Source organism: Brevibacillus sp. BC25 (assembly GCF_000282075.1).
Taxonomy (GTDB): Bacteria; Bacillota; Bacilli; order Brevibacillales; family Brevibacillaceae; genus Brevibacillus.
On the sequence record NZ_AKIX01000060.1, the window covers coordinates 1 to 56,375 of the forward strand.

General features: G+C 47.3%; 56 protein-coding genes and 6 tRNA genes (1 of these 62 running past the window's edge). 39 read left to right on the forward strand and 23 right to left on the reverse strand.

The window, feature by feature from the left end; genetic code table 11:
• Window positions 1-81: 81 nt before the first annotated feature.
• The 7 genes from PMI05_RS16985 (at window position 82) to PMI05_RS17015 (ending at window position 3,655) form a co-directional block, all read left to right on the forward strand.
• Window positions 82-158 (forward strand) — tRNA-Met (locus PMI05_RS16985).
• Window positions 159-175: 17 nt separating this feature from the next.
• Window positions 176-251: transfer RNA gene (locus tag PMI05_RS16990), tRNA-His, on the forward strand.
• Window positions 252-260: 9 nt separating this feature from the next.
• A tRNA-Cys gene (locus PMI05_RS16995) sits at window positions 261-334 on the forward strand.
• Between the two features lie 5 nt (window positions 335-339).
• Window positions 340-416: transfer RNA gene (locus PMI05_RS17000), tRNA-Arg, on the forward strand.
• Window positions 417-888: 472 nt separating this feature from the next.
• Window positions 889-973: transfer RNA gene (locus PMI05_RS17005), tRNA-Leu, on the forward strand.
• Window positions 974-1,271: 298 nt separating this feature from the next.
• A complete protein-coding gene (locus PMI05_RS17010; RefSeq protein ID WP_007724131.1) occupies window positions 1,272-2,510 on the forward strand; it encodes a glycosyltransferase family 2 protein in 1,239 nt (412 codons plus the stop codon).
• A gap of 176 nt (window positions 2,511-2,686) precedes the next feature.
• On the forward strand, window positions 2,687-3,655 hold the full coding sequence (locus PMI05_RS17015) for a TIGR01212 family radical SAM protein (RefSeq protein WP_007724132.1): 969 nt from the start codon (window positions 2,687-2,689) through the stop codon (window positions 3,653-3,655).
• Between the two features lie 47 nt (window positions 3,656-3,702).
• Here PMI05_RS17015 and PMI05_RS17020 read toward each other — a convergent pair whose 3' ends face one another.
• Both PMI05_RS17020 and yjcZ read right to left on the reverse strand, forming a co-directional pair.
• On the reverse strand, window positions 3,703-4,431 hold the full coding sequence (locus tag PMI05_RS17020; protein ID WP_007724133.1) for a glycerophosphodiester phosphodiesterase: 729 nt from the start codon (window positions 4,429-4,431) through the stop codon (window positions 3,703-3,705).
• Between the two features lie 95 nt (window positions 4,432-4,526).
• The gene (gene yjcZ / locus PMI05_RS31800; RefSeq protein ID WP_369751218.1) at window positions 4,527-4,841 is read right to left on the reverse strand and encodes a sporulation protein YjcZ; all 315 of its coding nucleotides are present in this window, start codon (window positions 4,839-4,841) and stop codon (window positions 4,527-4,529) included.
• Between yjcZ and ablB the strand changes: the two genes are divergently transcribed.
• Window positions 4,789-5,643 (forward strand): putative beta-lysine N-acetyltransferase, encoded by an 855-nt coding sequence (ablB, locus tag PMI05_RS17025; RefSeq protein WP_039960945.1) that lies wholly within the window; start codon window positions 4,789-4,791, stop codon window positions 5,641-5,643. The genes yjcZ and ablB overlap by 53 nt on opposite strands.
• A gap of 4 nt (window positions 5,644-5,647) precedes the next feature.
• Here the strand turns inward: ablB and PMI05_RS17030 are convergent, their stop codons facing one another.
• The gene (locus PMI05_RS17030; RefSeq protein WP_007724147.1) at window positions 5,648-7,192 is read right to left on the reverse strand and encodes a PucR family transcriptional regulator; all 1,545 of its coding nucleotides are present in this window, start codon (window positions 7,190-7,192) and stop codon (window positions 5,648-5,650) included.
• Window positions 7,193-7,348: 156 nt separating this feature from the next.
• Between PMI05_RS17030 and PMI05_RS17035 the strand changes: the two genes are divergently transcribed.
• The 7 genes from PMI05_RS17035 (at window position 7,349) to PMI05_RS17065 (ending at window position 14,779) form a co-directional block, all read left to right on the forward strand.
• On the forward strand, window positions 7,349-8,701 hold the full coding sequence (locus PMI05_RS17035) for an aspartate aminotransferase family protein (protein WP_007724148.1): 1,353 nt from the start codon (window positions 7,349-7,351) through the stop codon (window positions 8,699-8,701).
• A gap of 16 nt (window positions 8,702-8,717) precedes the next feature.
• Complete coding sequence (locus PMI05_RS17040) at window positions 8,718-9,410, forward strand: 3-oxoacid CoA-transferase subunit A (RefSeq protein WP_007724149.1); 693 nt, start codon at window positions 8,718-8,720, stop codon at window positions 9,408-9,410.
• Window positions 9,392-10,069, forward strand: a complete 678-nt coding sequence (locus PMI05_RS17045) for a 3-oxoacid CoA-transferase subunit B (protein ID WP_007724150.1) — start codon at window positions 9,392-9,394, stop codon at window positions 10,067-10,069. The genes PMI05_RS17040 and PMI05_RS17045 overlap by 19 nt, the downstream gene beginning before the upstream one ends.
• Before the next feature lie 33 nt (window positions 10,070-10,102).
• The gene (locus PMI05_RS17050; protein WP_007724151.1) at window positions 10,103-11,383 is read left to right on the forward strand and encodes a peptidase; all 1,281 of its coding nucleotides are present in this window, start codon (window positions 10,103-10,105) and stop codon (window positions 11,381-11,383) included.
• A 100-nt stretch (window positions 11,384-11,483) separates the two neighbouring features.
• Entirely contained in the window at window positions 11,484-12,902 is a 1,419-nt protein-coding gene (locus PMI05_RS17055; protein WP_007724152.1) for an aldehyde dehydrogenase family protein, read from the forward strand.
• 66 nt (window positions 12,903-12,968) lie between these two features.
• A tRNA-Ser gene (locus PMI05_RS17060) sits at window positions 12,969-13,057 on the forward strand.
• Between the two features lie 156 nt (window positions 13,058-13,213).
• On the forward strand, window positions 13,214-14,779 hold the full coding sequence (locus PMI05_RS17065; RefSeq protein WP_007724153.1) for an acyl-CoA synthetase: 1,566 nt from the start codon (window positions 13,214-13,216) through the stop codon (window positions 14,777-14,779).
• Between the two features lie 66 nt (window positions 14,780-14,845).
• On the opposite strand, the gene PMI05_RS17070 is transcribed toward PMI05_RS17065, so the two are convergent.
• The gene (locus PMI05_RS17070) at window positions 14,846-16,885 is read right to left on the reverse strand and encodes an exo-beta-N-acetylmuramidase NamZ domain-containing protein (protein WP_007724154.1); all 2,040 of its coding nucleotides are present in this window, start codon (window positions 16,883-16,885) and stop codon (window positions 14,846-14,848) included.
• A gap of 223 nt (window positions 16,886-17,108) precedes the next feature.
• Between PMI05_RS17070 and PMI05_RS17075 the strand changes: the two genes are divergently transcribed.
• The 7 genes from PMI05_RS17075 to PMI05_RS17105 all read left to right on the forward strand — a co-directional run bounded on the left by PMI05_RS17075 (window position 17,109) and on the right by PMI05_RS17105 (window position 25,750).
• A complete protein-coding gene (locus PMI05_RS17075; protein WP_039960947.1) occupies window positions 17,109-17,933 on the forward strand; it encodes a copper amine oxidase N-terminal domain-containing protein in 825 nt (274 codons plus the stop codon).
• Between the two features lie 75 nt (window positions 17,934-18,008).
• Window positions 18,009-18,623 (forward strand): YhcN/YlaJ family sporulation lipoprotein, encoded by a 615-nt coding sequence (locus tag PMI05_RS17080; protein WP_238543320.1) that lies wholly within the window; start codon window positions 18,009-18,011, stop codon window positions 18,621-18,623.
• Between the two features lie 122 nt (window positions 18,624-18,745).
• On the forward strand, window positions 18,746-21,952 hold the full coding sequence (locus tag PMI05_RS17085) for a BTAD domain-containing putative transcriptional regulator (protein WP_007724159.1): 3,207 nt from the start codon (window positions 18,746-18,748) through the stop codon (window positions 21,950-21,952).
• Between the two features lie 129 nt (window positions 21,953-22,081).
• Window positions 22,082-22,660, forward strand: coding sequence for a TetR/AcrR family transcriptional regulator (locus PMI05_RS17090; RefSeq protein WP_007724161.1), 579 nt, complete (start codon window positions 22,082-22,084; stop codon window positions 22,658-22,660).
• A gap of 35 nt (window positions 22,661-22,695) precedes the next feature.
• Window positions 22,696-23,886, forward strand: coding sequence for an HlyD family secretion protein (locus PMI05_RS17095; RefSeq protein WP_007724163.1), 1,191 nt, complete (start codon window positions 22,696-22,698; stop codon window positions 23,884-23,886).
• On the forward strand, window positions 23,876-25,054 hold the full coding sequence (locus PMI05_RS17100; protein ID WP_007724166.1) for an ABC transporter permease: 1,179 nt from the start codon (window positions 23,876-23,878) through the stop codon (window positions 25,052-25,054). The genes PMI05_RS17095 and PMI05_RS17100 overlap by 11 nt, the downstream gene beginning before the upstream one ends.
• A gap of 183 nt (window positions 25,055-25,237) precedes the next feature.
• Window positions 25,238-25,750: a YpuI family protein gene (locus PMI05_RS17105; protein WP_007724171.1), complete on the forward strand. Its 513-nt coding sequence runs from the start codon at window positions 25,238-25,240 to the stop codon at window positions 25,748-25,750.
• A gap of 123 nt (window positions 25,751-25,873) precedes the next feature.
• Here the strand turns inward: PMI05_RS17105 and PMI05_RS17110 are convergent, their stop codons facing one another.
• From PMI05_RS17110 to PMI05_RS17130, 5 genes are all read right to left on the reverse strand, one after another.
• Window positions 25,874-27,274, reverse strand: a complete 1,401-nt coding sequence (locus tag PMI05_RS17110) for a S8 family peptidase (protein WP_007724176.1) — start codon at window positions 27,272-27,274, stop codon at window positions 25,874-25,876.
• Between the two features lie 85 nt (window positions 27,275-27,359).
• Complete coding sequence (locus tag PMI05_RS17115) at window positions 27,360-28,130, reverse strand: Cof-type HAD-IIB family hydrolase (RefSeq protein WP_007724178.1); 771 nt, start codon at window positions 28,128-28,130, stop codon at window positions 27,360-27,362.
• Between the two features lie 108 nt (window positions 28,131-28,238).
• Entirely contained in the window at window positions 28,239-29,354 is a 1,116-nt protein-coding gene (locus tag PMI05_RS17120) for an ABC transporter ATP-binding protein (protein ID WP_007724181.1), read from the reverse strand.
• A gap of 112 nt (window positions 29,355-29,466) precedes the next feature.
• A complete protein-coding gene (locus PMI05_RS17125; protein WP_007724183.1) occupies window positions 29,467-30,474 on the reverse strand; it encodes a CdaR family transcriptional regulator in 1,008 nt (335 codons plus the stop codon).
• Between the two features lie 42 nt (window positions 30,475-30,516).
• Window positions 30,517-31,416: a metallophosphoesterase gene (locus PMI05_RS17130; RefSeq protein ID WP_039960957.1), complete on the reverse strand. Its 900-nt coding sequence runs from the start codon at window positions 31,414-31,416 to the stop codon at window positions 30,517-30,519.
• 163 nt (window positions 31,417-31,579) lie between these two features.
• Here PMI05_RS17130 and acsA point away from each other — a divergent pair, with 163 nt between their 5' ends.
• The gene (gene acsA, locus PMI05_RS17135; protein ID WP_007724191.1) at window positions 31,580-33,295 is read left to right on the forward strand and encodes an acetate--CoA ligase; all 1,716 of its coding nucleotides are present in this window, start codon (window positions 31,580-31,582) and stop codon (window positions 33,293-33,295) included.
• Between the two features lie 47 nt (window positions 33,296-33,342).
• Here the strand turns inward: acsA and PMI05_RS17140 are convergent, their stop codons facing one another.
• From PMI05_RS17140 to PMI05_RS17150, 3 genes are all read right to left on the reverse strand, one after another.
• Window positions 33,343-34,350: a cation diffusion facilitator family transporter gene (locus PMI05_RS17140; protein ID WP_007724193.1), complete on the reverse strand. Its 1,008-nt coding sequence runs from the start codon at window positions 34,348-34,350 to the stop codon at window positions 33,343-33,345.
• Window positions 34,351-34,379: 29 nt separating this feature from the next.
• A complete protein-coding gene (locus PMI05_RS17145) occupies window positions 34,380-35,420 on the reverse strand; it encodes an NAD(P)/FAD-dependent oxidoreductase (protein ID WP_007724200.1) in 1,041 nt (346 codons plus the stop codon).
• Window positions 35,421-35,562: 142 nt separating this feature from the next.
• The gene (locus tag PMI05_RS17150; RefSeq protein WP_047069462.1) at window positions 35,563-35,952 is read right to left on the reverse strand and encodes a metalloregulator ArsR/SmtB family transcription factor; all 390 of its coding nucleotides are present in this window, start codon (window positions 35,950-35,952) and stop codon (window positions 35,563-35,565) included.
• A gap of 176 nt (window positions 35,953-36,128) precedes the next feature.
• On the opposite strand from PMI05_RS17150, the gene PMI05_RS17155 reads away from it, so the two are divergent.
• Genes PMI05_RS17155 through PMI05_RS17165 form a run of 3 tightly spaced genes read left to right on the forward strand, consistent with a single transcriptional unit; the run spans window position 36,129 to window position 38,629 of the window.
• Window positions 36,129-37,133, forward strand: coding sequence for a permease (locus PMI05_RS17155; RefSeq protein WP_007724202.1), 1,005 nt, complete (start codon window positions 36,129-36,131; stop codon window positions 37,131-37,133).
• Between the two features lie 10 nt (window positions 37,134-37,143).
• A complete protein-coding gene (locus PMI05_RS17160) occupies window positions 37,144-38,136 on the forward strand; it encodes a TIGR03943 family protein (RefSeq protein ID WP_007724203.1) in 993 nt (330 codons plus the stop codon).
• 16 nt (window positions 38,137-38,152) lie between these two features.
• Entirely contained in the window at window positions 38,153-38,629 is a 477-nt protein-coding gene (locus PMI05_RS17165; protein WP_007724211.1) for a GNAT family N-acetyltransferase, read from the forward strand.
• 93 nt (window positions 38,630-38,722) lie between these two features.
• Here the strand turns inward: PMI05_RS17165 and PMI05_RS17170 are convergent, their stop codons facing one another.
• The 3 genes from PMI05_RS17170 to PMI05_RS17180 all read right to left on the reverse strand — a co-directional run bounded on the left by PMI05_RS17170 (window position 38,723) and on the right by PMI05_RS17180 (window position 40,659).
• Window positions 38,723-39,127, reverse strand: coding sequence for an SET domain-containing protein (locus tag PMI05_RS17170; RefSeq protein ID WP_007724213.1), 405 nt, complete (start codon window positions 39,125-39,127; stop codon window positions 38,723-38,725).
• 81 nt (window positions 39,128-39,208) lie between these two features.
• Window positions 39,209-39,856 (reverse strand): response regulator transcription factor, encoded by a 648-nt coding sequence (locus PMI05_RS17175; RefSeq protein WP_007724217.1) that lies wholly within the window; start codon window positions 39,854-39,856, stop codon window positions 39,209-39,211.
• On the reverse strand, window positions 39,853-40,659 hold the full coding sequence (locus tag PMI05_RS17180) for a sensor histidine kinase (RefSeq protein ID WP_007724220.1): 807 nt from the start codon (window positions 40,657-40,659) through the stop codon (window positions 39,853-39,855). Before PMI05_RS17180 ends, PMI05_RS17175 begins: the two co-directional genes overlap by 4 nt.
• A 108-nt stretch (window positions 40,660-40,767) precedes the next feature.
• Between PMI05_RS17180 and thiD the strand changes: the two genes are divergently transcribed.
• Window positions 40,768-41,562 carry a bifunctional hydroxymethylpyrimidine kinase/phosphomethylpyrimidine kinase gene (thiD, locus tag PMI05_RS17185; RefSeq protein ID WP_007724222.1) on the forward strand — a complete coding sequence of 265 codons (795 nt, stop codon included), beginning with the start codon at window positions 40,768-40,770 and terminating at the stop codon, window positions 41,560-41,562.
• 62 nt (window positions 41,563-41,624) lie between these two features.
• Here thiD and PMI05_RS17190 read toward each other — a convergent pair whose 3' ends face one another.
• Window positions 41,625-42,959 carry a DUF4179 domain-containing protein gene (locus PMI05_RS17190; protein WP_007724224.1) on the reverse strand — a complete coding sequence of 445 codons (1,335 nt, stop codon included), beginning with the start codon at window positions 42,957-42,959 and terminating at the stop codon, window positions 41,625-41,627.
• A 5-nt stretch (window positions 42,960-42,964) separates the two neighbouring features.
• On the reverse strand, window positions 42,965-43,510 hold the full coding sequence (locus tag PMI05_RS17195; protein ID WP_039960948.1) for a sigma-70 family RNA polymerase sigma factor: 546 nt from the start codon (window positions 43,508-43,510) through the stop codon (window positions 42,965-42,967).
• A gap of 107 nt (window positions 43,511-43,617) precedes the next feature.
• On the opposite strand from PMI05_RS17195, the gene PMI05_RS17200 reads away from it, so the two are divergent.
• The 4 genes from PMI05_RS17200 (at window position 43,618) to PMI05_RS17215 (ending at window position 46,521) form a co-directional block, all read left to right on the forward strand.
• Window positions 43,618-43,845 carry a hypothetical protein gene (locus PMI05_RS17200; protein WP_039960949.1) on the forward strand — a complete coding sequence of 76 codons (228 nt, stop codon included), beginning with the start codon at window positions 43,618-43,620 and terminating at the stop codon, window positions 43,843-43,845.
• Between the two features lie 71 nt (window positions 43,846-43,916).
• Entirely contained in the window at window positions 43,917-44,990 is a 1,074-nt protein-coding gene (gene splB, locus PMI05_RS17205) for a spore photoproduct lyase (RefSeq protein ID WP_007724231.1), read from the forward strand.
• Window positions 44,991-45,144: 154 nt separating this feature from the next.
• Entirely contained in the window at window positions 45,145-45,786 is a 642-nt protein-coding gene (locus PMI05_RS17210; RefSeq protein ID WP_007724239.1) for a deoxynucleoside kinase, read from the forward strand.
• Between the two features lie 42 nt (window positions 45,787-45,828).
• Window positions 45,829-46,521, forward strand: a complete 693-nt coding sequence (locus PMI05_RS17215) for a deoxynucleoside kinase (protein WP_007724243.1) — start codon at window positions 45,829-45,831, stop codon at window positions 46,519-46,521.
• Between the two features lie 70 nt (window positions 46,522-46,591).
• On the opposite strand, the gene PMI05_RS17220 is transcribed toward PMI05_RS17215, so the two are convergent.
• On the reverse strand, window positions 46,592-47,182 hold the full coding sequence (locus tag PMI05_RS17220) for a TetR/AcrR family transcriptional regulator (RefSeq protein ID WP_007724246.1): 591 nt from the start codon (window positions 47,180-47,182) through the stop codon (window positions 46,592-46,594).
• 33 nt (window positions 47,183-47,215) lie between these two features.
• On the reverse strand, window positions 47,216-47,641 hold the full coding sequence (locus PMI05_RS17225; RefSeq protein WP_007724247.1) for a VOC family protein: 426 nt from the start codon (window positions 47,639-47,641) through the stop codon (window positions 47,216-47,218).
• 176 nt (window positions 47,642-47,817) lie between these two features.
• Between PMI05_RS17225 and PMI05_RS17230 the strand changes: the two genes are divergently transcribed.
• From PMI05_RS17230 to PMI05_RS17260, 7 genes are all read left to right on the forward strand, one after another.
• Window positions 47,818-48,555 (forward strand): bifunctional 2-polyprenyl-6-hydroxyphenol methylase/3-demethylubiquinol 3-O-methyltransferase UbiG, encoded by a 738-nt coding sequence (locus tag PMI05_RS17230; RefSeq protein ID WP_007724248.1) that lies wholly within the window; start codon window positions 47,818-47,820, stop codon window positions 48,553-48,555.
• 75 nt (window positions 48,556-48,630) lie between these two features.
• Entirely contained in the window at window positions 48,631-48,915 is a 285-nt protein-coding gene (locus tag PMI05_RS17235; RefSeq protein WP_007724250.1) for a 4a-hydroxytetrahydrobiopterin dehydratase, read from the forward strand.
• A 111-nt stretch (window positions 48,916-49,026) separates the two neighbouring features.
• Window positions 49,027-49,347 (forward strand): hypothetical protein, encoded by a 321-nt coding sequence (locus PMI05_RS17240; protein ID WP_007724251.1) that lies wholly within the window; start codon window positions 49,027-49,029, stop codon window positions 49,345-49,347.
• Entirely contained in the window at window positions 49,344-50,108 is a 765-nt protein-coding gene (locus PMI05_RS17245; RefSeq protein ID WP_007724252.1) for a DUF3109 family protein, read from the forward strand. The genes PMI05_RS17240 and PMI05_RS17245 overlap by 4 nt, the downstream gene beginning before the upstream one ends.
• Before the next feature lie 56 nt (window positions 50,109-50,164).
• Window positions 50,165-50,674 (forward strand): acyl-CoA thioesterase, encoded by a 510-nt coding sequence (locus PMI05_RS17250; RefSeq protein WP_007724253.1) that lies wholly within the window; start codon window positions 50,165-50,167, stop codon window positions 50,672-50,674.
• A gap of 75 nt (window positions 50,675-50,749) precedes the next feature.
• Window positions 50,750-51,670 (forward strand): aldo/keto reductase, encoded by a 921-nt coding sequence (locus PMI05_RS17255; protein ID WP_007724254.1) that lies wholly within the window; start codon window positions 50,750-50,752, stop codon window positions 51,668-51,670.
• Between the two features lie 14 nt (window positions 51,671-51,684).
• On the forward strand, window positions 51,685-51,981 hold the full coding sequence (locus PMI05_RS17260; protein ID WP_007724256.1) for an RNA polymerase alpha subunit C-terminal domain-containing protein: 297 nt from the start codon (window positions 51,685-51,687) through the stop codon (window positions 51,979-51,981).
• A 60-nt stretch (window positions 51,982-52,041) separates the two neighbouring features.
• On the opposite strand, the gene PMI05_RS17265 is transcribed toward PMI05_RS17260, so the two are convergent.
• The 3 genes from PMI05_RS17265 to PMI05_RS17275 all read right to left on the reverse strand — a co-directional run bounded on the left by PMI05_RS17265 (window position 52,042) and on the right by PMI05_RS17275 (window position 55,008).
• Window positions 52,042-52,482, reverse strand: a complete 441-nt coding sequence (locus tag PMI05_RS17265) for a thiol-disulfide oxidoreductase DCC family protein (protein ID WP_039960950.1) — start codon at window positions 52,480-52,482, stop codon at window positions 52,042-52,044.
• A gap of 79 nt (window positions 52,483-52,561) precedes the next feature.
• Entirely contained in the window at window positions 52,562-54,076 is a 1,515-nt protein-coding gene (gene hutH / locus PMI05_RS17270) for a histidine ammonia-lyase (RefSeq protein WP_007724259.1), read from the reverse strand.
• A gap of 527 nt (window positions 54,077-54,603) precedes the next feature.
• Complete coding sequence (locus tag PMI05_RS17275) at window positions 54,604-55,008, reverse strand: hypothetical protein (protein ID WP_238543317.1); 405 nt, start codon at window positions 55,006-55,008, stop codon at window positions 54,604-54,606.
• A gap of 209 nt (window positions 55,009-55,217) precedes the next feature.
• Here PMI05_RS17275 and PMI05_RS17280 point away from each other — a divergent pair, with 209 nt between their 5' ends.
• Window positions 55,218-55,535 carry a hypothetical protein gene (locus PMI05_RS17280; RefSeq protein WP_039960951.1) on the forward strand — a complete coding sequence of 106 codons (318 nt, stop codon included), beginning with the start codon at window positions 55,218-55,220 and terminating at the stop codon, window positions 55,533-55,535.
• Here PMI05_RS17280 and uvsE read toward each other — a convergent pair.
• Window positions 55,494-56,375: the 3' portion of a UV DNA damage repair endonuclease UvsE gene (gene uvsE, locus PMI05_RS17285; protein WP_007724269.1), read on the reverse strand. 45 nt of this gene lie beyond the right edge of the window; 882 of the gene's 927 nt are visible here — the last part of the coding sequence; the start codon falls outside the window, past its right edge — the gene reads right to left on this strand; its stop codon occupies window positions 55,494-55,496. The two genes, PMI05_RS17280 and uvsE, sit on opposite strands and share 42 nt — an antisense overlap.

The window sequence follows — 56,375 nt, forward strand, 5'->3', positions numbered from 1 at the left end:
GCTAAACCGTTAGTATGCGCAAGCGTAGCGAGGGTTCGAATCCCTCACTCTCCGCCATATGTTTTAATCTCATAGCTTCATGGCGGTGTAGCTCAGCTGGTTAGAGCGTTCGGTTCATACCCGAAAGGTCGGGGGTTCGATTCCCTCCACCGCTACCAAACTACAAAAAAATATGGCGGTCGTGGCGAAGGGGTTAACGCACCGGATTGTGGCTCCGGCACTCGTGGGTTCAAGTCCCATCGATCGCCCCATAACAACATGGGAGTATAGCCAAGTGGTAAGGCACGGGTCTGCAAAACCCTTATCCCCGGTTCAAATCCGGGTACTCCCTCCATTTTAGTCCCAGTAGCTCAGCAGGATAGAGCAACGGCCTTCTAAGCCGTCGGTCGGGAGTTCGAATCTCTCCTGGGACGCCACGCCTTTTCAAAAGATAGCCTCCTTAAGACGTTGTGGCGTCCGCAGGAGGTTTTTTTCGTAGAAGATAACGCATTTTTCAGGATGCAAACAGAAGCAAGTGATAAGTCATATGGCCTATTTCAAAAAAATAGTAAAAAAACTTTCATCCACAATTGGAAATATTTTGTCTAATTTGTCATAAATTATGTAAAAAAATCACAGAATATGGCTCCCTTTCTATTCGGAAAATGTGACGAAACGATGATATTTTTGTAGAAAAGCGTTTGCATTCTTTCAAAGTTTTTTCGACATGTAACTTTCTTTTTCGACAAACGTATCTAATAGAAGACTGGACAAAAAAACGATAGTTTGACAGGAAAAATATGGGCTCGATTCAGTCGAAAACGATATTGACTTGCGAAAATTGATTGTGTATACTCAAAAACGTACTTCGTGTCAACAGAAAAACACGAGTAAAATCAGCGTTTATAGGCGGTCGTGGTGGAATTGGCAGACACACCATCTTGAGGGGGTGGCGGGGCGACCCGTGCGAGTTCGAGTCTCGCCGACCGCACCAATCCCGGAAACAATCAGGAAGAAATGGAAACGAGTGTTTGTATTTTTCTAAATAAATGGAGCCTTTTTCGACAAGGGCTTTTTTTTCTGCCAACTGCGAAGCACTGTCGAATAGAAAGAGAAAAAGGTGGGAAAGGTGATAGCAGTGCCTTATTTTTTCCCACTTTTGGGTCATTGCTTATGAATCGCATTTGATGTAAACTGCCAATTGAGAGAAAAACAATAGAGAAATGTTGGAAAAACAACACTACCTAAATTCAGATCAGACCCAATCTGGTTTAGGTCGAGGAGAAGAACCCATGAGTGTAATTAGAGAGATCATTGAGGGATTATTCATCGGATTTACTTCTGCGGTGGGTGTAATCGGCACATACCAAACACTGGTTTCTTGTGCAGGCCTATTCCGCAAAAAAGAGCAAGTAACAACTGAGCCGCAAAAGACGTTTGCTGTGCTCGTGGCAGCTCACAATGAGAGCGCCGTAATTGCTCCGCTTATTGAAAACCTGAAGAAACTCGACTATCCACGTGAAATGTACGACATCTTCGTCATTTGCGACAACTGTACAGATAACACGGCAGAAATTAGTCGGGCGCATGGTGCAATCGCATGTGAGCGTTTTGACACATCCAAGCGTGGGAAAGGCTACGGCATCGAATGGATGCTGGAGAACCTCTGGGCAAGACCTAAGCAGTATGACGCTGTCGTCATGTTTGATGCTGACAACTTGGTTGAGAAAAACTTCCTGAAAGTAATGAATGACCGTCTCAGCAAAGGGGCACGTGTGATTCAAGGTTACCTCGACTCCAAGAACCCGTTTGATTCCTGGATTACGTTGTCCTATGCGGTTACCTACTGGTTTACAAACCGTATGTGGCAGCTGGCTCGTCACAATTTGGGACTGCCGAATACTTTGGGCGGAACTGGCTTGTGCATTGAGAGCAACCTGCTCAAAGAAATGGGCTGGGGAGCAACCAGTCTCACGGAAGACCTGGAATTTGCAACACGTTGTATTGAACGCGGTATTTACCCGACTTGGGCACATGACACCAAGGTCTGGGATGAAAAACCGATTGATTTAAAATCGTCGATGCGCCAGCGTTTGCGTTGGATGCAAGGGCATTACGATGTGGCAGGACGTTACATTCGAGCTGTATTGTTTAATGGATTGAAGTCAAGAAAGCTGGGAATGCTTGATGCAGCCTTCTACCTCTTCCAACCGATGTATGTGCTGATGGTGACGATGATGTCGGTATTGTTCTTGGCAAGATTTTTTGATATCGGTACGCTGACAACAGTATCCACGATCTTGCCTACATGGCTGGTATACGGTTCTACTGCCGTGTTCTACCTGTTGCCGATCTTGGCCCTCTATTTGGATAAAGTTCCGTGGAAGGGGTATTTCGGGCTCCTCTTACTACCATTCTTTTTCCTGACCTGGCTTCCGATTATGTTTTACGCGTTCTTTACGAAGAAAAACCAAGAGTGGAGTCATACCTCTCACACACGCGCGATTCGTATCGAGGAGATCCAGCAATAGTGACGTAAACAAGCAAAAACCACAGGGGGAATTTTCACCTGTGGTTTTCCTATTATCTTAAAGTAGCAAGACCGTTGCCGAATTTGGTATAATGACGTGATCAAGCAAGTAGTGTTCGCCAACGGGATTAAGGCACCAGCGCAAGACGTAGCGGTGCCCATAGGAGGAAAACTGCAATGAAGCTCGCGACAGATATTCACAACAACGACGTCCCATTGTTGTGGGGCGATAAACGATACCATACATGGAATTATCATTTAAGAGGGACTTTTCACGAAAAGATTTTCAAGGTTCCATTGGATGGCGGTTTTAGTTGTCCGAATCGGGATGGGAAAGTAACGACAGGCGGCTGCACGTTCTGCAGCGCGAGAGGATCTGGAGATTTTGCTGGTGACCGCAGAATGGACCTGGAAAGACAGTTTCATGATGTGAAAAACCGCATGCACGAGAAATGGCCGCAAGCCAAGTATTTGGGCTTCTTCCAAGCGTACACGAATACGTATGCGCCTGTGGAGGAGCTGCGGGAGATGTACGAAGTTATCCTCCAACAAGAAGGTGTAGTCGGACTCTCCATTGCCACACGTCCTGACTGCCTGCCTGACGATGTTGTGGAGTATTTGGCTGAATTGAATGAGCGCACATATTTGTGGGTGGAGCTCGGTCTACAGACAGTCCATGAGCACACAGCCCAGTTAATTAATCGAGCGCACGATTATCAATGCTACGTGGATGCTGTAGAGCGGTTGCGCAAGCACAACATCCGTGTATGCTCTCATATCATCTACGGATTGCCAGGAGAGAGCCACGAAGAGATGATGCAGACGGCAGATGCTGTGGCACATCTGGATGTGCAGGGGATCAAGATACACCTGTTGCACCTACTGCGCAAAACGCCGATGGTGAAGCAATACGAAGCAGGTTTGTTGGAATTCCTGTCACAGGAAGAGTACACGAAGCTCGTTGTGGATACATTGGAAATTTTACCTCCAGAGATGATCGTCCATCGAATCACAGGGGACGGACCACCTGATCTCTTGATTGGACCGATGTGGAGTCGCAAAAAGTGGGAAGTTCTAAATGGCATTGATGCAGAACTAAAAGCACGGAATAGCTGGCAAGGAAAGTTTTTCGTGCCACATACGTAATGATGCAGCAACAAAAAGGGAGCCTTTTTAAGGGCTCCCTTTCTTTTTTATAGATTGCGAATCAGATTTCTCGCACGCTTCGGGTAATTGGTGATCAGACCATCTACACCACAGTCAATGGCTCGCTGGATTTGCCGACCAGTATTTACGGTCCAGCTCAAAACTTCAAAATGATGCTCCTTGGCTTGTTTGACCAAGTCTTCCGTCAATTGATCATAAGGGACGTGCAATTGATCAGCTCGATAGCTGCGGGCTACTTCCCAAGGCTTGGCGAGTGGTCCAACATATAAAAGTCCCGTCGTTTGCGTGGTATCCAATTGCTTGATTCGTAAAAGGCTGTCGAAGTTAAACGTTGAAATAATGGTTCGCTCCGTTAGCTGATATCGCCTGATTTGTTCGATGACGAGCTCCTCTAAGTGGGGTTGATCCAGGAAAAAATTTTTCATCTCGATGATGAAGCGCAGTGGTGTGTCGACAAACGTCTGGAATACCTCCTGCAGGGTTGGAATGTGGGCTTTTGGTACTCGCATAGACGAGTCTTTATCCGCACGTAGCTGACGCAGTTCACGCAATGTGTAATTTCGCACCAATCCAGAACCATTGGTCGTGCGCTCCAGGTTGTGATCATGAATGACAGCCAGCTTATTATCACTGCTGAGCTGGACGTCCAATTCGATTCCATTAGCTCTTCTGCGGACGGCTGCTTGAAACGATTCCATCGTATTTTCCGGATACAGGCCGGAAGCGCCACGATGGGCATAGATAAGTGGGGGCACGAGGGCTTCCTCCCTTCTCGAGCATGTGTCACCTACTACCATGATATGTAAAAGGCCCCTCGATACGACCTGACATGAGAGGCATCTCCAGGAGTCTATCCGATTACAACGAGTACGATGACCAAAAGGACAAAGAGGACAAGGATCAGGGCAAAATTGTTATTGCAGCTCACAAAAAACACCCTCCTTCTTGCACATGAAGCATCTACTTTCATGGTATGAAGAACGAGTGAATATGACCCAACAATATGCCCACCTTGTGTTTTTTTGTGCATGAGGAGCGCTTTTTTATACAGATTGGCAGATGACGGCTTTACTTGTTTTGCTACAATGAGAGGAGGAGTACTGTAGGGGAGGATGAAGACCGTGATAAATGTTGTAGGCGCACAGGACGCTGGCGACCTGATCATTGATCGACAAAATCGCCGGGTAAAACTGCACGTATATGAACCATCACAAATCGAGCAGTGGGATCGGGTCATGAAGGAGCTGGCCGAAGAGTCAGAGGCAACAAAAGTCATTGTGTACGGGAAGAAACAAGATATTCCGCAATGGCAATCCCTGGGTTACGAGCTGGAGGGAACCATCGATGGTTTTTTTCAAGGGGAAAACGCACAGATGCTCACCCGCTATCTGACAGAAGAGCGGGCTGCCTCTGGTGCAGAAAAACTTGCCGAGGAAATTCTTACGCTGAGCCTGTCAAAAGCGGGGAGTACGATAGAGAAATCATTACCCGAGGGATACCACCTGCGTGAAGCAACGGAGGCAGACACGAAGGAATTGGCGTGTCTGTATGGACTGGTATTCGCGACGTATCCTACACCGATGAACGATCCGTCCTACATTCGCAAAACCATGCAAGAAGGCACGATCTACTTTGTCGTTGAATTTGAAGGCAAGATTGCATGTGCTGCGTCAGCTGAAGTATCCGAACGCTTTGGTTCAGCGGAAATGACGGATTGCGCGACCCATCCAGACCATGCGGGGAAAGGTCTCCTCCAACCGCTGTTTATCGCGCTGGAACAAAGGATGGAGGAGGCGGGGATTTACTTTTTGTACACCTTGACCCGGGCACAATCTGCAGGAATGAATGTGACAGCTGCCAAAATGGGCTATGCATACCGCGGACGGCTAATTAACAATTGTACGATTTTTTCAGGTTATGAAGACATGAATATATGGGTAAAGCCACTTCGCCCGACGAGGGAATAACAGGCTACCTGTTTGTAGGATACAACTGCTGTTGCAGACGACGGGCCATCAGGGCCAACTGAAGCTGCCAGCGTTGATGAGCATCCTCCAGGCGGTAGCCTGTTTTTTCTTCAATTTGGGTCAACCGGTACTTGAGCGTATGTCGATGGATATACAAGGCTTGCGAGGTCTGTAGACCGTTTCCATTCTGGGCCAAATACACTTCAAGTGTTTCGAGAAGCTGTTGATTGTATTTCGTATCATAGCGAATTAATGGTTCCAGCAATGGGTTCCACAGGCGGAGCAAGCTTTCTTTTTCACGATGGTACGGAAATAAAAACTGATAGCCCTGCATATCCCGGTATCGCAAAATGTGCGGGGATTGGGCCAACAGCGGGTACGCTTGTAGAGCAAACATCGCTTCTTCGGAGGCACTGACGACGTTTGGCAATTGCTCACAGGGATTGCTCAAGGCGATTTGTAGTTCAAGTGAAGGGTGCAGCCCTCTCCAGCGGGAAGTGAGCTGTTCCAGCAAGCGTAGGCTCGTCTGATCATCCGGCAAAATAAACAAGAGGCAATGTGGCCGCTCGCGCAGCAAATAAGAGCGCTGATGACGATCGCTAAGCCTCCGCATCAACGTAATGACACTTTGATGCATGTCTCCGAGCATCGTCTGATCGGCTACCTCTACGCGAACAGCGACACAGAGGTGATGTCCAGCAAGCGGGTACCCCAGCATGCGACAACGGCTCTCCAGCTCTGTAGGGGTCATCTGTTGTCCGTTCAGCAGTTCCTCCACAAAATCCCCTTTTAACCGCCATTCCGTTGCGGCTACGGCTCTTTCTTTCACATATTCGAGTGCACATAAGGTAGCGGCATGCTGTAGAGCGACGTCATCGAGTTCTTTCCAGGCGTGCTCGGGCTTCGCTAATGTCAACGTGCCAAAATGCTCACGATTGGCGCGAATCGGTACACGATGCGCGATTTCCTGGGACTGATCAGGCGGCAGTGCTTCCGAACTGCCATGCTGTGTGACTTCAAAGCCTAATGCATCGATGAGCGACACGACGCCTCCCGTAAGTGCAGCGAGCTCGCCAGCGATGGCGGGAAGGCCTCCTTTGGACAGGGCAGCGTCAATCATTCGATTATGAATCGCCGAGGAATAGGCCAGCGTCTCAAATTGCCGATTCATGATCGGCTGCAAGATGGCTTTGGTTATGGTTGAAAAGTTTATCTCCGTGGGAATTTCTATCAATGGAAGTTGATAGTGATCCGCCAAAGTCAAAAACGTCTCAGGAATTTCCCGTAAATAAAAGCCCGTATGAATCGCAACGCCACTCAGTTTTTGCTTCGCCAACGAAGGAATAAAAGAAGCGAGCTTTTCCGTATGTTCAACCAGCCCAAAGCCGGTTGTAATCAAAAACTCGCCTTCCTGCAAGCGACTCGTATCCTCCAGCACCTCGACAATTGTCACCCAACGAATCGGATTGTCCAGTCCGCCTGCTCCTGCGATCAGCCTGGTGTGAACCATGTCCGGCAGTTGCAGCGCTTCTCTTATCGTGATGGTCATCAGGTATCTCCTCCAAAAGCCTCGGTAAAGGTTCTCTTATACAAAATGTACAAAAGATTTTGTCTCTTTTCCATGTTTTTTTGCCAGCACGTAGGATGGCTCTTGCGTGCTGGTCAGCTAGGATAGAGGTAGAGAATAAGCGAGGTGGCGACGAAAATGACAAAAAGCTATGTAATCAAACCTGAATTGGGCAAAGAGTATCCGGTTATTTCTCACGGAAAAGGCATCTATCTTTACGATAAAGAGGGGAATCGTTACATCGACGGTTCCAGTGGAGCGGTGACGGCAAGCATTGGTCACGGTGTAGAAGAAGTGGCTGAGGCGATGTATGCACAAGCCAAGGAGGTTTCCTTCGTATACCGCTCGCATTTTAGCAGCGATGCTGTGGAGAAGCTGGCTTCAAAGCTGGCTGAGTGGGCACCAGGCTCACTGAACTGGACGTTTTTTGTCAGCAGCGGTTCGGAAGCAACAGAGACTGCACAAAAAATCGCGATTCAATACTGGCAGGAAAAAGGAAGACCAACGAAAAACCGGATTATCTCCCGCTGGATGAGTTATCACGGGATTACAATGGGTGCACTTTCGATGTCTGGACATGTCTTGCGCAGAAAGCGATTCACCTCATTATTGGCTGACTATCCGGCGATCACAGGACCATATCCGTATCGCAAGCCAGAAGATATGTCCCTCGAATCGTATGCGCTTGCGTGTGCAAACGAGCTGGAGACTGCGATTTTGCGCGTCGGACCTGAGCAGGTAGCTGCATTCATCGCAGAGCCTGTCATCGGGGCTTCTGGTGGGGCGGTCGTGCCACCAGATGGTTACTTCCAACGCATTCGCGAGATTTGCGACAAGTATGAGGTTCTGTTTATCGCAGACGAAGTGATGACAGGAGTAGGTCGCACAGGGAAAGCGTTTGGAATCGACCATTGGGGAGTTATACCTGACTTGATGGCATTGGGCAAAGGCATGAGTGCCGGTTACACGCCTATGGCTGCTACGATTGTCTCGGACGAAATTATTGAGACCATTACAAAAGGCAGCGGCTCGATTATGGCAGGACATACGTATAGCGCCAATCCACAATCTGCTGCTGTTTCTCTGGCAGTCCTCGACTATGTAGAGAAGCATCAGCTAGTTGACAAAGCAGCAGAACAAGGTGCCTATTTGCTTACCCGCCTAAAAGAACTGGCTGACGAGCTCCCGTTGATCGGAGATGCACGTGGTCTTGGCATGCTGTGCGCGCTGGAATTTGTGAAAAACAAGCAGACAAAAGAGCCGTTTGCTCTTTCCCAAGGAGTAGGCGGGAAGGTCATTCAAAAAGCATTTGAAAAAGGCTTGCTTATTTATCCTGCGATGGGCGGAATCGAAGGGGTGGCAGGAGACGCTGTCATCATCTCACCTCCACTGACCATTACTACGGAGCAAATCGATGAGCTGATATCTCTGCTGAAAGAAGCGGTGATTGCTGTTCAGCAAGAGCTCCAAGACAAGGCACTGATCGGATAGAGAAGGAGGAACGAGGATGACAAACCGATTTGATAAGGTCGTCTCCCTGTCCGAAGCGCTCACCCATTTTCGCGATGGGATGACGCTGTTGGCAGGGGGCTTCGGTGGGGTAGGCAACCCGCCTACTTTGATTCAGGGAATTTTGGATAGGGGCGTGCGTGATCTGACGCTGATCAGTAACGATACTGCTTTCCCGCATATCGGAATTGGCAAGCTGGTGACCGAAAAGCGCGTGAAAAAAGTGATAGCTTCTCATATTGGCTCAAATCCGAACGCAGGGGCCCAAATGACGGCTGGAGAGCTGGAAGTAGAGTTCTGCCCGCAGGGGATACTTGCAGAGCGTGTACGGGCAGGTGGAGTCGGTCTGGGAGGCATTCTATCGGATGTCGGTATTGGGACGATCGCGGAAAAAGGGAAGCAGAAGGTCGTTCTGGATGGAAAGGAATATCTATTGGAGACACCGCTCACTGCCGAAGTGGCTATCGTACATGCGAAAAAAGCGGATCGCTTTGGCAATTTGGTGTTTGATACAAGTGCACGCAATTTCAATCCGTTAGTGGCGATGGCGGGCGACATTACTATCGTGGAAGCGGATGAGATTGTCGAGGTAGGCATGATCGACCCGGAAGAAATCGTCACCCCGGGCGTTTTCGTGAACTTTATCGTCCAAAGTGAAGGGGTGAACTGGCAATGGGCATGGGAGAAGTAAAAGAAACAGAGAGCTATCGTGAACGTATTGCCCGCCGCGCAGCATTGGAAATAGAAGACGGCATGATTATTAATCTGGGAATCGGCATTCCAACGTTGGTTGCGGATTTTATCCCAGCTGACAAACGGGTCATGTTTCACGCGGAGAACGGCATTCTCGGTACAGGACCAAGCCCTGCGAAAGGCGAGGAGAACGCCATGCTTTGCAATGCGGGCGGTTTTCCTGTCACGCTCGCCACAGGGGCATCCTTTTTTGACAGTGCGACTGCTTTTGCCATCATCCGCCGTGGGCTATTGGACATGACGATTTTAGGAGTCCTGGAAGTAAGCCAAAATGGTGACATTGCTAACTGGATCGTTCCAGGGAAACGTGTCCCAGGCATGGGAGGAGCTATGGAGCTGGCACAAAAGGCCAAGAAGGTCATGGTTGTGACCACGCATCTGGATAAAAACGGACGTTCGAAAATCGTTCGGGAATGCTCACTGCCGTTAACCGCGATAAAAGCGGCGGATTTGATCATCACGGACATGGCAGTGATGGAGGTCATGCCAGATGGGTTGTATCTGCGAGAAGTCATGTATCCATACAGTGTCGCTGACGTGATTGGAGCAACGGAAGCCGAGCTCAAGATGGACGGAGAGGTTGGCGTTTTCCGCTAAGCAAAGACAAAAACCATGGAACGGGGGAAAAACATGGCAAACTGGCAGGTGCTTATTCGGGAGCAATTGGTAAAAGATCGCGAGGCTGCTGTTCAACTGCTGCAGCAATGGGTAAAAAGCCCGAGCGTACAAGGAGAAGAGCAATCCATCCAGCAAAGCATTGCTGAGCTGTTGGGGCAGATGGGTCTGGACGTTGACTTATGGGTCATGGAAGGCGAAGAGCTGGTGTCACATCCGTATTTTGTTTCTCCGCGCACAACGTTTGAAGGCAGCCCAAATGTCGTCGGTGTGTGGAAGGGGCAAGGAGATGGGCGTTCCATCATTCTAAACGGACACGTGGATGTAGTGCCCGCGGGCGATCTGGCACAGTGGAGTGATGATCCGTTTAGCGGGAAGGTTGAGGACGGTAAGCTTTACGGACGCGGAGCAACAGACATGAAGGGTGGAAACTTATCTTCACTGTTGGCGATCCAGGTTCTACAGAAGTTGGGTGTGAAACTGAAAGGTGACGTCATTTTTCAGAGCGTCGTAGAAGAAGAAAGCGGCGGTGCAGGCACACTGGCGACAATCATTCGCGGGTACAAGGCGGATGCTGCCCTGATTCCAGAGCCGACCAATATGAAAATTTTCCCGAAGCAGCAAGGCTCCATGTGGTTCAGATTGACTGTCAAAGGGCGTTCTGCTCACGGAGGGACCCGCTACGAGGGAGTCAGCGCCATCGAAAAGAGCATGCTCGTCGTTCAAGCAATTGGTCAATTGGAAAAAGAGCGTAACGATCGACTCGACGATCCGCTTTACGCCAAGCTGCCTATTCCGATCCCGATTAATCTGGGGGTGATTGAGGGTGGTAAGTGGCCTTCGTCTGTAGCTGACCTCGTCAAGCTGGAAGGAAGGATGGGGGTTGCCCCAGGAGAGCAGATGGACGATGCCAAAGCAGAAATGGCAGCAGCACTCAAAAAGCTGCCAGAGGTCGACCCGTGGTTTGAAGAACAGCCCGTCGAGCTGGAATGGTTTGGCGCTCGCTGGGTCCCGGGAGCAGTGGAGCTAGATCATCCGTTGATGGATATTCTGCATGCACAGTTTGAAGCTGTAACTGGAGATCGTGCCACAGTGGAAGCATCGCCTTGGGGAACAGATGGCGGATTGTTGACTGCTTTGGCCAATACCCCAGCGATTGTTGTCGGACCTGGAGTCACGCAGGTTGCACACTATCCGAATGAATACATCGTTTTGGATGAGGTATTCCGTTGTGCTGAGATCTTTGCGCTTACGTTACTCGAATGGTGCGGTGTGGCTGAAAGTGTGAAAGAGTAAAAGAGATATCCAAATATTTCAAAATCAAGACAGGAAGGCACGTGTATGAGGGAGAATGATTGGAAGGTGAACTCCAATCAATGAGAGTGGGGATATGCCGATGAAAAAAACGTGCTTTATCGGGGGAGAGTGGGTGCCAGCCACTGTTCATGCACCGCTACTCTCTCCATGTACGGGTCAAGAGATTGCACAAATTTCGCAAGCAGACTCATCATTGGTTGAAAAAGCAATTGCTGCGGCCCACGAAGCGACAACCGTCATGCGGCGCCTTCCTGCCTATCAACGCGCCTTCCTGCTTGAAAAAATCTCGATTTTGATGAATGAACGTTTGGAGGAAGCGGCGCGGATCATCGCAATAGAAGCGGGGAAACCAATCAAAACAGCCCGCGGTGAAGTGATTCGAACCATTCAGACGTATAAGTTTGCGGCAGAGGAAGCCAAACGCCTCCACGGAGAAACTGTACCACTCGATGCAGCTATTGGCGGAGAGGGACGCTTGGCTTATACCGTGCGTGAACCACTGGGAGTCATCGGGGCAATTACACCCTTTCATTTTCCGATGAATCTCGTCGCCCATAAGGTTGGACCTGCTCTCGCTGCTGGCAATACCGTTGTTCTCAAGCCAGCATCGCAGACACCGCTTAGCGCATTGTTTCTGGCAGAGCTCGCAGAGCAAGCTGGTGTGCCTGCTGGCGCCCTCAATGTGATCACAGGCAGTGGAGCGAGTGTTGGCGATAAAATCGTGTCTGATCCGAGAGTCAGGGCGGTGACGTTTACAGGGAGCCCAAGTGTTGGGCTGGATATACGTAATCGAGCGGGTATGAAAAGAGTCACGCTCGAGCTGGGATCGAATTCGGCAGTGATCGTTGATCGTGATGTGCAGTTGAATGAAGTGATTCCTCGATGCGTTTTTGGCGCATTCGCCTACTCTGGGCAGGTATGTATCTCTGTGCAAAGAATTTATGTGGTCAAAGAGATCTATCAAGATTTCGTCCAACGTTTTGTTGAACAAACACGAGCACTTCGTGGTGGTGATTCGCTCTCTGAGGATGCGGACTATTCCGCTATGATCAATCCGCGCGAAACAGAACGTGCGATGGAGTGGATTCATGAGGCGCTCCAGCAGGGGGCACGTTTGGAGTGTGGGGGACAGATCGTGGATCGGATGCTCCAACCTACGGTGTTGACCGGTGTTCCGGCAGATGCAAAAGTATCTTGTCAGGAAGTATTCGGCCCTGTCGTTCTAATTAATCCAGTGGAGTCCGTCCGGCAAGGCATTACATTGGTCAATGATTCACGCTATGGATTACAGGCTGGTGTCTATACCAACAATCTGTCGTTGGCTCTGGAAGCGGCAGAAGAGCTGCGCGTGGGCGGTGTGATGGTGAATGATATTCCGACTTTTCGCGTGGACCATATGCCCTACGGTGGCGTAAAGGAAAGCGGACTTGGTCGGGAAGGGGTCAAATACGCGATAGAAGAAATGACGGAATTGAAACTCGTTGCCATCAAGCGATAAACGAAACGAATACGGGCTCTTGCAAAAAATAGTAGAGCTGTGATATAGTATGTATTGTTGAAATACGGAGGGATACCGAAGTGGTCATAACGGGGCGGTCTTGAAAACCGTTAGAGTGCAAGCTCACGCGGGTTCGAATCCTGCTCCCTCCGCCATAAATACAAATGAACCGACTCCAGTTAAGAAGCTGGGGTCTTTTTTATGGTCGAGAGCTTTGAGAGAAGTAGATGTTTCTTTTTTGTGAAAATATCAGAAAATAAAGAAAATTATTATATAATGGAGATGAGACTATAAGTGATGGGGGAATTTGCATGCTCGAAGCGCAAAGGGTTCGTAGAAATGCACTTGGCGATATTTTGCGAAGAAGTCGTGGGCGAAATCCTGATAAGCCTGCCCTGTACTTTGAGGAAGAAGTATTGACTTACACACAGCTTGATCAGCTTGCAAATAAGACGGCTCATATGCTTCTTTCAAAAGGCTTGCAAAAAGGGGAGCGGGTAGCAGTACTGTCACGCAACTCGATGGATTTTGCGATTCTGAACTTTGGGCTAGCGAAAGCAGGAGTCATCATGGTGCCAATCAACTTCATGTTGAATAAGGAAGATGTCGCCTTTATTTTGGGGCATTCGGAAGTGAGTGCGTGCTTCGTAGCTCCCGAATTCCTGCAACTCGCTCAGGATGGACTCCAATTAGCTGGAATTTCCCCCAAGCTGCTTTCCCTCATGTCCAAACCAGCAGTACAAGCAGGAGAATGGTTGCCTTTTCGCACGCTGATTGAAGCGGCAGACGACCATGAGCCTGAAGTAGACATAGCAGACGAAGATGTTGTGCAAATTTTGTATACCAGCGGAACGGAATCAAAGCCAAAGGGCGTTATGCTCACTCATAAAAGCATCATCTCCGAATATGTCAGCGCGATTATCGAAGGCGGGATGACGCAGGATGATGTGGCTATTCACGCGCTTCCCTTGTTCCATAGTGCGCAGCTTCATTGCTTTTTGGGACCGTACGTTTACCTAGGTGGGAGCGGAATTATTTTGGAACAGGCAACCCCTGCGTTGATGCTGGAGACGGTAGAGGCGTATAAGGCTACTCAGTTGTTTTGCCCGCCAACCGTGTGGATTGCTTTATTGCGTTCTCCCGATTTTGCCGCGCGTAATTTGAGTTCTTTGCAAAAGTGCTACTATGGTGCTGCGATCATGCCCGTAGAAGTGTTAAAAGAGCTGGGTCTACGCCTCCCGAACGCCCAGTTTTACAATTTTTACGGACAGACAGAAGTGGCGCCATTAGCAACTGTTTTACAACCGAAGGATCAGATGAGAAAAGCAGGCTCTGCAGGCAAGCCAGCGTTAAATGTGGAAACAAAAATCGTCGATGATGATGGAAATGAAGTCCTTCGTGGAAGTGTTGGTGAAATAGTTCACAGGACCAGCCATGCGATGCTGGGTTATTTCCGAGATGAAGAGAAGACACAGGCTGCCTTCCAGGGAGGGTGGTTTCACAGCGGGGATTTGGGCATCATGGATGACGAAGGCTATATCACCGTGGTTGATCGGAAAAAGGATATGATTAAATCGGGGGGAGAGAACGTAGCAAGCAGAGAGGTTGAGGAGCTTATTTATCAACATCCGAAAGTGTCCGAGGTCGCAGTGATCGGTGTTCCCCACCCGTACTGGATCGAAGCAGTGACGGCCGTCGTTGTACCAAAAGCAGGTGAGTTACTGACTGCTGACGAGATGCTTGTTTTTTGCAAAGATCGTCTTTCCTCCTTCAAAGCACCCAAATATGTAGTGATTGCTGACAATCTTCCAAGAAACCCTAGCGGCAAAATTTTGAAAAGAGAGCTGCGCCTCCGATACGAAACGCTGACGACTTAGCCACTCGCAGGGTCTAAAGCACAGAAAAACCCGCTCTGTGACGGAGCGGGTTTTTTGCTGCTGTGATTATTTTACGTTGGAAACTGTCGGACGATCGGCTTGAATGACTTCAAAGCGATAGCCTTTTGCTTTCAAGTACGAAATGATTTCGGGAAGAGCTTCAGCCGTTGGCGACTTGGTGCTGGAATCATGCATCAAGACGACGATCTCTTTTTGTGACTTTACTTGCTGCTTTATATTTGCCAGTGTTTGAGCGGCTGTGTATTTATTGCTTCTTGCATCGCCGTTTGTTACATTCCAATCGATAAACTCATAGCCACGTTGTTTCGCCTCTGCTTTGATCGCATGCATGACTGTATGCTGCTTATTATAACGTTTTGGATCTTGATATTTCAGACTGACGGTATTCGTGCTGCCACCTGGATAGCGGAATATTGTTGGTTTTACGCCGGTTACTTTTTCAATCATTTGACTGCCTTTTTCCACGTCTGCAAAAAAGCTCTCCATGTTTTTGTAAACAAGCTGATAATTATGGGAATACGAATGTCCTCCCACCGCATGTCCTTCGGCTACAATCCTTTTGAGAATGGCCTCATGACCAGCTACCTCACGGCCTACAATAAAGAAGGTGGCTTTGACCTGATGCGTTTTCAGCGTATCCAAAACGCGTGGAGTTACAGAAGAAGGTCCATCGTCAAAGGTTAAATAAGCGATCTTCTCAGAAGACCTCGGTGTCTGAGGGATCGGTTTTGTTGCTGGTTCAGGCTTCTTCGTTTGATTGGTCGTTCCGTTATGATTGCCAGGCTGCGGTGGAGTCGGTGTTTCTGGCTTTTCTGGTTTGGATGGTTTCGGTTGTTCTGGTTGCTTTGGTTGTTTTGGGTGTTTCTGTTGAAGCGGCTGCATCGAGATAAACGGTTCATCGCCATAGATCAAATATTTTTGCCGCAGCTCTACAAATTTCTTAAGATCCGTTTCATAGGAAGAAACAATCTCCTGTGGGGATTTGCCTTGTTCGAGAAGCAGACCGATTTTTTTGGTACCCATCACTTTGTCGAACATGGAGATTTGCATACTCGTACTTTTTGGCATAGGGAATGGCCGCAATTGCTTGGCATAAGCCAGCGCGTAAATACCTGTTTTTACCGGGTTAAATTGATGTAGATCGTTGATTTGAAGGCGTACGCCCCCAGCAGTTCCTTTATTCTCAGGAATAAAGATGACGCCAGGTAGAAGACTTCCATTTAACAGATCGGCGTACTTGTGCGAATCTAGACCCTCTGCCCCGATCCAAGTGAAATGGTCGCCTTGACGAATGGGGGTACCCTCACCCAAACCAGTTGCCATATACCCGAAAACCGAGGTCAAGTTAGGGATGTGCGGAGAACTCGGAATCCAGGCTAAACCTGTCTGTTGATAAATCATGTTGCGTGAATACCCTTGCATCGGAACGACGGTAAGATCTACACCAATGGTACGGTTGAAAAACAATGCCAGCTCTCCGATGGTCATGCCATGTGCAAGCGGGAGGGTATCCACTCCGATAAAGGAGCGGTAAGGCAGTTCAACGACAGGACCCTCGACAATCGCTCCGCCGAGAGGATTCGGTCGATCCAGTACCATTACTTCTTTTCCTTGTTCCTTTGCAGCTATCATGGCGTATTGCAAGGTAGATATGTATGTGTAGGTTCTTGATCCGATATCCTGCAAATCGACGAGTAGAATATCAATGTCTTTCAGCATTTCTGGTGTCGGCTTGCGTGTTGAGCCAGACAAGCCGTAGACTGGTATAGCGTAGACGGGATGAACAAAGCTCGTTACTTGTTTACCTGCGACCGTTTTTCCGTCGAGGCCATGTTCAGGTGCATACAAAGCGGTTAAATGGACGGAGCGATCACGTCGTAACATGTCGATCGTGCTAACCATTTGACTATTGAGACCTGTTTGATTCGTAATCAACCCAACTTTTTTGCCTTCAATGAGATGGTGGAACTGATTGAACAGTACATCACTTCCCAATTGGATAGCAGTCGTATTGGCGGAGCTTCCTACTGGAGGAATTAAAGTTAAGATAAGTGCCAGGATGAGGAAAGGGAGAAATTTGTTCATCATTCATTGCCTCTTTCAAGATAAAATACTGTCGCTTCTTGTCTATTGTAACGGTTTTGGAAAGCAAGATGGTTGCATTTTTGTAACAATTTGAAATTAGGTCAAAAGGAGGAGGAAAAAGTAACGTGAAAGAGGAGAGTTACTAGGAAAGAATGATCTTTTGAAAGGGAGACTACAGGAAAATCTTGAAACAGCCTTCATCCTATAGTAGATTAAGAATCGTATGAACCTTTTTGGAAATGGAGTGAATGTTTTGTTAAAAAAAGTAACCTCATTACTGCTAGCGATCGCCCTGGTACCGATGGCAGCATTTTCTGCAGCGGCAGCGCCTGTAGCACCTAAAACCGTACAGAATGCTGTTAAAGTGGAGTACAATAAAAAACAAATTGCGTTTCCTGACCAAGCACCTATTATCAGCCAGGGGCGCACACTGGTTCCGATTCGTCCGATTGCAGAGAGTCTTGGATTTGAAGTGAAATGGAATGAACAGACCCGTACGGTTACCATCAACAAAGGGAAAGATAATATCAGATTAGTCGTTACTCAAAAAATTGCCAACAAAAATGGACAAACCATCAACCTCGACGTACCTGCACAGATTGTGAACAAGCGTACTGTAGTACCTGTTCGTTTCATCGCGGAAGCTCTGAGCTACAAGGTGGATTGGGATCCGAAGACACAAACCGTATTGATTGCGGATAATGTAAACCCTAATCAAGTCGGCCAACAGGAAAAGCCAAAAGATCCGACGAAGCCGGCAACGGATGAGAAAAAGCCTGATCAGGTAGCTTTGATTGATAAAGAAAGTATCGAGGGGAAATCTACCAAAGTAGCAGTAATCGAACTGTACCGAGTTACAGGGAAGGTTGATCCTGGCGCAGATTTAACAATTGTTCTCGAAGATGATACACATGAAGTAGAAGTTAATGCAGATGGCACCTTTAAATTACAAATAAATGGCGATGAAGGCATTCGCAGCTTTACCGTAAAAGCTGAAAAAGACGGTAAACAAGATACATTTGAAGGCGAATTTATTTCCATTGATTAAGCCATCTGATTTCTGAGTAAGAACACCTCCTGCACATCACACTAAGTGCAAGGAGGTGTTTTTGTTGTGAGACGAATGAGTGGGGGTATCATTGCTGTGCTCCTGTTTGCCGGCTTGCTGACAGGGTGTTCGCCTAACAAAGAACAGGGCACCGAAGATCAGAACGGAAAAAAGGCCAAATTTGAATCTCTCGGGATTAACATCCAGAACGATAACGTCGCTAGGGACAAAGGACCGGCAGCCATGATTAGCCAAAAGATGGTTCATCAGCGAGAGCCGCAGCTAGTGACTCACTTGGAAGGGCATGCAGAAAAGCTGCCCGGTGTAACCGATATCAAGGTGTTAGCGTACAAGGATAACTTGATTGTAGGTGTGCTGCCAGTCGATACACCGAAGCCTGACGAAGTCAATCCGCGGACGTCGATCCCGTATACACCTGGGAAAATTGTGCGAGTCGATAATGGACATCCAGATTCGCTGCATAAACGTGTTGTGGATCGGATGAGATCACGCTTGCAGGCAGAAACACGCTTCAACATCTTGTACGTGTCTACCAATCGCGCAGTTTATGACCGAATCGCAAATTTGCATTCACGAATTACGAACGGAGAGCACATCAGTGACGAAGAATTCCAAGTCCTGTTAAATGATATTGGACATACTGTTACCGGATATAACTTAGTGGATTGAAAGAGCACCACCTGGACTCCCGGGTGGGCTTTTTGTCGGTTAAGGGCCAAATGGCAGGAGAATAGTTAGAAATGGGGAAATAGTCAAAGAAGAGCAGGAGAACGGCAAGGAGTGCACATATTATGATTCCAATCCACATCCCTATATCCAAAATAACTCCTCCAGGACAGAAGCCATACGTCTTACGGCGACCTGCATTGGCGAAAAAATTACGCCTGTTGAACTATACGCAGCTTTGTCTCATTCATGCAGCGACAGGCTATGGCAAAACAACTTCTCTGGCTACATTTCTACATGACGAAGCACTGGCTGCGTCCTGGTATACCATTCAGGATGGAGACGATGCTCTTCTTGCGTTTGGCATCTGTCTCGTCGAAAGTGTTCGGCAGGTTCATCCTGATTTTGGACAGGTATTGCGAGAGCAGCTCATACGTATCACAGAGCAAAGTCCGGTGCATTCCATAGATAGTAAGGTACTGGTCGACTGGTTCGTAGGGGAATGTGTACAGCTCGAGGCGGACCACATACTTGTTTTGGACCATTACGAACGAATTGATGATGGTAGTGACGTCGATCGATTTATTCAACGGTTAGCCGAGGCTCTTCCACAAAAGGTCAAGCTGGTCATCTTAACGCGCTCTCGACCGAAATGGTCCAATCTCGACTTATTGTCCGCAAGAGGAGAGTGTCTGGAACTTACAACAAATGACCTTTCATTTACGCTGGAGGAGAGTGAAGCCTTCTATTCTGATCAATACGACATCACGCTGTCCGAAGACGATTGGGGCCGAGTGGAAGAAGTGGCACAAGGCTGGGTGATGGCGCTTCGCACTTTTGGTGAAATGGTAACGAGGGGGCAGACGGTTTCTGACAGTCTTCGTGAGTTATCGCGATTGTTGCATTTGCTGGAAGTGGAAGTCTGGACACAGCTGGATGCAGATATGCAGCGCTTCTTGATGGAGGCAGCGGTTCTCGAACAATTCGACATGGAGGACTGTAAGCAAATACTCGGGGAAGGATGCATCGAGTACCTATTGGAAGCACAGCGTTGTAATCTTTTTCTGCATGTCCAAGCAGGATCTCATTATTCCTTTCATCCACTTTTCCAGCGTCTCCTCTCTAGCAAGCTGGCTGCGAATCAAACGACGTACGAGCATATCAATCACAAGGCCGCAGGATGGTACAGACGTAAAGGGGACGAGGCAAAAGCTTTTGGGCGGTTGCGTCTCGTGGAGCAGTGGGAGGTGCTGGGAGAATGGTTGTGCCAAGCATCGGAAAGATTGCTGCAAGCAGGGAAGCTGGACTTTTTATATGAGTGGATAACACTGTTACCAGAGCACATCAAGTGCGAACAGCATTGGCTGTTGTTTTATCAGGGCGAAGTAGAACGCTATCGCTGTCTATATGCGAAAGCATTTTCTTCTTATGAGCAATTTTTGAAACAATGTGAAGATAAGCAAGATAAAATGGGATTGTGCCGAGGGCTGGAAGGGCAAGCACGCGTTCATCTCGACAGCGTACAAGGCGTCCGGGCCGAAGAACTGCTCAAGAGGGCGATTCAACTGTTGCCCCCATTTGAACAAGAGAATGAAATGGCACCGAGGCTATACCGCTTGCTGGCAGAAATTTATACGAATCGCGGAGATGCCAAACAGGCGGCAGCTTGGTATGAGCGGAGTCAGGAATTAGAGCAGCAGACGGAGGTTGAGCTGGAATCGCGCCTGTTGTTCCGTACTGGCCGATTGCAGTCCTCCATTCAGCTCTTGGAGAGTAAGTGGCAGGTAGAACAGAGGAAGCATCCTCCGCTGACAAGATCGTATCGGGAAACCTCTTTGCTGCTATCTTTTGTGTATGCATTGAATGGCGAATGGGAGCGAGGGTGGGAATCTGCAGAAACTGCTATACAACTTGGACGTGCAGCTCATTCACCTTTCGTAGAGGCGAATGGCTATGTTCGAAAAGCCCATGCGGCCCTCATTAGTCAAACATTGCCTACGGATGAGATTCGCCAGCTTTATGAAAAGGGTTTGCAAATCATGGAGGAGCTCCAGTCCACACGAGGAAAGTCAGAAACGCTTCTGGGACTAACCCTGCTTCACGCAAGAGAAAAGGCACTCGACCAAGCCCTTCTGTATGGCAACAGGGGGATACAAGAGACCGAGGCAATGCGCGACGACTGGTTAGGCAGCCTGGTACGGATGGCAATTGGGATTGCATACGCCAAATATGGTAAAGAAGAGGAAGCGTGGGCTACCTTTATCGATTGTGCCGACCGACTTAGTCACTGCGGGGATAGCTACAGTGTCGTCATTTGCCAATTGTGGCTGAGCTTCTTGGCTTATCGCAAAAAACAATGGGATTTGTTCGTACCTGCGGTGACGCAAGCTCTGTCCTTGATGAAGTCTGGTGAATATCAATTCCTTCTACAGAGACCAACTCTGCTTACACCGCATGATGTACAGCAGCTCATGCCAATTTTGATTGAGGCAGAGCGCCGAAAGGTATCGCCGGATTACGTGTCTCAGCTGTTAAATGATTTGGGCTTGCAAAACGTGACGTTCCACCCCGGGTATACCCTTCGTATTCAGACGCTGGGCGCGTTCCGTGTGTGGCTGGGAGAGCGGGAACTGAGCGAAAAGGCATGGCAGCGAGGGACGGCCAAGCTGTTGTTTCAGCTTTTATTGACGAAGAGACATCATTTGTTAGCCCGTGAAGAAATCATGAACCGACTATGGCCAGACAGTATCGAGGAAGCGGCACTCCGCGATTTTAAAGTGTCACTGAATGCGTTGAACAAAGCCCTCGAGCCAGATCGTGCCGCCAGAACAGATACATTCTTCATTCAACGCCATGGAAGCTCTTACGGTTTTAACCTGGCATCGGGTTACCATATGGACGTCGAGGAATTCGAAAAGCTCGTTACATTGGGCTTGGCAGAATCAGATAAGCGTCAGAGCGCCATCCTTTTAGAAAAAGGGCTCGCGTATTACATGGGCGATTACATGCCGGAGTGCCGTTATGAGGATTGGTGTGTAGAAGAGCGTGAGAGGGTGCAGGCTCTGTTTTTACGCGGAGCAGAGAGGGTAGCCAAAATCATGCTAGAGGATGGGCAATTGGAAAAAACGATCCGCTGGTGTGAAGCGATTCTGCGGGTGGATGATTGTTGGGAGGAGTCATACCGCTTACTAATGACTGCGTATTATCAGCAAAATAATCGGACACAGGCCATCCGCTGGTACGAAAAATGTGTAGTAAAACTAAGGGAGAACCTCGGTGTCGCGCCAATGCCTGCAACCATGGAGACTTACTTTCAAATTATAGAGAAGTAAAAGATCGCCCGCAAAGCGATCTTTTTTTTGTACATAGAAGTATTGGCTGCTTGACAAAACTAGGAAGTATTCGTAATATAATCTTTGTACTGACCAGTCAGTTCAAAAAATTGAAAGGGGACAGGAGTGATGGCACCATCAAAAAAAGATCAAATTGCGAACGGAGCTTTAACCGCATTTGCCCAATTGGGATATAGCGAAACGACCATGGATGCAATCGCGGAAATGGCGCAGGTGGCAAAAGGAACACTCTATTATCACTTTTCCACAAAGGAAGAGCTGTTTTTGTACGTGATAGAAAAAGGCGTGAAGATGCTGATTTACCATGTAGATAATGTGATGCAAAATGAAGGGCTTTCCTTGGAGGATCGCATTCTGAATGTGCTGGATGAGCATCTTCGCTTCTTTTCCGAGAATCAAGATTTGTGTTTCCTGTTGCTGAGTGCCTTCTCAGGAGATGGACAGCGCGACAGGATGGTTGGCAATCTGTTAGGTGGCTATTTCAGTACGATGGAGTCACACATGCTGGAATTGCAACAGCAAGGGTATATCCGGGCAGATATCGAGATTCGTACACTTGCTTCCGCGTTGTTTGGCATGGTTGGTTTTACCGTACTTCGCAAGCAATTTCGCAAAGAGCCAGTGAACAGTGCCGCAGATAAACAGACGCTTCGTTATATGCTTTCAGGAATGTTTCAAACCAAATAACGTCTAGAGAAACGTAAAACAAGAGGAGAAGACAGATGAACAAACGTGCATGGATCGGTGTAGGTAGCTTTGTAGTCGGTATTGCAGTACTTGGAACCGTATTATTTGGTTCAAATGTGAGTAGCATGGCTGGTCAAAATACAACGAAATTAGCAGGTGTAATCGAGGGAACAGAGGTAGACCTCTCTTTTAAAATGGGCGGTTCCATCGAACAGCTCTCACTAAAAGAAGGAGACGAAGTAAAAGCAGGGCAAGTAGTCGCCAAGCTAAACAGCGCGGAAATTCTCGCGAAGAAAGAACAGGCGGAAGCTGCTTACAAGCTCTCTCTCGTAAAATTTGATCAGGCGAAAAAAGGAGTATCAGTGACGGATAACTCCAGCAATGCCCAAGTCGACCAAGCGAAAGCAGCAGTCAACGCGGCGCAAGCGCAGCTTGACGCAAACAAAAATGGAGCGCGTTCAGAAGAAATTACGCAGCTCAAAGCGAAATTGCAAGCAGCACAAACTTCGAATCAAATTGCTGCGACGAATTTGGAACGAATGAAAAAATTAATGGCGGAAGGTGCCGTTCCACAAGTGAAAGTGGAAGAGGCGCAGATGCAAGCAGATAAGGCGCAAGCGGAGTTTAAAGCAGCAGAAGAGCAGTTGAAAATGGCTCAAACTGGATCGCGCAAAGAGCAGGTCGATGCCGCACAAGCACAGCTGGATCAAGCAAAAGCTGCATACAACCAAGCTGTAGCAGGGAGAGGGCAAGTAGGCTTGAAGGAGCTAGATGTTAAATCCGCAGAAGCGAACGTCATGCAGGCAAAAGGTGCGCTAGCAGAAATGGAAGCCTATGTGAACAACACCAAGCTGACGGCTCCACTAGACGGTATTGTAAAATCAGTTGCCGTTCAAAAGGGAGAGCTGGTTTCCCAAGGCTTCACCGTTTTGACGATCCAAACGAAAGCAGACAACTATGTCAAATTTTATGTAAATGAATACATGCTCGCGAATGTGAAAACAGGCGATCAAGTGAAATTGTTTGTCCCAGCCCTGAGCAGAGAAGTAGACGCCAAAGTGGTTACTGTAGCTCCTGCTGCTGACTTTGCCGTAAAAAAAGCGACACAAGAACTCGGTGATCGTGATATTCGTTCCTTCCAAGTGAAGCTGCTGGTGTCCGATCCGGAATTGCGTCCAGGCCTGACGGTTGAGTGGCAACTTGAAGGAGCTGGTAATGGTGAATAGTTTCTCTCACCTGTTCTGGAGCGAATGGAAAAATCTTTTTGCAAACAAAACCATTCGTAATATTCTCTTCCTCGTTCCGCTGATTTATTTGACGATGTTCGGCTTTTTGTACAGTGAGAAAAAAGTGATGGAGATCCCTACTGTGATGGTGGATGCCGATCAAACCGAATTGAGTCGTGAGCTCTATCGTGCCTTTGAGGTCGATCATACATTTCGGATCACGTCTATTGTAGGAACAGAAGAAGAAGCAATGAAATTGGTTGACAAGGGCGAAGCAAATATCGCCCTGATCATTCCTGCTGGATTAGAAAAGGATGTGAAGGCTGGGAGAGAAGCAGAGGTACTGACTGTTATCGACGGCAGTAACATCATGATTTCGAATACGGCAGTTCGAGCAGCGAATACAGCGATTAAGTCTGTTTCAGCAGGAACCACGCTGAAGAAGATGGAAGCACTTGGCGGCTGGGGAGAAAAAGGGAAAAACATGTTTACGGGTATCGACTATCGATACAGAGTGTTGTATAACCCGACCTTCAGTTATCTGTCCTTCATGGTATTCGGACTTGCAGGTACAGTGCTTCAGCAAGTGCTGTTCCTTGGAATTGTATTGTCGGTTGCCCAACAAAAAGAAGAGGGTACCTGGAGGGATACACTCTCTCGCCATAGCTTCTTCGCGATCACCGCAAGCAAATTGTTGCCGTACTTTCTGGCAGGAACCCTCAATATGTTCCTGGCGTTTACACTGATGTTAAAAGGTTTTGATATCCCTTATTACGGAAGCACGTTCGACCTGATGCTACTAGCTACCATGTTTAACTTAGCGGTATTGGCTATTGGTTATGCCATCTCCTTTGTGTCCAGCAGCCAACTTCAAGCTACTCAGATCGGGATGATGATTGCAGTACCTTCGTTCATGCTATCTGGCTATACTTGGCCACTCATGTCGATGCCAACCGGAATTGTCGCGATTGCAAAATCTTTGCCGCTGACGTATTTCTTGAATGGTGTCAGAGAAATCTTGACGAAGGGACATGGTCTGTCAGCTGTCATGAATGACTTTATCGTTCTCGGCTTCATGACAATCATCGGGTTGTTCGCAGCCTATCTCATTTATTTGTTGCAGATAAGGAAAATTAAGGGAAAAGCAAGTGAGCAAACAGCAGTATAATTGCAATTGCATAGGATGTTTGGCTACGCTAAAGCTTTGGCGTAGCCTTATTTGTGCTTATATGATGCTCCTCATCATCTTCCGAAGGAGTCTGCTTGTATAAAAATAACCCTTGTGTAATAAATAATCTTTCCTTTATACTTATTATAAAAAAGGCAGATTCTTCAACATTAGGGGGACTTTATGTCAGCGACTCATCTAAAGCAATTGTGCGAGGAGACGTACACCAAGTTGAAAAAGGTCAGCATGGAAGTGGAACGTTTTTTAAATCAGGTTACCCTAGCTGGTCTTGTATCCGCGTCAGGTGATCCTGAAGAATTTGAAACGTATTACCGTAACTATCTTTCCGACTTGCGCCACCTTTTGGTTTACTGCGAAAATGCATACGAAAGGCTGGGAGTATCGCTCCGACGCGCACGATTTCATGAGGAGTTTGCTGAGGAAGTATTGTATCAGGTATACCATACCTGTATAAATAACTTCTACTACCCCAAAGGTGAGGTTTACGAAGAAGATGGGCGGTTGGCCTATACGGGTCAGGACTGTATCATTTTTCGTAAGCAGGTGGTCCCTGAGTTGCAGCAGTTGACCTTGTCCCTGTCCAGAGTGTTCGAACAGATGCGTAATGATTTGCAGTATTATGAGACAGACTATATTGTGAAAAAACAAATGCAACAAGAAAAAGCACGGGCTTAAAAGATTCGTGCCTTCATATAAAGTGAAAAAAAGGTGGAATCGACCACCTTTTTTATTTTGGACTTTTTTCTCGGTTAGCGTACGAACTCTGGATCAGTTCGTATGCTTTTTTGTTCGCTGAACTTATTGCCCACCAAAGCGCAGACGTTGAAAGAACTTATTAAGCAAGCCGCCGATTGTTTTTGGAGGTTGTTCTGTTTTGACTCGCTCGGCCGGCTGGGCTTGGCGAAGAGCCTGGTTCACATTGATCATACCGTACCCATATAACTTATCGTGCCCAGGAGCACCGAGGTCAGTCGAGGAGTGTCTAATGAGATTCATCACGTCTTGGGTATTCATATTTGGATGAACGGAACGGATGAGCGAAGCGAGTGCAGCGACATGAGGGCACGCCATCGAGGTACCTGATAGCGAGGCATAGTCGCTAGAAATGTACGTGCTCGGAATATCGACCCCAGGAGCTGATACATCCACATAATCACCAAAGTTGGAAAAATCGGCGCGTTCTTTACGATGATCGACAGCGGCAACGGCAAGGACTTCGTCATAGGCAGCAGGAAAGCTAGGCTGATCGCTCGCATCGTTTCCGGAAGCAGCGACTAACACGACATTTTTATCAAAGGCATAGCGACATGCTTCCCGCAGAGCAGCAGAGGAGGTGTAGTTACCTACACTCAAGTTGATGACATCCGCACCGTTATCTGTCGCCCAATAAATGCCTTGTGCGATGTCCACGGCTGATCCCGAACCGTCTGCGCCAATGGCTTTGATCGGCATGAGCTTGCTATTCCAGGACATCCCGGCAATGCCATCTCCGTTATTCGTTTTCGCTGCTATGACACCTGATACGTGGGTTCCGTGACCATTATCATCTTCAGGTTTGTTACTGCCATCCAAAACGTTGTAGCCTTTGACCAGCTTACCAGCAAATTCCGGATGCTTCATATCCACACCTGTATCGACGACTGCAACGATGACATCACTGCTGCCTTCACTGACGTCCCAACTTTGCTCCATGCCGATCAGCGGAAGATTCCACTGGTATTCCTTGTAATACGTATCGTTTGGTTTCACGTTCGGGAGTAAGAGGTAATTTGGCTCAGCAAATACGGAGTCAGGATGTTCAGCCAGTTTTTTCATGAGCTGCTTGGTAGTCATGCTCTTTGATTTGATAATGAGAAATTTGTCAAAATCACGTTTGATCTTGGCATCCAAAGAAGAAACGAGCTGATCAATTTTTTCTTGCTTGGGGCGTGGTGAAAAGCGCACGACGACTTCATTTTCTACATAATGACTGCGGTCACGCTGGTTATGATGAAGCGTTTGAATATGGCTTTTTTTCTCCAGGTCACGACGAATGTCTTTCACCTGTTCAATGTAGTTAATGCGGGGAATTTTCGCCTGAACCGATGTCACGCGGGGATGAGGTTCGCGCATTTCCTGTTCTGCATTCTGATTCATCCGATACGGGACAACTACGAGGCCGACCAAGGCAACAGCGGCAACAATAGGCCAAACGCGCAAAAAAACTCACTCCCTCCAGTGCTGTTGTCTATAGCGTGCACATGAAGGGAGTGATTATGAAGGAAATAGCTTACAGTTAGTGTGACTAGATTAAACCAAGCTTTGCTAAGCCGTGTTGGATGCCACTGTCGTTTACGTGACGCGTAATCATATTGGCGAACGGCTTCAACTCTTCATGAGCATTCCCCATCGCTACCCCCATGCCAACATAGGAGAGCATCTCTTTGTCGTTCAATCCGTCTCCAAAGGCAACAGCATCCGCAGGAGTTAGTCCAAAATGTTTTAAGACGGCTTCAATTCCTTTTGCCTTGGAGCCGTTTGGGGGCAAAATATCCATGCAGTGTTCATGCCAACGAATGTAAGAGACGTCATGGAATTCACCCGTGTATCTCGATTCATCAGCGCCACAGTAGAGAAATGCTTGATAAATCGACGTTTCCCCCCAGTAGCGATGGCGATACGCTGGGGATTTCAGTCCCAACCAATCAAAAGACTCGATGATATGTGGGTGGTCCGTGGCATTGGCATAGCAGTGATCTGCGCTCAAAAATACCATAGGATGGGAATGACCCTCCGCCATTTGTTCGAGCTTTGCCAATGTATCTGTAGCGATTGGCGTGTGATGGATGATCTTCCCTTCGCTCTTCACATACGACCCGTTAAAGCCCACGAATGTCTCAATGCCCAATTGCTCAGCGATTGGCATCAAATGATAAGGAGCTCGGCCGGTTGCGATCGCGACATGGACACCGTTTTGTTTTAATGTCTGTACGGCGTCCACCGTTGTTTGTGGAATGATGTGATCGGTGTTCAGTAAGGTTCCGTCAATGTCAAAAAAGACGATTTGATAAGCCACTTCTTATCCGCTCCTCTCCACGCTATCTCTAGTTGTTCTCTCTATATAGGTTTTGCACAAAAAAATAGGAAAAGGAATGCCGATGGGACACTCCTTCTCACTTCGCTATTAGAATACAGCTACTTCTGTCTCGCTGTCAAATACATGACATTTGGCAAGATCCATCGCTAGTTTTACCTTCATCTTTGGTTTTAGCGCTTCACGAGAATCCACGCGCGCTACCATCTGGGTATCCCCGATATTGTGGAAATAGACGTACAATTCGGAACCCATGTTTTCTACGACTTCAACTTCTGCTTCCAGTAAGCTCTCAAATGGATTTGCTTCCATAAAAGAGGCGTCGCTGTAAATGTCCTCAGGGCGAATACCAAAAATAACCTGCTTATTTACATAACCTTTTTCCCGTAAAGTCTTGGCTTTATCTTCTGGGAAGCGCACATTAATATTTTGCGCATCAAAATAGAGTGCTCCGTCTTTCTCGGAAAGATTCCCTTTCACAAAGTTCATCGCAGGCGAGCCGATGAAGCTCGCTACAAACAGATTGACTGGATGATTGTAGATTTCAGTGGGGGTTGCCACTTGTTGGATAAGGCCGTCCTTCATGACGACGATCCGGTCTCCCATGGTCATGGCTTCCGTCTGATCGTGCGTCACATAAATGATCGTGGTATTCAAGCGTTGATGCAGTTTCAAAATTTCCGTGCGCATTTGTACACGCAGCTTCGCATCGAGGTTGGACAATGGTTCATCCATCAAAAATACTTGCGGCTCACGCACGATCGCACGCCCCAATGCTACACGCTGTCTTTGGCCCCCGGACAGCGCTTTTGGCTTGCGGTCTAGTAAATGGGAAATATCGAGGATTCGAGCTGCATCTTGAATTCGCTTATCAATATCGGATTTGGAGAATTTGCGCAATTTCAGGCCGAAAGCCATATTTTCGTATACATTCATATGCGGGTAGAGTGCATAGCTTTGAAAAACCATAGCGATGTCGCGATCTTTAGGAGCCACATCGTTGACTCGACGATCGCCTATGTATAGATCACCTTCCGAAATCTCTTCCAGACCTGCAATCATGCGCAGCGTGGTAGATTTTCCACAACCAGATGGTCCGACTAGAACGAGGAATTCGCGATCTTGAATTTCCAAGTGAAAATCGTCAACTGCCGTTACGTTGCTTCCATATCTTTTATAAATGTGGGAAAGACTTACCTTTGCCATGAAAAAGGCACCTCCTCGGGTTTGTGAAGAGAGCAAATTCTTGGATGACTGTAAGGGTAGGGTACCAATTCACTTGCAAGAAGGATATGGACAGTATATACGAAATGTTTTGTTAATTTTGACGAAAGAGAAGGTAGAGCTGCAGCATGACGGCATCAGGAAACAATCGCGGGTCTAAACCGGTTTGTTCCGTCAGCTTGTCCAATCGATACAACAGTGTATTCCGGTGAAGGAAAAGCTGCCGTGCTGTATCGCTTACATTCAATTGTCTGGCGAACAACGTATCTAATGTTTCCAGTTGTTCATCTGTCATGTGCGGAATGGTTATGACAGCAGCCAGCTCGTTGGCGATTGCGGCTGCTATTTCTTTGGGGAGAGAAGCTGCCCATCGTTCTAACGGATACGACCAGTCCCCAGCAACCATCATTTGCGGACGATAGGATTGAAGGGCATGGGCAAGTGATACTTGTCGTAAAAGAGTGTCGCCCAATGCAAGTGGACTCGTGATTGGCGATCCGACAACAAGGCGAACGGGTTCCATCCATTCCATCGAAATCAGATCATGTAAGCCAGATGCCCACTCCAAAAGCTCTGAAGCTGTTTTTTGATGATCGAGCATGGAGACAGAGACGATGAGAAGTGCATGTGTTTGCGTCAACGGAATGAAATCGGGTACTCCTTCAAAAAAATCATGCAACAAGGGCTGCAAAGAATCCCATTCTCCCTTGCGATCTGGTCTGCATCGCTCTAATAAAAAGGAGACGCGGGCTTCTTTCCACGGCCATTTCGCTTCCAGCTGAGAAGGGATCGCTACAGGGGAGCCGGAGACAATGCCCGAAAGCCAATGGGATATCTGTTTTGGGAGGGGAAGCGTTATTGGATCATCCACATGAGGAAAAATCAGATCCAACAACGCTCGGGCTGAAGTATGCCAAGATGCCGTTTCGATAAGGATCAATGTCATTACACCGTTGCTCGAATGGATGGCAACTTGCTCCCAGCCTTTTTGTACCCAATCCTGCTGGGCTTGTGCTGCATCTGTTTGTGAGACTTGTACATATTCGATAGGTAAATTTGTCGCTTGTCGGATGTGCTCGACATCTCTCTTCCATTTTTCCACAAGGTGACCCCCATCTCGACACGAAAGTAAGGCTATTATACCTTAGTCGAGAGCGAGCGTGGCAGCTGTTTCTTGTAGAGTCAAAGCTGGAGCGGCCATCTCGTTGAATGGAGCATCACTGCCCAGAACATGCAAAGTTATCTCGGGACGGGAACGCAGACGGATGTTTACCCCTGTTTGCCCCAGGCCCTCACTGATGTAAAAGGGTCGACCGTCCATCTCGTGCAGACCTTTAACGATATTCAGCTTAGGCAGCTTCCCCATCGTTGCGAGATGAAAGGGGCGAGGCCAATGGATCTGTCCTCCGTGAAAATGCCCTGACAACAGATAATCGTAAGCATACTCTTTCATGTGCAAAACTATATTAGGATCATGAGTTAAGACGAGCCTTGCTCCTGTCTCGGGTACACCGTAGAAAGATTTGGCCAGGTTGCTATGGCGCGTGCTGAAATCATCCACACCTATAATGTGCAGGGGCTGCCCCTTGTGATCGATAGTTTCATTTTCGTTGATAAGAACACGGCAGCCAACACGCTCTAACTCTGATTTCAACTGTGCGAGCTTGAAAGGGCTAAGAACGTAGTCGTGATTGCCAAAAACCACATAAATTCCGAGTGCTGGCTGTAATTGCTGGAGACACTGCACAAAAGCAACTGCCTTCGGAATGTTTTTTTCGCGGTCGAGCAAGTCGCCGGTAATCGCAATCAGGTCTACTTGACGCTGCGAGAAGTCATCTACAATACTCTGGGGCAGTACAGATAAGTTTTCCATGTGCAAATCAGACAAATGTAAGATCGAGACCGGCTCAAACTCGTGTGGTTGTTGAAGGTGCCGGGATTTTTGCAAGGGTATCGCTACCTCTTTTATTTGAACATCAAATGTATTGCGATAGGCTCGAAAAAGCAACAAGGCGATAGCGCCAAGTAAAAGTAACCATATCATCATGGTCAGCCATCTCCTTCGTAGTAAGAGTACCGTCATTATACAAGAAAAAGTTCGCGATCGAATAAGTAGGTTCTGGCAGGAGGAATTTTGCAAAAAATGTAGAAATATTATGAATGTTGCGTAGTGAGAAAAACGATATGTAGAGTGGGAGAGTGAAGACATGAACGTCGAGAAAATTCCAGCAACGGAAGGCTCTTATAATCTGGAAAATTATGACGAAGCATATGCGAATTTTGATTGGGCGGATGTGGAGAAGCAATTCTCTTGGTCTGAGACCGGGAAAGTGAACATGGTGTACGAAGCCATTGATCGACATCTCGCTACTGATCGGAAAGACAAAATCGCTTTGATGTACAGCAATGCGACGAGAGACGAGACTTATACTTTCGCGCAATTAAGTGAATTATCCAATAAATTCGGAAATGTTTTGCGGAATTTGGGCATTGTGAAAGGGGACCGCGTATTCGTCTTTATGCCGCGTTCGCCGGAGCTTTATGTAAGCGTTTTAGGCACGATTAAGATTGGCGCAATCGTAGGACCGCTGTTCGAAGCGTTCATGGAAGCGGCTGTGCGTGATCGCTTGGAAAATAGTGAAGCCGTTGCGATCGTTACGACACCTGCACTCTTGCCACGCATTCCGGTAAGTGACCTGCCTGCATTAAAACACGTGATTGTTGTAGGTGCAGAAGAGGAGCTAAAAGAAGGTCACATCCGTTTTGAAAAAGCGATGGAAGAAGCCTCCACCGAGTTGGAAATCGAATGGGTTGATCGTGAAGATGGCATGATCCTCCATTACACCTCTGGCTCAACGGGCAAGCCAAAGGGTGTTCTGCATGTCCACAATGCCATGATCCAGCACTACCAAACTGGAAAATGGATTCTCGACTTGCAAGAGGATGATATTTATTGGTGCACAGCAGACCCAGGCTGGGTAACGGGTACTTCTTACGGCATTTTTTCACCTTGGTTGAATGGAGCAACGATTGTCGTACGTGGTGGACGTTTCACTCCCGAAGACTGGTATAAAGTCATTGAGAAAAACAAAGTATCGATTTGGTTCAGTGCTCCGACTACGTTCCGCATGTTCATGGGGGCAGGGGATGAACTTGTCAAGCAATTTGACTTATCCAGTCTGCGTCACGTCCTGAGCGTTGGCGAACCACTCAACCCTGAAGTCGTTCACTGGGGTATGCGCGTGTTCAATCAACGCATTCACGACAACTGGTGGATGACGGAAACAGGTGCTCAGCTGATTTCTAACTATCGCTGTATGGCGATCAAGCCTGGATCCATGGGTAAGCCGTTCCCAGGTATTTATGCAGCGATTATTGACGACCGTGGAAATGAGTTGCCGCCGAATCGAATGGGGAATCTGGCAATTCGTACAGGTTGGCCAGCCATGATGAGACAAATTTGGAACAACCCAGCGAAGTATGAAGAATACTTCAGCATCCCAGGCTGGTACGTGTCCGGGGATTCTGCATACAAGGATGAAGAAGGCTACTTCTGGTTCCAAGGCCGTATTGATGATGTGATCAATACTTCTGGTGAGCGTGTCGGTCCGTTTGAAGTGGAGAGCAAGCTCGTGGAGCATCCAGCAGTAGCGGAAGCGGGTGTCATCGGCAAACCAGATCCGGTTCGTGGTGAAATTATCAAAGCATTCATCTCGCTGCGAGCTGGCTATGAGCCAAGTGAAGCGTTGATGGATGAAATTCGCAAGTTTGTGAAAGAAGGACTGGCTGCACATGCTGCTCCTCGTGAAATCGAATTCCGCGACAAGTTGCCAAAAACGCGTTCCGGAAAAATTATGCGCCGTGTCTTGAAAGCTTGGGAATTAGGTCTACCGACGGGTGACCTGTCTACCATGGAAGATTAATTACAAGAAAAACCATCTCTCGAAAATGTCGGGAGATGGTTTTTTTGTTAGGAATGGCTATGTTGTTGATGATCATGCGCATGGTCGTGGTTGTGATCATGGTCATGGTCATGATCGTGGGAATCGGCTGTTGCCTGGCAATGTAAGCCACCGTGTGTAGTAGACGAGTTTTCAACCTGGATGGTAGCGTGTGTAATGCCGAATTCTTTTTCCAAAAGGGCCAGTGCATCATTTAACACAGGGTAGCTAGGTAAGTCGTCCTCAACAACCAGATGGCATGTCAGGGAATCGAATCCGGAAGTAACCGTCCAAATATGGAGGTCATGCACTTTGATAACTCCAGGTAGCTGACTGAGTCGTTCTTCTACTTTTGTCGTATCCAGCCGTGAAGGAGCGCCTTCCAGCAAAATATTGACGGATTCTTTCGTTACGCGCCATGCGCTCAGCATGATCAGGACAGCCACGACGATACTGATGATCGGGTCGGCAATGTACCAGCCAAAAGCCCACATCAGGATACCACCAATGATTGCACCGACAGAACCGAGTAGATCACCAAGAACATGGAGATATGCACTACGTACATTCACGTTGTTCTTGGTATCGCCACGCATGAGTACAATGGCTGCAGCAATATTTGCCAAAAGTCCAACTGTGGCGATGATGATCATGGAGCCGCTGGCAACCTCAGGCGGATTCCACATGCGTTGGAACCCTTCCCAGAAAATGAACAAGGAAATCAGCACGAGTGTTACACCATTGGTCAGTGCAGCTAAGATTTCAAAGCGTTTCAGCCCGAAGGTTCTCTTGGCAGAAGGTGGTCGTGCAGCGAAATGAACAGCGATTAAGCTCAACAGAAGCGCTAATGCATCGCTTAACATATGCCCAGCATCAGAGAGCAACGCCAAACTATTGGTGAGGAAGCCCCCGATGGTTTCTACTACCAAAAATACAGCAATGATCAGGAAAGAAATGAGAAGAGCTCGTTTACTGGCTCCTTTTCCATGGTGATGGTGATCGTGACCATCTCCATGATCGTGATGATGAAATCCCATGATTGTGTCCTCCTTATAAAACGAATGATTTATAGATGCTCTGCTAAATAAAGGGCGTCATTTCCTACACCGCCCATTAGCGCTGATCCTCGCGTATGCTGCCAGGGCAGCCCGAGAAAGGATAGACCAGGAACTTTTGTTATTCCTCGATGATGAATCGGTCGGCCATGGGAATCGAGCACATTGGGAACGTTTAGCCAATCGTAGTTCGGTCGAAAACCGGTAGCCCACAAGATGTTGTTGACCGTTGCTTGTGTTCCATCTGCAAAAGTAGCGGTATTTCCGTTCACCTGTACTGCTCGGGAAACCAATCGCAATGCTCCGGTTCTGGACAGTTCTTGGACCTGCTTTTTGTAACCGAATATCGGATCAGGTGATTGACTCAATTTTTGTCCAAGCCAGGTGGAGAGGGGGACATCGAGTAACCCGAATGCCTTCATGTAATCAAATATAGGTTTTCCAAAAATGAAGAGCGGCAAGTAAGAACGTGATTCTCCTTGAGAAAAAACAACGGGTCGATGAGCTGCAAGCTCTACTGCAATTTGTGCGCCAGAGTTGCCACTTCCCACGACGAGGACAGGACCGTCAATGAGCTGGTTTTTATTTTTGTACTGTGCGGTGTGCCATTGACGAATGGTCGGGTCCAAGCTGTTTGCGATAGCCGGGATATAGGGTGTATGAAAGGGACCCGTAGCAATTACTACTTGGTTCGCGAAGAGCAAGCTGTCTGGTGTCCGAACCTGAAATCTAGATCCGGCATGGCTTAGTTCCAAAACGGTTGTTCCCAGCATGATTGGCAATTCGAAATGTTTCGCGTACATTTCCAGATAGTCTGCTGCATCGTCTTTGTTTGGGAGGGAATGCGGCTTTCCTGGGAAAGCGAGACCAGGTAGATGATTATATTTGCGTGGCGTAAAAAGCACGAGTGAATCGTACCGCTGCCGCCAACTATAACCGATCTGTTTGTTTTGCTCCAAGATGACAAAACGGCGATTTTTACGCTTGAGTGCATATCCGAGAGCAAGTCCTGCCTGCCCTCCGCCAATTACGATGACGTCATAGTCGTTCATGATTAGGGCCTTCTTTCGGTAAGGATTAACTAAATCATACCATATTCATTATTATATTCAAGTAATTGTTTGAATGTTTTTTTGAACATCAGCAAAAAAAGGCCGCCACTCATAGTGACGGACCTGTATGTAGCCAGTGGATTTACGGTTTTGATTGCTTCAATTCGGCAGCATGCTCAATACCACACATGATTAAATGACGGACATGATCATCATCGAGCGAGTAATAGACGAGCTTGCCGTTTTTGCGGTAGCGGGCGAGACCCATATTTTTTAGCAAACGCAGATGGTGAGAGGTATTGGGGATCGAGCTATTGATGGTTGCTGCGACATCACAAACGCATAGCTCTCCTTCAAGTGCCAGCGCGTAAATGATTTTTGCACGCGTATCGTCTGCGAGAGCCTTGAAGAGAGGGGCGACACCTTCCGTCTCCATCATTCTGGGCCGAAGCCTGTTTACTTTTTCTTCATCGATCGTCTGTACTTCACAAACCTCTAGATCAGTGGGAATGCGCTGAATGTCTTCGCTCACTTCATTCACCCCGAACCGTTCCATTTTTCACCATTATAAGACGGATGCAGGGGGAAGGGAAGGCTGTACAACCTGTTCATCTTGCAAAAAAATTAAAAGGACAAGAAGGAAATATAGATGCCTTTATATAAATAGGAATGATACCTATTTGCAAATGGAAAGGAGAGAACTCCCAATTGATTCTGAAGATTCGCCAATTCCTGTTTGAAATAATCGGGGCGCTCCTGCTTGGACTAAGTGTCGTTTGGTTAACAATGGGCAGAGACAGCAGTTTGTTTTCCGGTTGGAGCATAGAGTGGTCCCCTTTGTGGCTTGACGTGAAAACCTTTTTCCTTAGTATTTGGTTGGAAGCAATTCCGTTTGTTCTCTTGGGTGTATTCTTTTCTGCGTTTATCCAGACGTTTGTGACAGAAGAGCAGGTGAGGCGCTGGACACCGAAGCATCCTCTCGTGGCCCTGCCGTTTGCCGGGCTACTGGGGTTTTTGTTCCCCGTATGTGAATGTGCCATTATCCCTGTGGTTCGTCGCTTGATCCAAAAAGGGATGCCGCTGTCAGTCGGGATTGTTTTCTTATTGGCGGGACCGATTGTGAATCCTATTGTTTTGTCATCGACCTATGTCGCATTCGCCCGTCAGCCGGAAATGGCTCTCTACCGGGGCATTGCGGGATTTGCTGTTGCCCTCATTGTGGGCATGCTTGTCTTCCTATTTGTCAAAAAAAATCCGATACGGCTCGGCATGGAATCGCAAATCAGTCATGAAGCAGACCATGTAAAAGCGACGGGTGGAAAGCTTTCCTCGACATTTGCCCACGCGGTGGACGAATTTTTTGATATGGGGAAATATTTGTTGTTTGGTGCGTTTATCAGCGCGCTTCTACAGGTGTACATCAGCCGGGATACGCTTATGGACATCGGTCAAACACCGCTCACCTCTAATTTGGTCATGATGGGGATGGCGTATTTGTTTTCGCTTTGTTCAGAGGCAGATGCGTTTATCGCTGCTTCCTTTGCCAATACGTTCTCAAGCAGCTCGTTGCTTGCATTTCTTGTTTTTGGTCCCATGCTCGATTTAAAAACGACGTTGATGCTATTTGGAACGTTTCGCTTTGGTTTTGTTGTCAAGCTGGTCGTAGTTATTACGCTTTTGGTAATTTGCGTCACCATGCTTATACCGATGTAAGGAGGAAAATATGGATCAGAACAAATTGAAGCGTCATCATGTCATGCGCAGTTTGATATTGGCGGGCATTACAGCGTTGTTGGCCTATTTGATCATGTCGGAAACGCTCAGCCACTATCTCGCACCGCGATTACACATGTTCAGCTATGTCACGCTCGTCATCCTGGCCCTGTTGACAATTGTCAGCATACGGCAAATTTTTGTAGGAAGTAGTGTTTACGATTGCGATTGTGAGGAGCAGCACAAAGTTCCGCGTACGTCCGTCGGCTCCCTTTTGGTTTATGGCTTGTTTGTGCTCCCCATTGTGATGGGATTTGTCATGCCGGATAAAATTCTTGGCAGTGATGTAGCGGAGAAGCGGGGAATCACGCTTCTCAGCAATGATGTACGAAAGCTGGCGGATGTTACGGCGAACGCGAATGCGAGTGCAACAGAGAATGTGAAGCAGACAGCAGAGGTAAAGGAAGATGCCGAGCCAAAAGTAGAATCACAGCCAGAGGCTACCAATCAAGTAGCAACACCCCCGGTACAAGCGACAAACGACGAACAATTGCGGCAGCGATTCTCGAACGGGGGATTTGGTGACTTTTACGCGGATATCGCCGTCTTTTTACATAAACAGCCAGTGATTGAACTGAATGACAAAGTGTTCCTAGACGGACTCACAACGATGGAGCTATATGCAAAAGAATTTGCTGGGAAAGAGCTTGAGACGATGGGATTTGTTTATCGGCAGCCTGATTTTACGAAGCAGCAGTTTGTCGTAGCGCGTTTTTCCGTCACCTGCTGTACAGCAGATTCCAGTGTTTATGGCGTTCTGGTGGAAAAGGAGGACGCGAATAAATGGGCAAAAGATAGCTGGGTAAAAGTTCGCGGAAAGCTCGAGCTGCGTCAGGTAGACGGATACGACATGCTTGTTCTCAAAGCATCTCAGGTAGAAGCCGTTTCCGCACCGAAAGATCCTTATGTGTACTATAGCTTTGAAGCAGCACCAGACAGTTAATTGCGGGGGAAACGAAATGATCGTGCGACTAGATTTACAGGATGAACAAACGGTACAAAAACTTTGGAACTTGCAGCAAAGAGCGTATCGTGTAGAGGCGGAGTTAATTGGAACGGAAGATATTCCACCCCTGCGAGAATCAGTAGAACAACTTAGGACGTGTGGAGAAACGTTTTATGGATACATAGAGGAAGGCGAGCTGGCAGGGGCGGTTTCTTTTTTGATCGAGGGAGAAACGTTGGATATTCATCGAATGATTGTAGATCCTGTTCATTTTCGCAAGGGAATCGCGAGTCAATTGCTTACCTCTGTCCACGAGCATGGCTACAGCAAGATCGTCGTTGCGACTGGTTCCTTGAATGAACCGGCTGTTCGATTGTATGAAAGACATGGATTTACCTTGACGGATCAAAAAGAAGTGATGCCCGGTCTGAGGCTGTCTTTTTACGAGAAAACGATTTATCCATCTGAAAGCGAAAGCCCGCCCAAATAGCTGGGGAGGGATAGAGTTGCACAAAATAACCCGGAGGACGGGCACTTTTTCAAGTGTCTGTTTCCGGGTTTTCATTCTTATGAAAGCATATTCTTACTTGGTGTCATCTGTTTCTTTCTGTTGGTCTTCATAAAACCACAGAGGATCATCACAATCCTCATCACCATTGTAATTGATTAAGATTTCTTCCCCCGCTTGAATGTCCGTATACGCATAAAAGTCAAACGTGTGGTTGTCGAAGTTAATCTCATACGTGGCATTTGGCGTGTAGGAGTGATTAAATAGCATGCCATACCCTAACAAGAAGGCTGTGTGATTGGCACCGTACTCAAATGCATAATCCGCGAGTAATGTTTTCTCGATATGCTCATGCTCTTCGTTCAAATAGGGCAGCACGGGCGCTTCATGAATCAGTACGCCTTTTTGGATATCTTGCGTTGCAAATACGCCTCTATTTAATTCTCCATTGCTTAGTTTGGAGGTTTTGATTTCGATCATGCGGATCACCTGCATTTCTTATGTCTGTGGAAAACGTATCTTATTAAGGATGACAGTTGATCGAGCAGAAAGCAATGTTTTTTATTTGATGACCAAATGATGGCGAACCGCATAAGCAGCGAGCTGGACGCGATTAGCCAATTGCAGCTTTTCAAGAATGTTTTTTAGGTGGTTTTTCACAGTGTTTTCTGCGATGATCAGCGCTTCACTTATTTCCCGATTCGTTTTTCCGGCTCCCACATACATGACAATCTCTCGCTCTCGCGGGGTCAGAACATCTGGTACCATTTCATCTGTAGCCTCTTCTTGACGGAAGCGGTACATGAGCCGGGTTGCCATTTCGCGAGTCAATTCACTGTCCTCGCCGAGCAAGGCATGCAAGTAGTTAATCCAGTCGTCCGGCTCTAAATTTTTCAGCAAGTACCCTTGGGCGCCGAACTGTATGGCCGTGATCAGGTCAGCAACGTCATCGGAGACGCTGAGAATGACAACCTTGATGTGCGGGTATGCTTTTTTGACCTCGCGGGTCGCTTCGAGTCCGCTCCATTTCGGCATGTTGATGTCCATGAGCACAAGGTCCGGTTGTATTTGTCCGCATAAGAGAAAAGCTTCCTCGCCATTCTGCGCTTCTCCGATGACTTCAAAAGAGGGATCGGGATCAAGCAGGCTGCGAATGGCCATACGAGCCATCGGGTGGTCGTCGGCGATCAATACACGGTAAGCGTTCATAGGGTTTTTCCTCCTGAATGAGAAGATAAGCGGATGATCGTACCGCCTGCCGGTCGTAATTGAATGTCAATGGATGCGTTCAACTGGCGTGCTCGCTCGCGCATCATGGACAAACCGTATTTTTTCGTATCGGGAGAAGGATTGGAAATCCCAATGCCATCGTCCTCAACGGCGAGAACCCAGCCAGTTGTTTCATCCGTCGTGAGGTGAATCCACGAATGCTTGGCCTGAGAATGCTTGCGAATATTGGCAAAAGCTTCTTGGATAATCCCGAACAGTTGTACTTCTGAGGTGGGAGTAAAAAAGCCATCTTTGACATGCAATTCGCTGACAACGTCGATTCCAGATAAAGCGCTCCATTGCGCCAGCCATTTCTCAAGGCGTTGATCCAGATTGCCTTCTTCTGGCAATGAGCGCAAGTTAAAAATGGCTTGGCGCACATGATTGTCGATGGCAGAAACAGCGACCCGTGCATCGTCCAAGTGTCCCTGCTTCAGCTTTACGTTGAGGAAGAACAGAGACTGCGCAATCCCGTCGTGTAATTCGCGGGCAAGGCGTTCACGTTCTTCATAAACAGCGCGACGAGCTTGTTCCTCGACAATTCGTGCATTCATTTGTTTAAGCGTGTGAAACATCCAGGTAGCGAATAAAAAAGAGAGAAAGAGCGTCAAGAGGGTAATGTACACATTCCCGGCTTCCATAGACATATAGGGCAGCAGAAAGTCGTGACGGATGAATTCAAAACCCCCGATGATGATGGTTGGAATCAAAAAGGTCAACCAATAAAAGATCCGATAGGACATGCAGATGCCTCCTTGCATGACTGCTGGCAAACATTCCTTTAGTATACCGAATGGGACGAGCGGATGGTATACTCAGGTGAGAAAAGGTGGAAAGCAGGAGGGAATATCATGAGCACGATTGCGAAAGCATTGACGATAGCGGGTTCAGATAGCGGTGGGGGAGCTGGGATTCAGGCAGATCTGAAAACCTTTCATCAACTCGGTGTGTACGGAATGAGTGCGATCACAGCAATCACTGCACAAAATACATTGGGCGTAGCAGGCGTTTATCCGTTGCCGACAGAGGCAGTTGCCCAGCAAATGCATGAGGTGCTACGTGATCTAGGCGCTGATGCGGCGAAAACGGGAATGCTATTTAACGCTGAGATCATTCGTGCTGTTGCGGAAGAGGTCAAAGCATTTGGTCTGAAAAAGCTGGTAGTAGACCCGGTGATGATTGCCAAGGGAGGGTCAAAACTACTGCTGGATGAGGCAATCGTTGCATTGAAAACAGAGTTGTTGCCTCTAGCAGAAGTCGTCACACCTAACTTGCCGGAAGCAGAATGCTTGACTGGCATGAGAATCGAGACGACAGACGAGATGCGCGAAGGGGCAAAAGCAATACATGCGTTAGGCGCCCGCAATGTTCTAATGAAGGGTGGACATATGCAAGGGGACGTTGTCGTGGACATTTTGTTCGACGGAACGGCATTCCATGAATTGTCCCATGAGCGTATCCATACACGCCATACACACGGCACAGGTTGTACTTTCTCAGCGGCTCTTACAGCAGAGTTAGCAAAAAATACACCGCTCATCACTGCGGTTGAAAAAGCAAATCGCTTTATTTTCGAAGCAATTAAGACAGCTCCGCAATTGGGTGGCGGGCATGGGCCGACCAATCACTGGGCGGTCGTAGACTAAGGTTATCAAATTAAGAATGCCCCACAGCGATGCAGTACAAGCAACCGCTGATGGGGCACTTTTTATTTGACTTCAATAGAGAAAGTACCTTGAAGTCGTTCAGGATAGCTGGACAGAGGAAAGGAATAGGAAGTAGGCGTACCTTTGTTTGTTTTTCGCTTGAATAGTATGGAATAGTTTTGAATGGATTCATCTTTCGTTGCAGATGAAGAGCTCCCTTGCACATAATCATATTCATTTCCTAGGTCGTCCGTCATGTTATACCCAAGAGAGATATGAGAGTGATTATCTTGGGGCGGCACCTTCAAAGACAAGTCCATACCCACGACATCATCGACTTGACGCAGCGCTGTTAGTTTCAGGCGATCATTCGGGACTTTTGTGAGTGTTTTTGTCTTCGCATCAATCACGATTTGCAATTGATCTTTGTCCAAAGCACGGATGCCATCTGTTTTCAGGTAGAGCTTTTCGGGTTCCACAAAATAAATGCTCTCCAGATGGTATATCCTTCCGTTTTCGCCGTTGTCACGAACAGGAACGCCATTCCCCCAAAAAGCGAACGTCTGTCCTTTTTCATCCTCAAGTCTTAGCTTATCGAAGTCAAAGATATGTTTTTTATTGGCTGGGTCAAATCGGATACTTACTTCTGTCTGTGTAGGAAATACTGCAATTTGTTCAATCGTAAACCGTTGTCCGTCAACTGTTACTTCCTTCATCACCGGATACACTTTTTTCTCAAGAGTCTTGTACTTGCTTTTGTCGACCGCAAAGTCAATCGATAGAGGAGTCTCTTGTTTGATATGATCGATTTCCAGCGTGACTTTTGCTGTCATTGTATCCGGTATTACGGTTGCTTCGTTGATGATAATATCAATGCGGTTTCGGATTACAGGGTCTTCGCTGCCCATGCTTGACCAAGAAACACCATACTCCCATTCCTTTCCTGTTTGGTCTAAAAACTCGATCTCGTGCAAGGTTACTTTTTTATCGATAAAAGGATGCTTTAGTGTATAGAAGAGGACCATCCGTTTTTCGTCGGCCAAAACTTGATCGATGGTAAACGTCACATCTTCTACTGAAGCACTGGCGCCAATATTTTGAACGAGGTTGTGTTCCGCGGCCAATTGTAAGCCTTTATCATCCCGAAGAAACTCCACAATCTTCTCCATTCCAGGAATCGAGCTGACATAAGCGGCAACAGCGGGTGAAAGGCGAACGGTAAAAATAAACACGAAAATGAATAAACAAGCAACCAGACTAGAACTAATTCGTATCCACCGATTGCGGCTCCGATTTTGACGCAATTCTTTTGCTTGTTCCATTCCTCTTCGAATGTATTGATCAATTTCAGCGGGAACCATGAATGGACTCGCATTCTTTTTTTCATTTTCACGCATGGAACTCACCAGCCTTTTCCGAGATCTTTTCGAAGTGCTCCTAGAGCCTTGTGCAGCCTTGTCTTGATGGTGCCTTCCGGATGACCGAGTACCTCTGCAATATCGCGTATCGTCCGATCTTCAAAATATTTCAAAATAATGATGTGGCGATAATTCGGACTGAGACGAGCGAGAGCCTCTTCGATTTGAATACGCTCGACATTTTGGTCGTCTAAAGGAATACTTTCACGACTTTCGATGTCATCCTCCATGGGATCCAAGATGATCCGTTTTCGGCGCTTTTGCTCATCCAGACAAATATGAATAAGGATGCGAGTCAGCCATGTACGAAAATACGCAGGCTGTTTCAACCGTGCGAGCTTGAGATAGGAACGGCACGTCGCTTCCTGAATGGCTTCCAGTGCATCTGTCTCGTTACGAAGAAAGGCGTAGGCGACTTTATACAATTGTTCTTTATGAAGGATGACGAGTTGAAAAAAGGCATCATCATCCCCATCTTTTGCACGCGAAACGAGCTGTTCCAGATTCACTTTTTCCCCCTCCTCTAGCATTAGACGGTGCAGGTGCCAAAACGGTTTTCATAAATTGTCAGCCAAGCTGTTTTTTTTGAACCAATCGCCTGTCCACTGCTTACTGTAAAAGAAAGAAGTGTGTAAGGATGGGGTGCAGGTGCATGTGGATCAAATGGGTTACGATTCATGAATCGTATGGCCTCCCGCGGATTGCTCAGGAATGTCGGCGTTATTTAGAAATGAAAGGAATTAGAGTCAGGCTTTTGTCCAGACAGACCAAAAAAGCAGGACATGTCTATACACTGCAAGTACCGCTAGCTCAACAGGAGCAAGCAAAGGCGCTACTACATGATTTTAAGAACACCCTGAAATAAGGTACAGCCATACTTCTCCTTATGTCCAGTCAAATAGCACGGGCATACTAGGTGAAGGGGGGATGATGGCTATGGGAACGACCCTTTTGGAAAGACCTGAAAAGACGGAGCAGAAAGGCAGCAAGCTGTTTGTTCCGGATTATATTTTCGTCGAGCCAAATGCACTGAATTATCCACTCGGTCAAGAGCTGTATCGTCGTTTTCAAGCGGAAGGGATTCCGATGCAGATGACGACCAGCCATAATCAGGTCCGCGGCATCCCTGGAGATACAGAAGTGGAGAAATATCGAAATGCGAAGCGGACGTTGGTCATTGGTGTACGCAAAACATTGAAGTTCGAGACCTCCAAGCCTTCCGCAGAATATGCCATTCCACTGGCAACGGGATGTGCTGCCCACTGTCACTATTGCTATTTGAACACAAATATTGGGACAAAACCGTATGTACGTGTGTATGTCAATACAGATGAGATTCTTGCTCAAGCCGAGAAGTATATCCAAGAACGCCCGGGTGAGATCACTCGTTTTGAGGCAGCCTGTACATCCGATCCGGTTAGCATTGAGCATATTACGGGCAATCTGAAACGAGCGATTGAGTTTATGGGCCAACAGGAGTTTGGGCGGTTGCGGTTCGTGACCAAGTTTCATCACGTGGATTCCTTGCTGGATGCCAAGCACAACAAGCATACCCGATTTCGCTTCAGCATGAATGCCGACTATGTCATCAAAAATTTTGAGCCAGGCACCTCGAGCTTTCATCAGCGACTGGAGGCCGCTGGAAAGGTAGCCAAGGCCGGTTATCCGCTCGGCTTTATTTTAGCGCCTTTATATTGGTTTGACGGATGGGAAGCGGGGTATACCGATTTGCTGGAAAGGCTGCGTTCGCAGTTGGTTCCCGAAGCGATGGAGGATTTGACGTTCGAGCTGATCCAACACCGTTTTACCAAGATCGCTAAAAGCTTGATCCTCCAGCGCTATCCGAAAACGAAGCTTGCGATGAAGGAAGAAGAGCGCAAGTACAAATGGGGGAAATACGGCAAAGGGAAGTATGTCTATCCCGACCTCCAAGCAAAGGCGTTGCAGGCCCATTTGGAAAGTGAAATTGCCCGACTGTTTCCGCAGGCACGCGTTGAATATTTTACGTAAGAACCAGACTGCTCTTGATGAAGAGCAGTTTTTCTTTTAGAAAAATGAGTACCAAATGATACCAAACGACACGATACGAATATTTTCGACAAACGCTTACATACGTGCTAGAATATGGAGTGCTCTCATTTTCTTGAAAGGAATCGAAGCATACATGAAGTCCATATTGATTACCGTTGAGGGACCTATTGGTATTGGGAAAACCTCTTTATCGCGGGAACTAAGCCGCGCATGCAACTTGCAGCTACTGGAAGAGATCGTCAACGAAAATCCGTTCCTGGGTAAATTTTATGAAAATATTGCCGAATGGAGCTTTCAACTCGAGATGTTTTTCCTCTGCAACCGTTACAAGCAGTTGCAGGATATTCATTCTCAGTTCCTGAATCAGGGTATTTCCGTTGTTTCTGATTACAATATTTTCAAAAATACGATTTTTGCCAAACGGACATTACAAGGAGATAACCTGCCAAAGTACCTCAAAATTTATGATATCCTAACAGAGGATTTGCCTCAGGCCCATTTGGTGATCTACATGACAGCTTCGATTGAGACCGTGATGAAGCGAATTGCGATGCGCGATCGCGAAATGGAGCGCAGCATGGATGTCACCTATATGGAGAACCTGATTGCTGATTATAACGAGTTTATGGAAGCGTTTGAAAAGCATCATCCGGATACGCCTGTCATCAAATTCGATTGTGACGATTTGGATTTCGTACATAGACCAGAAGATTTGAAGTATGTACTGGATCGAATTGCCCCACGGGTTCAAGCGTTGATGGCACAAGAAGGTTAGGGAACAAAGGAAAAGTAAGCATGGGGATAAGGAGTTGCGTACATGTCGAGGTTTCAAAACAGCACGCTTCGTGAAAAATACGGGATACCGAACAACGCAGTGATTACGATCGGGGGGACAGTAGGGGTAGGAAAATCCACCTTTACACATGCCTTGGCAGATCAGCTAGGATTTCGTGTATCTGTAGAGAAGGTTGACAATAACCCGTATTTGGGCCGTTACTATAACGATTTATCGCGTTGGGGTTTCCATTTGCAAATTTTCTTTTTGGCAGAACGCTTTAAGGAACAAAAACGGATGTTTGATTATGGCGGCGGTTTTGTCCAAGATCGCTCCATCTATGAGGATACCGGGATTTTTGCCCGTATGCTGTACGAGCAAGGCAACATGACAGAAGAAGATTACCGCACTTATACAGAACTTTTTGAAGCAATGGTCATGACGCCTTACTTCCCACATCCGGATATTTTGATCTATTTAGAGGGAAGCTTCGATGATATTATTGACCGCGTAAAAGAGCGCGGGCGTCCGATGGAGCAACAAACTCCGGTGGATTACTGGCAGGATTTGTTTGGCCGCTATGATAGCTGGATTGCTTCCTTTACTTCCTGTCCGATTTTGCGGGTTAATATCAACGAATACGATGTTGTGGATGACCCATCTTCGGTAGAGAGCATTATTGCTCGGGCTGCCGAAAAAATTCGGCTTGGACGAGCTACCCGCTTTTCATCATAAAAAAACCTTTATAATAAGAGAGCACCCCTGCATTTTGCCGGTAAGAGGCGGAAGCAGGGGTCTTTTGCTTTTATTTGGTGCGATATCCTTCCAAGAGAAGGGTCATTGCTGCTGAAATTTCCTCAAGGGACTTTTCATGATCAGACGTCTCCGAAATCCAGAGCACGGCTTCGTTCATCGCACCAGACAGCAAATGCGTCAGAGCATCGATGGAAACGGGACGAAGGTATCCTTGCTCCTGCATCGTTTGAAGCTGCTCCCTGAGATGCCTCATGGAGTTTTCCTCGTCCATCCGGCGCCACGTTTCCCACCCGATGACAGAAGGGCCATCGATAAGCAAAATCCGCTTGTTGCGATGTTCGACGGCCGAGGAGACAAAGGCCAAGCAACCCAAGATCAATTGTTGCCAAGGATCCTCACTTTTCGCAGCTTCAGCTTCTACGCGCTCTCCGATTTCTTGTTGGACAGAAGCCAGTACTGCCTCAAATAATCCTTCTTTGCTCCCAAAGTTATGGTACAGTGCGCCACGGGTCACCCCGGCTTGCTTTACGATGTCTTCCATGGCGGCATCCGCGTAGCCTTGCCTGGAGAACATCTCTCTTGCTACTTCGATCAGTTTTTGCATCGTTTGTTGTTTTTGCTCTGCTTTGGACATCTTCATGCGATACGATCTCCTTACTTATTTCATGCCAGATTATACAGGGTCAACATAACTTTCAGCAAATGCTTCAGAAGGCGGAATTACTTTTATAATATCGAGTAAAATGCCGTTCGGATCGGATGTAATAAAATGCCGCTGACCGAACTCCTCGTCTCTAATGTCGAGATGGAGAGGAAGACCTGCTTTCACAATAAGTCTCTCGTATTCAGCGTCAACATCATCGACTTCGAAATTAAGGATAAGACCACCATCTACTGGCTTTCGGAATCCTTGTGGAATTGTGTTGTGAGAAGGATCTAAGATGGCTAGCTCAAATGCGGGAGTGCTGCTCTGATTTTGCAGGCTCACATACCAGTCTGCTTCGAAAACAATTTCAAATCCAAAGTGCTCTCGATAAAACTTCGCGCTTGCCTCAACTTGTTTTGTCAAGATGACAGGATAAAAGCTGTTCACTTTCATTACGGATCTCTCCCTCACGATTGAATGAGGTTAATTTAACATACATACAGTATGTATGTAAAGTGATTTCTATATTTTTCAACAAAGCTTTCCTACACTTTGCCACATGCAAATGGGCAACGGATAAACCCCGCTGTGGTATAATAAGAACATCTTGGAATTAAAGGGGCTCAGACATGGCAGAAGAATGGTTTGAACGCAGCTTTCGCGAAGATTATGTGCTTGTGTATCGTCATAGGGACGATTCGGCAGCAGATGGAGAGATCGCTAATCTGTTGGAAAGATTGCCGGTAAAGGACACAGGACGCGTACTTGATCTTTGCTGCGGGAGCGGGCGTCATTCGCGTGCGCTGGCTCGCCGGGGCTATGAAGTAGTTGGTGTGGATTTGTCGCCTGTTCTCTTACAGTTGGCTGAGGAACAAAACACCTATCCACAGCTAAGTTTTGCCCGCTGTGACATGCGCGACATTCCGTTTCACGAAGAATTCGATATCGTGGTGAATTTGTTTACCAGCTTTGGTTATTTCTCCACAGATGAAGAAAATGCTAACGTTATTCGTAACATGGCACAAGCACTCAAAACAAAAGGTGAAGTGGTCATCGATTTCTTAAATGCAGCGTACGTCATGGACAATCTCGTGCCGCACTCTACGAAGGAAGTCAGTGGAATGTTGATTAAAGAAGAACGCTGGATTCAGGATGGATTTGTGAAAAAGCGGATACTGATTTCCGACGAGTCTTCGAATGAACCGCGTGAGTATATGGAGCAGGTTCGCTTGTTTTCTGCCCAGCAAATGATTGCGATGCTGACAGAGGCGGGATTCGAAAAAATCCAAGTATTTGGAAATTATCGATTTGACGAATATGTGGCGCATGAATCACCTCGTATGATTTTTTATGCCGTGAAGCAATAGGGAGCGGATAACCTGTACGTCTCGTGAATATGATGGTGTAACAACCATTCATCGGGTAAAGGGGGCATTGCGAAAATGAGCAAGCTGTCTTTGGAACAGGTCAAATTGTATCTGAGCAAGGTACCTGGCTGGAAACTGGTAGAAGACCGAATGGCACTATCACGCACGTACCACTGTCGTGACTTTTCCACTGCGATCAGTTTCGTCAATCGTGTGGCAGAGATGCTTGAGCATGACAATCAGCACGTGGAAATTCATCTGGCAGGGGGAACGGTCACGTTTACGTTAGCCACCCGCGAGGCAAAAGGTTTAACCGGCAAAGATTTTGCATTAGCCCAGACCATTAGCAAAGTAAGCTAACAGGCAGAATAGAAGTAGCCGCTTCCCACAGCGAAGCGGTATTTCTTTTTGGCTTTTTAAAAGCTACTTTGTTATGATGGGCAGTATGAACCATTTCGGAGGGATTACAAGATGGACATTCAACAACATGAGCAATTGATTCAACTGTTGGCGGAATATAAAAATCAAAAGGTTTCCGTGACTTTTACCCAATGGGATACCGATAGCGAAGAAGAGGAAGAGGTAACACAATTTCAAGCTCAGCTCCTCGAAACCAAGCTGACTGACAATGAATTTGAAGAAAAAGATCTCCAGCTGGTGTTTACGACAGTAGAGGGCGAAGAAATGGAAATCCTGATGGAAATTCCGGGTGATGAAGTAGATTTGGCTAGCTATGAGGAAGGCCATTTGCGTATTTTTGGAACAGAAGCGGAGATTGTTTTGCAAAAATGAAAACGAAGCGAGCTTTTCGTTATGTAGGTACGCCCGATCCCATGTCTGATAAAGAGGCGTACCACTGCGAAAAATATATAAAGAAAAACAAGCATTCCTTGGTGAGAGCGGGACAATATTTGATTGATGTAACAGCCCTCCAAGCTTTGTTTCATCTGGACTGTTGGAATTGCAGGACGGTTCATCGTGAGACGTGTTGTGAGGGAGGACAACCTTACGCTGTAGAAGAATGGCAGGTTCCAATCATGGAGGGGGAAATCCCCTCTATCTCTGCTGGACTCCAGGATGAGTCTGAACGCAATCATTGGCTTCTTCATGGGGTTTGGGATCGCAATGAACCTCCAGGAACCATTCGCATGCGGCATGGCAATTGTCTTTTTTATCAAGAAAACAATGGGCGTTACGGCTGTGCGATTCATGCTTATGCCGAGCAGTCTGGTCGTGAAGTTGAGCCTCTTAAGCCATTTAGCTGTCAACTGTATCCAATCGATTTGATTGAAACAGAGGAAGGGATCCTGCTAACGGCGGTTACCAAAGAAACGTCCTCCTTTTCCAGATGGGGTACGGATTATTTGGAGCAGTTTTACTGTGCCAGTCCTGCCCGTCGAAAGCTTGCTACTCATATAGACGACAAGCTGTTTGCTTTAGACGGCTATCGCCCAGCCTATGAGTGGAATCTCCCTTTGTTACGTTACATTTTGCAAGATGATGCAGAGAGAATAGAAGGCATGCTTGCGAGCAGCTATCAATTGGAACGTTGAATGCCTTGTGATATGATGATGTATGCATCAAGTAGATTGATAAAGGAGCAACAGCGATGAACGTCAAGACAACTCAAGAATCTCGTACAATTCAGGCATCACTGGTTCAGCCATCTGATACGAATTACCATGGTACTATTTTTGGTGGTACGATGATGGCTTATATAGATGAGGTAGCTGCAATCGCTGCGATGCGACATTCGCGTCGCCCTGTTGTGACAGCATCGATTGACTCGATTGATTTTCTTGCTCCCGTCAAAATGGGACATTCCATCTGCTTGGAAGCTTTTGTTTCGTCAACAGGCAGAACGTCTATGGAGATTTTCGTTAAAGTCATCTCGGAAAATCTCCAGACCGGTAAGCGCATTTTGACCGCGACATCTTTTCTCACCTTTGTTGCCCTAGATGAGGAAGGGAATCCGACTGATGTGCCAGCTATTGCCCCTGAAACAGAGGAAGAAGAGAGATTGATGGCAACTGCGGAAGAGCGCAAGAAAATGCGCAAGGAACGAAAAGGGAATCTACAAGATTTTGTGAGCCAATTGAACATCGAGAAAAGCATATAATTTTTTTAGTCTACACCCTGAGCGAACATTCGTTCAGGGGATTCTCGTTTATCCATGATGAGGAGGAATCGGGCAATGAAGTACCGCAGATTAGGAAAAACCGACCTGAACGTATCCGTAATCGGTGTAGGTACCTGGCAATTTGGCGGGGAGTGGGGAATGGATTTCTCGCAAGAAGCTGTTGACCAGATTCTCGACAAGGCAAAAGATCTCGGCATCAATTTGATTGATACAGCGGAATGCTACGGAGATCATCTGTCCGAACAGCTTATCGGAGGATATTTGAAAAAAAACCGCCGGGAAGACTGGATCGTGGCGACGAAATTCGGGCATCATTTTCATGACAAATTTTCTCGAACCAATCATTACGGAGCAGCTGAAGTTCAGCAACAATTGGAAAAATCGCTGCAAGCCTTGCAGACGGACTATATTGACTTGTACCAATTCCACTCGGGACCTGACGAGGCTTTTGACAATGATGATTTGTGGACCTACCTCGACAAACAGGTGAAGGCAGGAACGATCCGTCATCTTGGCCTCTCGATTGCGAAAAATGACAACATGCATCAAACATCCGCCGCTACTTCGGTGAATGCAAAGGCAATCCAAGTGGTGTACAATCGTCTGGATCAAAAGCCGGAAGAAGGTGTTTTTGCTTCTTGCCAGCAGCAAGACCTGGGTGTGCTGGCTCGCGTTCCGTTGGCGAGTGGTTATTTGAGCGGAAAGTATAAGCCGGGTTCTGTATTCGGTGGAAACGATGTGCGACACCGACACGATCAGGAGCATGTTAACAAGCTGCTGCTCCAAGTAGAAGAAATCAAGAAGAATGAAGTCCCAGAAGGTATGGATATGGCGCAGTGGGCATTGGCGTGGTGCCTCAAGCATCCGGCTGTTACGACTGTGATCCCAGGCAGCAAGAGCCCAGCGCAAGTAGAGGCAAATGCCAAAGCGGCTGACTATGTGAGCGATGAGCATCCACAAGCCACGTCGAAATAAAAAGGATACGTGCCATGACAACTTCCAAAAAAACGGTAAGAACTTGTGCGAATGGTCATCCATACATGAAAAGCAGTGATTGTCCAACTTGTCCAATTTGTGAGCAAGAACGCAAACCGGACACGGGATTTCTTTCTCTGCTCTCCGCACCAGCAAGAAGGGCATTGGAGCACAATGGGATCACTTCCTTGGAACAGCTCGCAACCTACAGCGAAAAAGAGATCCTGAAATATCATGGGATGGGGCCAGCATCTATGCCGAAACTTCGGACTGCATTGAAGGAAAAGGGATTGTCATTCAAGAACGAATGATTGGTCACAGCGAATAAAAAAGGAGGAGCCGTGGTAGGACAACGGCTTCTCCTTTTTCTTTTAATCCAAAAAGCGGGATCTGATCTGCGGGGTAGGAAGCATGCATTGTTCAGCTTTGCCCATCCACCGATAGCGATTTCTCGCGACCCAATCATAGATCGGATTGCGGACAGGTCTAGGGATGAGCCGAGCTACGTTTGACAACAGAGGCCATCCACCTTGAAGCTTGCGACCAACATGCAAGATCGCATCCGATTTTGTATATAGCTGTCCGTTGGCGATAAAAACCACGGATGACATGTCTTTTTCTTGATACTTGTAATGAGACAAAATTTCCTGTGCTCTCTCTGACTGTAAGGATGCAAAGTGAATGTGTCCATGCGGATCACGTTTCAAAATAAACTGCACAGCACCGTGGCACAGATGACAAACCCCATCAAACAGTAACAGGTACTCAGGATGGTCCAGTTCTCTGCCTGCTTTCATGAGACAGCCCTCCATACTTCAAGTGGTTTGGTCTAAATGCTTATCCTTAGCTCCATTCTAACAGAGAAAGACAATGGTTCCTATACACGAACGATTATTCCATCACAAACGCGAGTGTCCCTTGCTGGATCAGCTCTTCTGACTTTACGAGATCAGGATGCATTTCGCGGTCTTCATGCAGGCGGGGAATCACCCGGCGCAACTGCTCATAGGCTCGTGCTGTACCTGTCCCGAGATCTCCCGAGCCAAAATCGATAGCTTGTGCTGCTGCCAAATATTCAACGGCAAGCACCTTGGTGACATTCGATACGATTGTGCGAAGCTTGCGAGCAGAAGTTGTTCCCATGCTGACATGGTCCTCCTGATTGGCAGATGACGGAATCGAATCGACTGACGCGGGATGGCAGAGCACTTTGTTTTCAGAAACAATGGAAGCGGCTACATATTGCGTAATCATAAATCCAGAATGGAGTCCGCCATTTTCGGTTAAGAATCCGGGTAGACCACTTAGCTGTGGGTTGACGAGACGTTCTGTGCGTCTTTCGGAAATATTTGCTAGCTCAGCTATGGCAATGGCAAGAAAATCAGCTGCGAATGCCATTGGCTGACCATGGAAATTCCCGCCGGAGATAACGTCGCCTGTCTCTGTGAAAAGAATAGGGTTATCGGTGACGCTATTGCATTCGCGTGTAACGGTAGTCCATACATACTCCAGCGTATCACGAGTTGCACCGTGCACTTGCGGGAGGCAACGAAGGCTGTATGGATCTTGGACGCGTAACTCACCCTGCGCAGTTGTACGTTTGCTGCCGGATAAGTGCTGGAGCAAGCGCTTCGCTGATTCCAGCTGTCCTGGATGCGGGCGGACGAGATGGAGCTGGGGATCAAATGCTTTTGGAATTCCACGCAGCGCTTCAATCGTCATCGCGGCAATCAATTCAGCGCTTTCAAGCAGAACTCGCGAATCATACAAGGCGAGGCAAAGCTGTGCAGTCATCGCTTGTGTACCGTTAATCAGAGCCAGACCTTCTTTTGCCTCCAGTCGAATAGGGGAAAGACCCACTTCACTCAGTGCTTCTTTGCCGGATAGCCGCTTGCCATTGACGAGCGCTTCACCTTTGCCGAGCATGACCAATACCATATGAGCGAGAGGGGCTAGGTCGCCGCTTGCACCAAGGGAGCCTTGTTGAGGAATAATTGGATGAACCCCTCGATTGCATAGTTCTACAAGCTGAAGCAATGTTTCTTCTCGAATACCCGAATAACCCTTTGCCAACGCATTGATGCGCAAAGCCATCATCGCACGGACAACTTCAACGGCATAAGGGTCGCCCATCCCGCAAGCATGACTCATAATCAAATTTTCTTGTAGCTTGCTTACGTCCTCGTCGTGGATCATGACATCGGAGAATTTTCCGAAGCCAGTGGTGATTCCGTATACGACTTCCTGCTGCGATACCATTCGCTCCACCATGGCACGTGAAGCACGAACACGATGCAATGCTTCTTCGGTCAATTGGACGTGGGTGGCGCTTCTTGCAATGGAAACAACATCTTCGATACGGAATTGATCCCCATCTACTTTTACAACGTTTACTTGCTGATTCATCTGTAATTTCCTCCTTTAGCAGAGCAGAGAACGAAAAGAGCGAGGGGTTAGGACATCATATCCTAACCCCTCGCTCGAGAGCATATATGTGATTGGATGAAAACGTGTAAGCCTGCATTCGTAGCGGCATACGTTCTTCCTCACTTTCGTTCATGTGCAACTGTCTGATTATTTTAGCTATTGTTATCATTGTATCAAATGCCCACGTGCAGTCAAGATGATCTTGTCACGGCGACTTCCCTAGAGAGCAAAAAACGGGCTTAGTCCATTTTTTCAAACTGGGCGAGAGTCGTCTCTTGAGTTGGATAAATGTCATACCATGTACTGTGTTATTTCATCCGAAAGGACGTGTAGAATTCCGTGGAAAAGCGACGTAAGATGCCGCCTATGCCTACCGCAATCCCAAGGCGTCCTAAAGAAATGCCGAAACCGCCTTCTTCAGCGATGCCATTGCCGTCTCCATCGATGCCGTCACCTATGAAGCCTTCTCCTGAAAAGCCCAAGTCGGAAAGTCCGATGAATCCGAATCATTCTATTCCTGCTCGCCCAATGCCGCAAAAACCGATCATGCCTGCTCCTAATCTAGCTAACCCTAACGTGCCAAACGTAATGCCACCAAATCGGATGCCAGCGAATCCCATGCCACCAAACCTCAAACCGTCGAATCCAATGCCAATGCCACCGAACCGGATGCCCGCAAACCCTATGCCTAACTCTTCACCGAATGTAAGGCCAAATGAGAGCCCAAACATGAGGCCAAATGTCAGACCCAATGTTAGACCAAACGTGCGACCAAATGAGAGTCCAAACATGAGACCAAATGTCAGACCGAACGTACGGCCAAACGAAAGTCCAAATATGAGGCCAAATGTAGGACCAAATGTAAGGCCGAATGTAAGACCAAATGTGCGGCCGAATGAAAGTCCAAACATGATGCCAAATCTAAGACCGAATATCAGACCGAATATCAGACCGAATATTAGGCCAAATATTAGGCCAAATATTAGACCAAATGTCAGGCCGAATGCGCGACCGAATGCGCGACCGAATGAGAACATAGGAAGGGATCTGGAGCTGTACCTGTTCAAATTCCAGTTCCATATGGACCGGATGCAGTACTTCCGCCACAAATGCGAGGAGCATGGTGAAAATCGCCGCAAATATATGGAGTACCGGAGACATTACAAGCACCATGAACGGAGAATGCATCATTATCATGACCGTTGCCAATTATGGAATGACGGTAGCAGTTCCTTTGGTCGGGGCTCATCATCTTCATCTTCGGGTGGCAGTAGCTCCTCGGCCGGATGCAATTGTGGACATAGACGGGGTCATAGACGAGGGCGTGGCTGCGGATGTTCATTTTGAAGCGCATAAGGAAGGACGCCAGCTAATTAAGCGGCGTCCTTTTCCATACTCAATTCGTAAATGCTTCAACAGCGACCCCTTTTTTCTTTAACTCGCGCCTTAAAGTAAGTAAGGCATCATCTTTGTTTTTGCATTCCAATATGATGTCCACATTGTAATCCGCTAGCGCACTGACAAATGTAAGGAACGCGTCTGGGTCAATATCGTCTGCATGAGCGCGAAAGTCTTTTGCTGACTTAGGCGAGGACATGTGCATCTTCGGTGTACGTTCTTTCCAGGTTTGAATAATGCGTGGAAGGTATTCCGTCCAATCTTCGCCATCAGAATGGCAGTTGTGATGGTGAATATCGAGTACCATCGGCACACCGATCCGTTCGCACAGCTCCAATACCTCACGCATGGTAAAAGACATGTCGTCGTTTTCCACGACTAAACGACGTTTGACGTTTTCAGGAAGGAGCTCGAAGTTGGATGCAAAACGATCGAGAGAAGAGGCCTTGTCTTCGTATACTCCTCCCACGTGCGTCACCAAGACGGAATTATCGTCGAGCCCCAGTAAATCAAACACTTTTGCATGGTAGGAAAAATCGGCAATCGTCGATTCCAGCACAGAAGGCTTGTCACTGTTCAATATGCTGTAATGTCCGGGATGAGCTGTCATACGAATGCCATGATTGCGGATATAATTCCCAGCCTTTTGGAAGTCCCATGCGAATTCTTTTGCCCAATTCCATTCAGCTGCTACTGGATGAGTAGCCAGTGGAACAAATTCAGAAGGAAGTCGATACACAAAGATTTGATTTTCTACATTATAAGCAAGCAAATCCATTAAATTGAAAAAGTTTGCCTGCATAACTTGCCGCAGCTTTTTTAACCGAGCTTGGGGATCTAATTTATTTACTTGGGCAACTGTCGTTTTTTTGTTTGGATT

Excerpts from the sequence above, each read along its gene's own strand:
- PMI05_RS17010 (WP_007724131.1), top strand. The coding sequence starts at position 1,272 with ATGAGTGTAATTAGAGAGATCATTGAGGGATTATTCATCGGATTTACT.
- PMI05_RS17015 (WP_007724132.1), top strand. The coding sequence starts at position 2,687 with ATGAAGCTCGCGACAGATATTCACAACAACGACGTCCCATTGTTGTGG.
- ablB (WP_039960945.1), top strand. The coding sequence starts at position 4,789 with ATGAAGACCGTGATAAATGTTGTAGGCGCACAGGACGCTGGCGACCTG.
- yjcZ (WP_369751218.1), bottom strand. The coding sequence starts at position 4,841 with ATGATCAGGTCGCCAGCGTCCTGTGCGCCTACAACATTTATCACGGTC.
- PMI05_RS17030 (WP_007724147.1), bottom strand. The coding sequence starts at position 7,192 with ATGACCATCACGATAAGAGAAGCGCTGCAACTGCCGGACATGGTTCAC.
- PMI05_RS17035 (WP_007724148.1), top strand. The coding sequence starts at position 7,349 with ATGACAAAAAGCTATGTAATCAAACCTGAATTGGGCAAAGAGTATCCG.
- PMI05_RS17040 (WP_007724149.1), top strand. The coding sequence starts at position 8,718 with ATGACAAACCGATTTGATAAGGTCGTCTCCCTGTCCGAAGCGCTCACC.
- PMI05_RS17045 (WP_007724150.1), top strand. The coding sequence starts at position 9,392 with ATGGGCATGGGAGAAGTAAAAGAAACAGAGAGCTATCGTGAACGTATT.
- PMI05_RS17050 (WP_007724151.1), top strand. The coding sequence starts at position 10,103 with ATGGCAAACTGGCAGGTGCTTATTCGGGAGCAATTGGTAAAAGATCGC.
- PMI05_RS17055 (WP_007724152.1), top strand. The coding sequence starts at position 11,484 with ATGAAAAAAACGTGCTTTATCGGGGGAGAGTGGGTGCCAGCCACTGTT.
- PMI05_RS17065 (WP_007724153.1), top strand. The coding sequence starts at position 13,214 with ATGCTCGAAGCGCAAAGGGTTCGTAGAAATGCACTTGGCGATATTTTG.
- PMI05_RS17070 (WP_007724154.1), bottom strand. The coding sequence starts at position 16,885 with ATGAACAAATTTCTCCCTTTCCTCATCCTGGCACTTATCTTAACTTTA.
- PMI05_RS17075 (WP_039960947.1), top strand. The coding sequence starts at position 17,109 with ATGAACCTTTTTGGAAATGGAGTGAATGTTTTGTTAAAAAAAGTAACC.
- PMI05_RS17080 (WP_238543320.1), top strand. The coding sequence starts at position 18,009 with ATGAGTGGGGGTATCATTGCTGTGCTCCTGTTTGCCGGCTTGCTGACA.
- PMI05_RS17085 (WP_007724159.1), top strand. The coding sequence starts at position 18,746 with ATGATTCCAATCCACATCCCTATATCCAAAATAACTCCTCCAGGACAG.
- PMI05_RS17090 (WP_007724161.1), top strand. The coding sequence starts at position 22,082 with ATGGCACCATCAAAAAAAGATCAAATTGCGAACGGAGCTTTAACCGCA.
- PMI05_RS17095 (WP_007724163.1), top strand. The coding sequence starts at position 22,696 with ATGAACAAACGTGCATGGATCGGTGTAGGTAGCTTTGTAGTCGGTATT.
- PMI05_RS17100 (WP_007724166.1), top strand. The coding sequence starts at position 23,876 with ATGGTGAATAGTTTCTCTCACCTGTTCTGGAGCGAATGGAAAAATCTT.
- PMI05_RS17105 (WP_007724171.1), top strand. The coding sequence starts at position 25,238 with ATGTCAGCGACTCATCTAAAGCAATTGTGCGAGGAGACGTACACCAAG.
- PMI05_RS17120 (WP_007724181.1), bottom strand. The coding sequence starts at position 29,354 with ATGGCAAAGGTAAGTCTTTCCCACATTTATAAAAGATATGGAAGCAAC.
- PMI05_RS17130 (WP_039960957.1), bottom strand. The coding sequence starts at position 31,416 with ATGATATGGTTACTTTTACTTGGCGCTATCGCCTTGTTGCTTTTTCGA.
- acsA (WP_007724191.1), top strand. The coding sequence starts at position 31,580 with ATGAACGTCGAGAAAATTCCAGCAACGGAAGGCTCTTATAATCTGGAA.
- PMI05_RS17140 (WP_007724193.1), bottom strand. The coding sequence starts at position 34,350 with ATGGGATTTCATCATCACGATCATGGAGATGGTCACGATCACCATCAC.
- PMI05_RS17145 (WP_007724200.1), bottom strand. The coding sequence starts at position 35,420 with ATGAACGACTATGACGTCATCGTAATTGGCGGAGGGCAGGCAGGACTT.
- PMI05_RS17160 (WP_007724203.1), top strand. The coding sequence starts at position 37,144 with ATGGATCAGAACAAATTGAAGCGTCATCATGTCATGCGCAGTTTGATA.
- PMI05_RS17165 (WP_007724211.1), top strand. The coding sequence starts at position 38,153 with ATGATCGTGCGACTAGATTTACAGGATGAACAAACGGTACAAAAACTT.
- PMI05_RS17170 (WP_007724213.1), bottom strand. The coding sequence starts at position 39,127 with ATGATCGAAATCAAAACCTCCAAACTAAGCAATGGAGAATTAAATAGA.
- PMI05_RS17175 (WP_007724217.1), bottom strand. The coding sequence starts at position 39,856 with ATGAACGCTTACCGTGTATTGATCGCCGACGACCACCCGATGGCTCGT.
- PMI05_RS17180 (WP_007724220.1), bottom strand. The coding sequence starts at position 40,659 with ATGTCCTATCGGATCTTTTATTGGTTGACCTTTTTGATTCCAACCATC.
- thiD (WP_007724222.1), top strand. The coding sequence starts at position 40,768 with ATGAGCACGATTGCGAAAGCATTGACGATAGCGGGTTCAGATAGCGGT.
- PMI05_RS17190 (WP_007724224.1), bottom strand. The coding sequence starts at position 42,959 with ATGCGTGAAAATGAAAAAAAGAATGCGAGTCCATTCATGGTTCCCGCT.
- PMI05_RS17195 (WP_039960948.1), bottom strand. The coding sequence starts at position 43,510 with ATGCTAGAGGAGGGGGAAAAAGTGAATCTGGAACAGCTCGTTTCGCGT.
- PMI05_RS17200 (WP_039960949.1), top strand. The coding sequence starts at position 43,618 with ATGGGGTGCAGGTGCATGTGGATCAAATGGGTTACGATTCATGAATCG.
- splB (WP_007724231.1), top strand. The coding sequence starts at position 43,917 with ATGGGAACGACCCTTTTGGAAAGACCTGAAAAGACGGAGCAGAAAGGC.
- PMI05_RS17210 (WP_007724239.1), top strand. The coding sequence starts at position 45,145 with ATGAAGTCCATATTGATTACCGTTGAGGGACCTATTGGTATTGGGAAA.
- PMI05_RS17215 (WP_007724243.1), top strand. The coding sequence starts at position 45,829 with ATGTCGAGGTTTCAAAACAGCACGCTTCGTGAAAAATACGGGATACCG.
- PMI05_RS17220 (WP_007724246.1), bottom strand. The coding sequence starts at position 47,182 with ATGAAGATGTCCAAAGCAGAGCAAAAACAACAAACGATGCAAAAACTG.
- PMI05_RS17225 (WP_007724247.1), bottom strand. The coding sequence starts at position 47,641 with ATGAAAGTGAACAGCTTTTATCCTGTCATCTTGACAAAACAAGTTGAG.
- PMI05_RS17230 (WP_007724248.1), top strand. The coding sequence starts at position 47,818 with ATGGCAGAAGAATGGTTTGAACGCAGCTTTCGCGAAGATTATGTGCTT.
- PMI05_RS17235 (WP_007724250.1), top strand. The coding sequence starts at position 48,631 with ATGAGCAAGCTGTCTTTGGAACAGGTCAAATTGTATCTGAGCAAGGTA.
- PMI05_RS17240 (WP_007724251.1), top strand. The coding sequence starts at position 49,027 with ATGGACATTCAACAACATGAGCAATTGATTCAACTGTTGGCGGAATAT.
- PMI05_RS17245 (WP_007724252.1), top strand. The coding sequence starts at position 49,344 with ATGAAAACGAAGCGAGCTTTTCGTTATGTAGGTACGCCCGATCCCATG.
- PMI05_RS17250 (WP_007724253.1), top strand. The coding sequence starts at position 50,165 with ATGAACGTCAAGACAACTCAAGAATCTCGTACAATTCAGGCATCACTG.
- PMI05_RS17255 (WP_007724254.1), top strand. The coding sequence starts at position 50,750 with ATGAAGTACCGCAGATTAGGAAAAACCGACCTGAACGTATCCGTAATC.
- PMI05_RS17260 (WP_007724256.1), top strand. The coding sequence starts at position 51,685 with ATGACAACTTCCAAAAAAACGGTAAGAACTTGTGCGAATGGTCATCCA.
- PMI05_RS17265 (WP_039960950.1), bottom strand. The coding sequence starts at position 52,482 with ATGGAGGGCTGTCTCATGAAAGCAGGCAGAGAACTGGACCATCCTGAG.
- hutH (WP_007724259.1), bottom strand. The coding sequence starts at position 54,076 with ATGAATCAGCAAGTAAACGTTGTAAAAGTAGATGGGGATCAATTCCGT.
- PMI05_RS17275 (WP_238543317.1), bottom strand. The coding sequence starts at position 55,008 with ATGTTTGGACTTTCATTCGGCCGCACATTTGGTCTTACATTCGGCCTT.
- PMI05_RS17280 (WP_039960951.1), top strand. The coding sequence starts at position 55,218 with ATGGTGAAAATCGCCGCAAATATATGGAGTACCGGAGACATTACAAGC.